Genomic DNA, 57,671 nt, shown 5'->3' with positions numbered 1-57,671 from the left:
CAATCTTCTTTAAATCAAAAGACTGTACATTGGTTGACTCAAACATTTTTAGGTAGTAAATCATGTTCTTATTGTCCGCCACAATAGTCCATTCAGTAATCTCAATTCCACCAGCACCCCCACCATAAGCATTAGTGGCTGGCAAGCTGATAGCACCAGGCGGTATATCAAAGCTACCCAAGATATGCCAAGCTGTATTTGTTTGCTGACTAGTAGAGTAAGTTGTTGGGGCAGATTTTGTCAAAAATAAGGCACGAATAAATCGGCTTGGACTAAGGTAATCCCCTGGCAAGCCATGCAAGCCGCTACCTGAACTTGGAGGAGCATAACTTGCGCCATTAATAACGAGTGGGTTTTTCTCAACATTCGTTAAGTTTGCATAGTTACCAATATTGTTCAACTGATCCCTAAAAGCTGGGTCGTTTGTCATCACGCCAACAGGGTTATCGGTAATGACTAACTCACCTTTTAAATACTCAATCACAATGCTTTTACCCTTAGCATCATGCAAAGTCATTCGCACCGGCGCAGACTGATTGTTGTAGGCAGGAATAATGGAGCGATTTACTTTAATCTTGCTAAAACCCGCCTTCACCTCATCCACCGTAGCAAAATTCGTCAAGGCATACATCAACATCTGAATAGAGGCGATGCTATTGGCTGAATCTGCTGGCGCAACCACTTGATATACCGCGGTATTGGGCGCATTCAGTAAACCACCAACTAGACCTTTCTCATTCATCCCATCCACAAGTACCGGCATACCTAGGCCATTCATGCCAGCGACCGCATACTTGGAAGTCCAGTTCAGACCAGAGCCTGGCTTACTATCAATACCCACCCCCATCAAAGGAAGGTTTCTTGGGATCACAGTAAGCTGCGACTTTAGAGGCAAACCAAATTCCATAGTGCGCCCATAGACAAAACCGCCATCATTACCCTTTAAAAGGAAGCTTGTACAGGCGCTACTGACCGCTGGCGCAAAAACTAAGGAAACCGCAATGGCGGTGGCAAACGCTTTTTTGACAATCTTTTGATTCATACAAGCTCCTAAGTTGGGCTAATGCACAGATAAAGTCTAGATTGTTGATTCTACAGCGCAGATTTCTAAGCGGGTATAGAACATAGTTATAGAAAAGCCCCGCCAGAGCGGGGCCAAATAAGCGTCTAGATCAAATAGTCTAGAGCTTGCATGCATTAAGGAGTGATGATGATTGCACCAGTAACCTGCCGACCTTCTGCCGCTTTATGAGCCTGCGCAGCGTCTTCAAGCTTGAATTTAGCGCCAATCTGAACCTTCACCCGCCCCTGCGCAATCGCATCAAATACAGCACGCGCGTTCTCTTGTAACAATTCAGGGGTGGCATTGTGCGGAAATACCGAAGGTCTAGTTAAGAAAAGGCAACCTTTTTTATTCAAAATCTCTGGCTGAATTTCTGGAGCTGGACCAGATGCCGCGCCAAATAAAGCTACCGTACCAAAAGGTGCGGCACAATCTAGCGAGCCCAGGAAAGTAGTTTTTGCTACGGAGTCATAAACCACATTTGCCTTACGACCACCCGTAGCCTTCAAAAATTCCTCGACCCAATTAGACTTAGAGTAATCGACCACTGCATCACAACCTGCTTCTTTGGCAACTGTAAATTTCGCCTCCGAACCAACACTGCCAACCACAAAAGCGCCCAATGATTTTGCCCAGCCAGCCAAGATTTGACCGACACCACCAGCGGCAGCATGCACCAAGACCACATCACCCGCCTTCACTTTGTAGGTCTTCTGAATGAGATATTGCGCAGTCATTGCTTTAAAAAATACAGCTGCAGCAACTTCATCTGAAACATTTTCCGGAACTGAGACTAATTTGTCTACCGCGACATTTCGAGCGCTTGTGTATGCGCCAATGCCTGCATTCATATACATCACACGATCACCCACCTTGAATCGAGTGACGCCCTCGCCTAGGGCCTCAACTACGCCTACAGCCTCATGCCCTAGACCCGAAGGTAAATCTAGCGGATAGGCACCAGCTCGCTGATATACGTCAATAAAGTTAAAGCCTATTGCTGTTTGCCTAAGCTGCACTTCGCCCTTACCAGGTGCAGGCAGCTCCTTACTAATCAATTGAATTACATCAGCAGTACCGTGTTCAGAAAGACTAACCATTCGAGCAGTTGTCACAAGTCACCTATTATTTATTGAATTTACCTAACCGTAAGCGCAGACGAGCGAATTAACCCGCCAAAAGCTCCGACCAAATGCCATTACCTCACTAATAGTGAAAGTTTGACACAAACCGAGAAAACTTGTTTTCCACAAAGACTACCTCAAATTGAATAGACTAATCAGAAATCAAATTGCATGGAAAGATCATTGAAAGCCTTTTATACCGACCACTATGTTTTACCGCTACCCCAAGGGCACCGTTTTCCCATGGAAAAGTATGGGCGCCTCAGAAATTTAGTTGCAAAACTAGAGGGCATTGAACTGATTGATCCCCCAGCCATTACAGACACCCAAATTCTCTATGCACATGACCCAGGCTACCTGATCAAAATCATTGAAGGGACGTTGAGCGCCCAAGAGCAGCAAGAGATTGGCTTTCCCTGGAGCCTCGAAATGGTAGAGCGATCACGCAAATCTGCGGGTGCGACTCTCGCAGCTGCAAAAATCGCGCTAGATGAAGGTCTGGCTGCAAACCTAGCAGGAGGAACCCACCATGCCTATCGAAACAAGGGTAGCGGGTTCTGCGTATTTAATGACTCCGCAATTGCGGCAAGAGCATTACAAAAAGAGGTGTGCTCTAAATTAAAAGTAGCCATCATTGATTTAGACGTGCATCAAGGAAATGGAACAGCCTCCATCCTTCAAAATGACTCCACCATTTTTACATTCTCTATTCATGGTGAAAATAACTTCCCATTCACAAAAGAAGTAAGTGATCTCGATATTGGACTGAGTAATGAATGCACTGATGATATCTACCTCCAGTCTCTCCATCATGGCCTAGAGATTATTGATGAACAATTTAGACCAGAATTTATTATTTACCTAGCCGGAGCCGACCCCCATGAAGGAGATAGACTGGGAAAGCTTAAAATCAGTAAAAATGGTATGCGATTAAGAGATGAGTGCGTCTTTCAATATGGAGCAGACCGCCAAATTCCTATTGCATTCTCAATGGCTGGAGGCTACGGAAAAGAAATCACAACAACAGTAGACATTCATCTTCAAACAATTCAAACGGCGCTGAGCTTTAGCGGGCTATATTAATAAAGCCTGGGGTCGCATTAAAGATGAATTTCATCAGTATTTTCCATAATAGATTGCGCGCTAACCACGCTTGCCACCTTATTCCACTTTAGAATACCTAAATCATGAACTGGATGCGAGCCCTACCCCTCTTAATCGCCCTAACTGGGTCGAGCTTGTCATGGGCAATTGATTTGCAACCGAATGATATTGTCGCGCCACCCCCAGATAGAAATTTAATCACCCTCAGCTATCTCAATACCGAAAACTCAACGTTTTATAAAAACGGCTCAATCAATTCAAGGCCGCCAAATGCAAGTCCAGTAATCGACACTCAAAGCTTGATTCTGCGTGGCGCCACCACCTACACCATGGGCGATCTACCCGCCGTTACCTATATTCAATTACCTTATGGCATCGTGAAACCAGCTGGGTCGCTTTCGAACCTACCAAGCGATACCGGGGTGGGCGACTTTACCCTAGCAACTGCAGTTTGGCCATACGCCAATAAAACCACAAGAACCTATGTTGGAGTTGCTGGTTACCTCATTACCCCAACTGGTAGCTATTCAAGCCAAAAAGCCTTTAATGTGAGCGAAAATCGTTTTCGAGCTGATCTTCAGATTGGTTTTCAAACCCCCATCACATCTAGCCTAGATGGAATGATTGCTGTTGACACCATGTGGTTTGGAGGAAATAGCCAGTGCGGGTTAGCATGTGGAAACGCCAGCACAAATTCGTCCCTCACCCAAAAACCGCTAACAACTACACAGCTGGGTCCCATTTATCGAATTAACCAAATCTTCACCGTTGGAGCCTCCTATTTTTATGTGGCTGGAGGCGCAACTACGATTAATAACGCTTACCAAAATAATGTTGTTAACACCCAGAGATTTCTGTTAAGTGGGCAAGCCCACACCCCAATTGGCCGACTATCTTTGCAATACGGTCGCGATATGGAAATTAAAAACGGTTATGCACAAACTCGATTATTGATACTTCGCTTAATGAAAGACATCTAAGTCCTGCTATTAGGGCGACAGCTTTACACCACATGAAGAGCAGTAGCGATCCTCGGCCGTATAACCATCGCGCATACAGGCAGGGCAAACGCGATCACCCCATCGACCAAACCTTCTTGAATGGGACATCTCAGCCGTCACAATCCCCGTTGGCACAGCCAAGGTTCCCCAACCCATCAACATCATGATTGAAGCGATCAGCTTACCCAAATCTGTTTGCGGTGTGATATCACCAAATCCGACGGTAGTCATGGTCGTTATGGCCCAGTAAATAGCAACAGGGATACTGGTGAAGCCGTGGGCAGGGCCCTCCACTACATACATTAAGGTTCCCATTACCATCACCACCATCAGTACGACGGAGAGGAACACCAGAATCTTTCTTCTACTCGCAGCCATGGCATCAGCAAGATGCTGATATTCAGACATATATTGAGTTAACTTAAAAATCCTAAAGACACGAATGAGGCGCAATATTCGAACATCAATGAGTGCGTGCAACTCAGGGAAAAGCAAGGCCAGATAGGTTGGCAATACCGCCAATAAATCAATCAGACCAAAAAAACTAAAGATGTATTTGATGCGGTTAGGCGCACAATAGATCCTTACTACATACTCAATTGAGAATAAGGCGGTAAAAATCCACTCTAACCATGCAAGTTCGACATGATAGCTTTTTGATACAGATTCAATGCTATCTAAGACCACCACCAACAAAGAAAAAAGGATTGCAAAAATCAGAGTTTGATCAAAACGCAATCCCAGGCGCGTACTGGATTCAAAAACGATGCTTCGTAATTTTTCTTTTAAAGAATATTCAGCGCTCATTTTTTAGTAAGAACTTTATTTATTTAAATTGCTTCGTTTGGTTGGATTTATACATCATCCAATACTGCTGCATTTCAATAAATAGAAATGAGGCAGACCATGTAATTAAAATGAGTCCCGTTAATGCCTCTACGCCCGTCAAATATCTCAAGTATCCCTGAGCAAATATCTCGCCATAACCTACAGTGGTATACGTAATAAAAGAGAGGTAGGCGCAATCAAGCAACATGCCATGTCCCGATATCTCTCCCGCCAGGGTTCCCATCGCTGGGAACTGAAGCGTTGCGAAATAACCCAGCGCAAAAATCCAAATTTCTAAAACATGTGCTGCAAAAACAGCGATAACACCCAAGAGAACCTTAAAACGAGGGGCAATATGGGCAACTTTGGGAAGATTTTTATCTAGTTGAAATAGCACTTCATAGTGAATCAAAATCACAATGAAGGCTAATAAAGCATTGGCAATGAAGGCAAAAGTGAGAAGCATGGGTAAATTATCCCCCAAAATTTGGGGGATAATTCAATTACGGATTAATAACGGTGTCACCCTTTAAGGCATCTACTTTGACAAAATACTTTTTGGCGTAGGCCAGCAACTGGCCATCACTAGGATGATCGACAGTTTCAATACCAACAACTTTTTCGGCAATAACATGATCGTGCTTATTAGCGTGCTTCATGAGCTCTAATTTTGCGGAACCAGGCCCAACAATTAAGATCTCTTTTGATTCTTTGACGGCCTGAATCACCTCATGAAGAAAGTGATGATCGGCAACAGAATGAGCTCCGCTCACCGACCCACTTTTGTGATGTAAATTAGTGTGCGTAGATTTAGTTTTAATAACTTCACTCTGACTTGCAGAGGGATTGAAATAAATCACGTGCGCCTCTTGATGATCGATCCAAATTACTGAGTGATTAAATGACATAAATTCTCTTTCGTATAAATTACAAGAAATTCAAAAAAACTTGGTCGGGAATTAATCCAAAATCAAGTCATGGCTAAATAAATGTACTGCGCCATTAAGCGCATGCCCAGCAAGAATCTTACTTTCTGCAATAGATAAAAGCTTAAGCTGGTACGTCTTAAATAAATCGAGGGCATTGCCCGAGGCGCCATCAATATCTAAATCTTGTAAGGCTTCATAACTAAAATTACAGGCTAGGGGCTTGCCATCAAGAATAGCCGGGAAGAGTACATCGCCATTCTCCAGCAACGATGCTGGGCCAATAAATTCAAGTTTCACGAATTCCACCTTCTCTCAAAAAATTTCTCCATCAAACCTTCATTCTGATCGCATCCTGTTGCCCGGATTTGATTTACATCAATAAGAATGGGGTAATTAGAGGTGGAAGTAGCTAATCTTCAATTTGACCCCGCACCAAATGCATTTATCGCTTTTGACGGGGTCGAAGGATGATCTAAACAATCTTGATGCTAAGGTCCGGTAAGCCGGCAATGGTACAGCGCACCACATCACCTTTTACTACGGGCCCTACATTCTCAGGCGTGCCCGAGTAAATAATGTCCCCCGGGAACAACTCATTGGCTTCAGATAATTTTGAGATTTGCTCTGCCACAGACCAAATCATTTGATTAAGGTCGGCGTTTTGCTTTACCACCCCGTTGACCGACAAAGTAATCGCGCCGCCCTTGAAATGCCCCACTTTCGCTACTGGGAATATAGGGCCAATTGGTGCAGAGTGGTCAAAAGATTTGCCAATCTCCCAAGGCTTTTTCTGGTCTCCCATGAATCTCTGCAAATCCCTACGAGTCATATCTAAACCCAAGGCGTAACCAAACACATGCTCAAGCGCCTTTTCAACGGGGATATTTTTACCACCCTTATTGAGGGCAGCCACCAACTCCACTTCGTAATGATAATTTTTTGTAAGCGAAGGATAAGGATGATCGACTAATTTATTGGGCGCAACAAATTGAATTGCGTCTGTTGGTTTTTGAAAAAAGAATGGGGGTTCGCGCGTTGGGTCTGAACCCATTTCGCGAGCATGCGCTGCATAATTTCGTCCAATACAATAAATTCTTCTGACCGGAAATTCTTGCGTACTTCCCGCAATGGGAATGTATACCTGCTCAACTGCAAAAGGGGTTTTAATCTCAGCAGCATTTGCTTGAGTGCCAACACCTGCTGCTACCAATGATGCCACCCCAACCCCAAGTTTCATTGCACTACGACGACTATGATTATTTTCTTTTTCTGACATGCTATCTCCTCCACTTATTTTTATTTATCTGCCAACAAAATATTTGCCTCCAATGGCACTAATCCAAACTGACATTAGCGCTCTTGACAAGCTGAACCCAAAACTTTTCGTCTTGATTTAAAAATGCAGCAAATTGGGCTGGTGAGCTTGAAAGCGATACGTCTGTACCCTCGCGCGCTAATGCCGCTTTAACATTCGCTTGTTTCAAGGCAATCTGTGTTGCATCAAATAACTTTTGCACAATTGGTGCTGGCGTTCCATTTGGAACAAAAAACCCGTACCAAAAATCAATCACAAATTCCGGTAAGCCAGCTTCACGCATTCCCGGCAAACCAGGTGCCAATGCGGATCGCTCCTTACTTGAGATTCCAAGGCCCGTCAGACGACCTGCTTGAATCATTGGTAAAACTGATGGCGGGGTGCCAAAAGTTAACTGAGTATCACCAGCAATAACCGACTGAACAGCTAGGGACCCTCCACGGAATGGGATGTGAGTCATTTTGACGTCAGCCACCTGCGAAAAAAGCGCTGCGCCTAAGTGGGGTGCGGAACCATTGCCAGAGGTTGCGTAATTTAGACCGCCCGGATTACTCTTGGCCTTTGCAATCAAGTCTTTTGTACTAGTGACACCAATATTTGGATTAACAGCAATGACCAGAGGGGAGCTAGTCAACTTACTAACAGGCAACAAATCGCTCACCTTGTAGCCCAGCTTTTGGTTTAAGGCAGGGTTCACTGAAATGCTGCTAGGACTCGCAATTAGTAAGGTATAGCCATCTGGCGCAGATTTAGCGACCTGCTCTGCAGCAATGCTCGAGCCCGCTCCTGGTTTATTTTCAATAATGATTGTTTGGCCGAGAGCTTGGCCTAAAGCCACGCCAACATTGCGCGCCACATAATCAGCGGCTCCGCCCGGGGCAAACCCAACAATTAATTTAATGGGTTTATTGGGATATGGCGCATTTTGTGCCAAAGCCGGATTGACAGTCATTGTCGCCAATAATGCCAGTGCAAAAATTTTAAATTTACTCATCCTAATCTCCTCAATTTCCTGATGCGGTTCCAGCCAAAACAATTTTTCCTAAATGCTGGTTAGCTTCCATGGCGGCTTTTGCTTCGACCAATTGCCCAAATGGAAACACTTGGTCTACCAATGGCACGATACGTTTAGCGGCAAACAAGGGAAGCATTTGCTCCCTAAAAGCAGGCACCGACTCAGAGCGTTGCAATTGAGTGCGTAACTTATTTGAAACACCAAACAATGTGAGGCGTTTTGAATGCAATGCTTCGATATCAATTTCAGCCTTGAGAACACCATCTACATATCCCACTGTTGCTAAGCGACCTTGAAATGCCATGCAGCGAATACATTCAGCAAAAACAGATCCTCCAACGGTATTGATAACCAGATCAACGCCTTTTCTATTAGTCGCATCCATGACTTGATCATAGAAATTAGGCGCCCTGGTACAAATTCCTAGATCCAACCCTAAACCACGAAGTCGATCCAGCTTTTCTTGAGAGCCTGAGGTACCAATCACTTTAGCGCCAAGCGCTTTTGCCATCAATAAGGCAGAAACACCTACTCCTGAACTTACACCAGGAATAAAAACCCATTCACCAGCCTTAAGATGCCCCTGGATCACCAACATATCAAATACAACGTGGAAAGTGAGAGGAATTGCCGCTGCCTGCTCCCAACTGAGGGATGCCGGCATTGCCATAATCTCTTTTTGATCCATGAGAGCAAATTCCGAGAACGCTCCCGGACACCGACCAAAGACTCGATCGCCTACAGAAAAACCAGCAACACCCTCTCCACAAGCAACGACCTCACCTGCCGCATCCATGCCAATGGCTTTCGCATCACCAGTCTTATGAAGCCCATGCCCCAAAATAAACTCACCACGATTTAAGCCTGAGGCCCTTACTCTTATTAAAATTTGTCCAGGACCTGGTTTAGGTTGCTCCACTTCACGCAACTCAATATCCGCAACCTTCCCATCACTTTTCATCCAATACGATTTCATGCAATTTTCCTTGAATTATTTGCCACGGAAGACAGGTTTACGCTTTTCCATAAACGCGCGTCTTCCCTCTGCGTAATCTTCGCTCTCAAAACAATTTTTAATCAATGTGCGGCAGTGCTCATGATCAATTTCTGGAGATGGCTTGAGAATTTCGCGAATAATTGACTTACCGGCACATACAGTAATTGGAGCATTTGCTGCTAGCGCCTGCTTGTACTCAGAAAGTAATTCTGCAAGCCCATCGACGGAAGCCACTCGAGTAATCAAGCCCACTCGATTTGCTTCTTGAGCATCAATACGTCGAGCAGTGAAAAATAAATCTTTGGCTACAGCTGGGCCTACCAAATCCACTAAATTTTTAAGTGCTGAATAACGATAGCCCAATCCCAATCGAGCTGCTGGAATTGAAAATACAGCATCATCGCTCGCAATACGGATATCACAACTCATTGCGACATTCACGCCACCGCCAATGCAATATCCACGAATACATGCCAAGGTAGGCTTACTAAAGTTGTATATACCCATCAACGCTTGCTCAGCCATCATTTCATAGCGGGTTACAGCCTCTTTTGCGGCACGCATATCCTCAAATTGAGAAATATCCGCCCCAGAAACAAAAGCCTTTTCACCTGCCCCCGAAAAAACCACAAGACGGATATCGGAATCGAGCTCGGCCTGAGCTAGCAGTGGCGTTACCGCCTCCCACATATCCACAGATAATGCGTTGTGTCGTTCGGGGTTGTTAAATTGAATATTTAAAGTGGCGCCATCCCCATCTAACCAAACCTTTACTCGATCAGTGGTGGATTGATACTGAATCTTGCCCATCAAAAAACTCCCTTTGCTTTAAGGTTCGATAACTCCGCGGAGTCAAGACCAATTTCTTTTAAGATTTCTTCGCTATGCTCACCGCGCTTAGGTGCGGCGCGTGCAATGGTACTTGGCGTTCTTGCTAACTGAACAGGTTGACCGACTAACTTTTGTGGGCCATGATGTGCTGACACCACCTCTTTAACGATACCAAGATGCTGCACCTGCTCCTCTTCGAAGACGCCCTTGACATCATTAATCAAACCGCATGCCACGCCACCAGCATTAAATCGCTCCACCCAATATGCACGATCTTGCGATGCTAAGCGTCGATTAATTTCTGCATTAATAGAATCTCGATTAATGGATCTGCCCATCTTATCTTTGTAACGCTCATCCGTCACCCACTCAGGGGCACCAAGAATATCGCAGAAGCGCTCCCATATCTTCGAACCAAATACCGCAATATTCATATAACCATCACGCGCTTTATAAACGCCCGTTGGAATGCTAGTTGGATGATAGTTTCCAGCCTGTGTCGGCACATCCTGATCAATCAACCAACGTGAGGTCTGAAAGTCCATCATATAAACCATTGCCTCTAGCAATGAAGTATGCAGCCACTGCCCTTTTCCAGAGGCGTCACGTTCAAGTAGCGCTACTAAAATTCCCTGAGCAGCAAAAATGCCTGCGCACAAATCTGCAATGGGGATTCCAACGCGCATTGGCCCATCACCGGGCATACCGGTTACGGACATCAAACCACTCATACCTTGGGCGATTTGATCAAATCCAGGGCGTTGCGCCATCGGTCCTGACTGGCCAAAACCAGAAATGCTGGCATACACCAATTTTGGATACTGCTTACTGAGGGTTTCGTAATCAATTCCCAATCTAAATTTCACATCAGGTCTAAAGTTTTCCACCACAACGTCAGCGGTGCCTATCAAACGCTTCAAGATGGCAATTCCTTCTGGCTCTTTCAAATTCAATGTAATTGAGCGCTTGTTTCGATGGGTATATTGGTAATCGGATCCATCTTGCCCGCCTAGCGTGTCATCACCTCGCATGTGATCGGGCATTTGTACTTGAATCACGTCCGCACCCCAGTCAGCCAATTGGCGACATGCTGTTGGACCAGCACGCACTTGAGTCAGATCAATTACGCGAAAACGGGATAAAGCGGAAGAGGCAGGAATATGTGGCATAAGTTAAATAGTGTTATAAAAGTCTGAAATGAAGTATCTTCTATATGATTAAAAGTGTCAACACTATTAGAATCAAATTAAAGCCCATACTTACAGCAAGGTGTTACCATAATGAACGAGCAATACCCGCCTCAAACGGTTCTAACCTATGGAATTTATTAAAGAAAAACGAGATCAAGGCCTTTCACCGGCTATCGCTGAAGAGCTAAAACGGCTCATTTATAGCGGAGAAATTGCGCCCGGAGATCGTCTAAATGAGGTAAATCTTGCGACAAAAATGGGCACTAGTCGCGGACCCATTCGAGAAGCGATTCGCATACTCACTGGCCTTGGTTTAGTCACCGCCGTCCCAAATCGAGGCGTCTTTGTGCGCCAAGCTTCCGTGCGAGATATGCTAGAAAACTACGAACTTCGCACCCTGCTATTTGGGCACGCCGCAGAACAAGCTTGCGAGCACATCAACGAAGAACAACGAACCAAACTCCAAGATCTGCTGAAGCAAATGGATCAAGCATGTGAGGCTGGTGATGGTACGGCCTATTATGAAATCAACTTAGAATTTCATGCTCTAATTCTTCATCTATCGGGAAATCAACGACTTCATCAAACTTATGACGAACTAGTCAAAGAGATGCATTTATTCAGAAGAAGCTTTTTTAACTCGCCAAGCAATATGCGACGGTCAAACAAAGAGCATCAAGCAATTTTTGAAGCGATCATTAAAGGGGAAACCCGTCGCGCTAAAAATCTTGCGGAGCGCCATGTGCAATCTGGTCGAGGCAGGGTATTAGCTAAATTAGATCGCTAGCCGAGGCTTAGATTGGAGCCTTAATGGCATTCTTGAGCACATCACCTCGATGGAGTCGACCTAAATTTTGAACGAATAAATCTAGCACCCTCAATTCGTTTCCAGCAGAATGTCCTGCTGAGTGTGGAGTAATAATGACATTCTCCAGATCCCATAGGGGGGAGTCTACATCCAAAGGTTCTGACGCAAAGACATCTAAATATGCACCAGCAATTTTTTTATTTTTCAATGCTGAGATTAAAGCGGGCTCACAAATAATTTCTCCGCGCGCAATGTTGATAATGTGCGAACTTGATGGCAATAAATCGATTGCATCAGCATCAATGAGTTGATTAGTCACAGAACTAAGAGGGCAAGCCAAAATTAACCAATTTGCCAAACCTAGAATGGATTTCAATTCCGAGATATGCCGACTCTCCACATCAATTAACTGACTCTCTCCAACCTGCTCATTAAAGCGAATTTGGATGCAATGCACGCCAAATCCAGTTAACACCCTGGCAATATCATTACCAATAGGACCTCTGCCCACAATAACGGCAGTTTGCCCAGACAAGTCTGCTGGGAGGGGATAATTAATTAAAGAATCCCAGCGTCGCTGACGCTTAGCTTCAAGCATCTTGGGAAAGTGACGGGCAAGCATCAGCACGCCTGCAATTGCATTTTGTGCCACGATGGGCGCATTTACACCCGATGAGCCAGAGATGGTTATCCCCTGCTTCATGAGCTCTAAATAAATTGGGCGATCAGCTCCAGCAGAATGAATCTGAACCCAACGCAAATCTTTTGCAGCCAATAGCAAATCATAGAATGCTTGGGTAGAGGGCAGGGCCTTTTGCTTTGTTGAAAGAGAGGTAATATCACGGGAAATTAATGCAACATCAAATTCAGCGCCGGGACTAATCTGATCATCAGACAGTACTTGGTAGGGGAAGTGGATCTCCGCCCTCAATTTAGAGACGAGCTCAGGAATGGCCGCTTTACTGGCTAAAATTCGCAATGGAGATTGATGCACTGAAATAGCCATATCCTTTGGATTATTCCCTAAAACTAGGATCCATGCGATCAAGCATCCTGAGTAATGCTGGCCACTCCATCAATCCATAAGGGCGACGAGTTTGCGGCTGATAATTTAAATAAGTCTCTTCCAAAACCTGCTGCGACACTTTTTGCAATGGGGTATTACATGCCATCGCCGCAAGCTGAGCGCGACAAGAAGTCTCAAGTCGATGCATCCAATTAAATGCCTCGCCAACGGTTTTACCTAGAGTAAGCAGTCCGTGGTTACGCAAAATCATTGCTTCTGAATTTCCAAGATCCCGAACTAACACCTCTTGCTCCGCCATATCAAGAACTACGCCCATGTAATCGTGATAACTAATCTTCAAAAATCGCATGGCAGTTTGATTGATGGGAAGTAGGCCACATTCTAAAGATGAAATCGCCATCCCCGCTGGGGTATGAGTGTGAATGACGCAATTAACTTCAGGGCGAGCTTTGTGAACAGCGCTATGCAAGATGTAACCAGGTTTATTAAAACCGTAATTGAGCTCACCAAAGTCCGGCTTATAAAGAACTTGACCATCGTGATTAATTTTTACCAAACATGATGCCGTCATCTCTTCGTACATCATCCCATATGGATTGGTCAAAAACGCATCTTCCTCTCCTGGGACCCGAATGGTGATGTGATTAGCCATCATATCGGACATACCGTAATGCGCAATCAAGCGGTAACAGGCTGCTAGATCAACGCGCGCATTCCATTCTTCCGCACTCACCTGATTTTTTAATGATGGCAACTGCAATCTACCTAGAGTCATTTTTTCTCCCATTCACATTCCCAATTTATCGGGATGCTGCGCTGTATTGTATGTTGATTAAACGCTATAAAGCCGCTCTTGACCAGAACCGAGATAAATCTCTAACAGACCCCTGCCCTTGACTTAATATGGCATCGGACAAACCCTGTGCACTAGCAAGACTAATTCTTGACTCGGTTAACTCAATAAATTTATCAAGCAACTCTTGATCCGTTAAGGGTTCATCTGGATCCCCGTGCCGAGTATGCTGATGATGCGAATACACAGAACCATCGCTCATCTCAATCGCTACTTTTGCCGATCGATGCAGTGGAAATTTTGAGGCACACTCCTGATCAACACTCAATTCCACCTTATCTTCAAGTGCATAGATATCTGGATTTACTAAGGATTCCGGCAGAAATGCCCGCTCCCTGACACGTCCCAAAATAATTCGCGCAGAAACGGTATAGGTCAAACTAAATTTAGCTTCAAAAGGCGTTTTAGGATGAACATACTTACACACTTCATTTGTCGCCTTATAGGCCCCGACCCGAATCTGAGTAATATTTTCAGGGCTAATAGGGTATTGATTCAATAGATGTGCGACTGCATCAATGGCTGGAAAATTATGCCCACAGCAACCGTGATTTTTAAAAGTCATTTGCTCAATATTCCAGGTCGAACCAAGATTTTCAAATAGCTCATCCCATCGGGGATTTTTACAGAGTGCCGCACCAAAACCAGCATCACCCTCCAGTAAATCAGAAGTACCCGTCATGCCAGCCTGAGCTACCAGCGCAGCATTTAAACCTACCTCAGCAGCATGACCTGGGTGCATCGGCTTTGTCATCGAGTCAGAACGGAAGGCTTGCTGCAAGCCACTTGCGAAAGTTCCTGCCGTTGCTAAAGCATCACAAGCTTGATTTGCATTTAGCCCCAAAAGATATGAACAAGCCGCCGCAGATCCAAATACGCCCGCGGTTCCAGTGGTATGAAAGTACTCATAATGACTCGGTTGAATGACTTTGCTAATTCGAGTCGAAACTTCATAACCCACAATCATTGCCGCGAGAAGATGTTCAACCGAATCATCACGAGCCTCCGCTAAAGCGAAGGCAGCTGAGATTGTTGGACATGCTGGGTGATAAGCCCCATCTCGAAAAATATCATCAAACTCAGCAATATGCGAGATCGTGCCATTCATAAAAGCGGCTGCTCGAGAAAACGTTTTTTGCGTAGTGCCTGCAATCGAACATTTTCCAATGCCAAGCTCTTCATCATAAGCCTTCATTAGACGCTTTGCCGCCTCGGAATTAGATCCAGCAACTAATGCTCCATGCCAATCAAGAAGAGCTCGACGCGCATGATGCATTGTGCTAGCTGAAAACACTTGCGCTTGAGATGCCTCAATAAACTGCCCAAACTTTTCTAATAAAGTCATTTTTTACTCGGGCTTGGCGCCTGATGCCTTGACGATCGGAGCCCATAGCGCGTAATCGTTATGCACAAATTTTGTAAACTCGGCCACATTCATTGGGACAGGGTCAGCACCCAGCCCAAGCAATTTTTGCTTAATAGCTGGCTCCTCCAAAATACTCAATGTGGTCTCATTTAATTTCTTCACAATCGCAGGATCAGTTCCGGCTGGCGCAAAGAAGCCAAACCAAGCACCAGTAGCAATATCCACACCCAATTCTGTCAGGGTAGGCAAATCAGGCATCGCGCTAATTCTTTTCTTTGATGAAACAGCAATCGCATTCAACTGCCCAGCTTTAATCAAAGGAATTACCGAAGGCGCCGTTGCAAACATATACTGTAAACGTCCGGCCACTAGATCGCGCGTGGCTTCAGCTCCTTTATAAGGAATATGAGTTGCATCCATGCCCAACTTTTGCGCGAAAAAATAACTAATTAAATGCGCAGTAGTGCCGATACCCGTTGACCCATAGTTGATTGATCCGGGATTTGCCTTTAAATACGCCGTTAATTCTTTCCAGTTTTTAATCCCACTTGATGAAGGCACCACCAGAATATTTGGGACATCTCCAAGCAAAGCAACGGGCTGCAATGCTTTTTGAGGATTGACCGGCAAACTTCCAAACAGCGTTGGATTGATCGAAATGGGGCCAATAGAACTCGCTAACAATGTATAGCCGTCCGGAGCAGCACGACCCACAATCTCCGTCCCCAAGTTTCCGGCAGCTCCAGGCTTGTTCTCAATAACAACGGGCACCTTCCATCGAATACTCATTTGATTTCCAACTTCCCGCGCCAAAATATCAGTTGTTCCACCGGCCGTGAATGAAACCACTATCTTGATTGGTTTATTGGGGTAGGAAGCTGCAGATTGCGCAAAACTCAGCGATATGAGGCTTGCGGATAAAGCAGCAGTTAATGCAATAACTTTAGTGAGCTTCATTATTAGTTTGTCTCCATATTGAATATTTTTAAAAACTGTAAACCATAAATGACTTATGCGCGCTGATTAAAGCGCCTCTCAAAAACCTCTTCAGCGATTCTATTCTTTAAAATCTCAAGAGACCCACCGGCAATCATCCAGCCTCGGGTTCGCCTGACGCAATACTCAACGAGAGTCTCTTGACTATAGCCAGTTGCGCCCATCACTTGCAATGATTCATTGGCAACCTCAAATCCAGTGTTGTTGCACATTAATTTAGCCACTGTAGTTTCGTAGGCTGATGGCAGACCTACATCCGCATTCACGGCAGCCCGATAGAGCAAGAGTTGAGCAGCATCCAATTTCACTGCCATTTCAGCAAATTTCCACTGAATTCCCTGAAATTCACAAATCTCTTTGCCAAACTGTTTGCGAACAGATGCATACTCTTTTGCCTTAAGGAAAGCATAGCGACCCAAAGCAAGAGCGCGTGATGAATTGCCAATCCGCTCAATATTGAAGCCGCTAATTTGCTTCTTAAATCCACCAGGACCAAGCAAAACTGAATCATCAGAAATATAACAATCTTCAAAATAGAGCTGGGACCACTCTTCGCCACTCATAAAGCTGTTGGGCTGGCCTACAGTTAAACCTTCCGCCCCCCTCTCTACCAAAATAGATCCTATGCCATCTAAGCCCGGACCAAATCGGACGTAAACTAAAAACACAGCAGCCTCAGGACTATGCGTTGAAAAAACCTTTGAACCGTTGATTAAATAGCCGCCATCGACCTTTTTGGCGGAAGTCTGCAATTCCGTTACTGCAGACCCAGCTTCTGGCTCACTCATGCCTAATCCCAAAATCTTTCTCCCGGCCAAGAGATCAGGCAAATATTTTTCTTTTTGCTGTTCGCTCGCGTATTCCACAAAAGTCCTGATAGCGCCAAAATTTCCTGCCTGGACCACATCAGCAGATTTGGGGCAATGCAGTGCCACCTCCTGAATGGCAATCACCGCATCCATTAGAGTTCCTCCCTGCCCTCCATCCTTTTCAGGAAATGCGATTCCTAATAAACCTTGCTCACCAAGCTTAGCGGCAATATCCCAAGGGTAACGAGGGTTATGGGCTCGCTCGAGCGCGCCAGGAGCAAGCTCCTTAGCCGCAAATTTTCTCACCGCGTCTGCAAATGCCTGCTGCTCACTGCTTAATTCAAAATTCATTTTTATCCCAATCAAAAATTAAACGACACGATTTTTCACATTTCCATCAACGAAGTCATTAATGTTGTCAAAGGCAACTCCAAAATATGCTTCATAGTTATCTTTTTCCACAAAGCCTAAATGAGGCGTACATAAACAATTTGGTAGCTGCAACAGTGGATCAGCAGCCATTAATACTGGCTCTTGTTCATACACATCAATTGCCGCAAATCCCGGGTGGCCAGCTTTGAGCCCTTCATACAGCGCGCCTGACTCAATTAATTCTGCTCTACTTGCGTTGACTAAAAGAGCGTCTGATTTCATTAAAGCTAAATCGGCTGCTGTCACTATCCTCAGCGTTTCTTTATTCAACCTTAATTGCAAGCAAACAATATCGCTTTTGCTAAAAAATTCCTGCTTAGACTGGGCAACATCAAAACCCATCTCGCGAGCCCTGCTTAAGCTAGATTCACGACCCCAAACTAAAATATTTGCACCGAAAGCGCGGCCCAATTGGCAAACTTGCTGCCCAATTCGGCCAAATCCATACACCCCAAGAACCTTGCCAGATAGCTGTCGCCCCAGGGATCCCTGCCACTGGCCAGATTGCAAACGATTTACTTCGGGGACTAGATTTCTTAATGCGGCCAAAATAAGCAATAGATTCATTTCGGCGGTAGCGCTGCCAGATCCGCGGCCATCCATCACCACAATGCCATGCTCTTTACAAGCCTCAAGATCGACGTGGGATGCCATCTTTCCTGTTTGGGAAATAAGCTTGAGATGAGGAAGACGGTCAATGAGCTCTCGAGTAATTGCCGTTCTTTCGCGTGTCAACACAATGGCTTCAGCATCCTTAAAACGCTCCACCTGAGCATCTAATTCATGAACTGTGTCATTAAAAATTTGGACATCATGCTTCTGCAATTTAATAAAGCAATCTAGATTTCGAACGCAATCTTGGTAGTCATCCGGAATGACAATTTTCATAAAACAATATCCTTCAGACTAAATAAACAAGACATCAGTATTGGCAAGCAAAAAACCGGGACCACTAACTTTGGCAAGTTGCTTTAACTCTTGATCTAGCAACTTCTGCCCCTTGGCTCTTGCAATAAATACAGGTCCACCTTGCCAACGCGGAAAACCATAGCCATTAACTAGCGCAATATCACAATCGTCCGCCACTGTAGTCACCCCCTCGGATAGCAAGTGGGCAACTTCATTAATCATGGTTAAGAGCACGCGATTCACAATTTCATCAGCATTAAACGGGCGTCTGATAATCCCTTTCTCCTTGCTTGCTGCTTCAATGATTTCGCTCACCACGGGGTCTAACACTTTTTCCTTGGAGTCTTCTGGATATCGGTAATAGCCAGCGCCTACCTTTCGACCTAAACGACCGGCAAGACACAAAGTATCAGGAATTGATACGTAACGATGTCCAGGATCTCGACTGGCGGCCTGGCTCTTGCGCATCCTCCAGGCAATATCCAATCCTGATAAATCAGCAACAGCAAAAGGGCCCATCGCAAATCCATACGCCTCTAGAGCAGCATCAATCTGTTCGGGGTATGCCCCCTCTTCCAACATAAATTCGCATTGTCGACGATAAGCAGAATAAATCCGATTACCAATAAACCCAAATGAATTAGCGCTAATAATGGGCAACTTACCTAGACGCTTTGCAAAACTTAATCCTGTAGCGAGCGCAACTGGAGATGTCTTTTTGCAGCGAATAATTTCAATTAATTTCATCACCTGCGCTGGGCTAAAGAAATGCAATCCCAATACTCTTGAGGGATTACTTGTCTTAGCGGCAATTGCATCAATATCTAAATAAGATGTGTTGGATGCCAAGAGCGCAGAACTTTTAGCATGAGTATCCATCTTCGCAAATACTTCGTGCTTTACATCAATGTCCTCAAAAACAGCCTCAATAATTAAATCAGCGGCAGAAATTACATTCCAATCAGAGCCAAATGAAAAGCGCTGGAGAAGCTCACTGACCCGACCCTGACTCATTCTTCCACTCTGGAGTCGAGATTGATAAAACTGTTCAACCCGCTTAACGCCATTATGAAGAGCAAGCTCATCTTGATCGAGCAAAATCACTGCATAACCTGCCGATAAGCAAGCCATTGCAATGCCAGAGCCCATGGTTCCGGCACCAATCACGGCAATCTGCTCAAGCGCTTGAGCTTGCGCATCGTTAGAACTCAATGCCTTAAATAGCTTACGCTCAGCAAAAAACTGATGCCTAAGCGCCTTAGCCTCTATCGAGACTCTCAGAGTCTGAAAAGATTCACGCTCAACAGCCAGTGCCTGGTCTATTGGAAGAGCCTGGGCGTTGCAAATCATGGCAATCGCCTCTTTGACTTGGGGACGATTTTTACCTGCCTTCAAGGCCTTTTGAGACGCCGCCAAAATGGCATCAGCATCTCCTGTTGGCATTGAAATATCTCGAATTCGATTTTTTTGACCAATCATCGACCTAGCCAATATCAATGCATGCGCCAGTAAATTTTCTTGAACTACTTCATTGACTATGCCAAGTTTTAAGGCTTCATCAGCTTGAATGCGCGCGCCCGAGCAAATTAACTCAATCGATTTTTCAACACCAACTAATCTAGGCAATCTTTGCGTTCCGCCCGCTCCCGGAATAATCCCAAGCGTTACCTCTGGCAATCCAAGCAAAGTGCCGACTAAAGCAATGCGGGCATCACATCCCAAAGCCAACTCAAAACCACCGCCTAATGCAGCGCCATGCAAGGCGCACACCACCGGCTTTGAGCAATTTTCAATTGCAGCAATTACTGTTGGCAGTTGTGGCTCAGCCAAGGGCAAAGAAAACTCCTTAATATCGGAGCCCGCTATGAATGTTGTACCGCCTCCAATAATGACAGCAGCCTCAAGCTTGCCGTCGGACTCCAGCTCACGAATAGCTTCTAACAGCCCACTTCGAACTTCCGCTGAGCCTGCATTAATCGGCGGATTGTCCACTGTTACAACCATCACATTTGAATCAGAATGAATTTTTATTTTGCTCATTATTTGTTTTTATTATTTAAACCAGTCCACTAATAAATCATTTACCTCATCCGGCTTTTCATATTGAACCCAGTGCCCAGTATCTTGAATAATGACGCTAGAACAATCCACCTTTCCATCCGCTAACTTCTGAATGACATATTCCGGTGTGCAAGTCACATCATGCTCACCCCAAATCATTAATATCTTCCCCGCATATGACTGTAACTGCTCCAATAACCCGCCGGGACGAGCTATAGGCCTACTTCTGAAGCGCGTGGCAACGCAGGCATCTTGATGAATCCGAATTGCAAGGTCGTCAACTCTCTCACCCTTACTAATCATTTGCTGAAATAGATTTTCTCGCATTGCCCGCTGTAGATTGCCCCAATCTTGTGCTAAATAAAAATCTCTCCATGACAATAATTCGCCACGAGGACGCCTTGGGCCAGCGTGACCAGCACTGCCTAATAAGGCAATCTTGGCAATTCCCATGCGCTGATTCACCAAATGGGCGGTCACAAAACCGCCAAATGAAAATCCAGCAATATTGATTTCTTGATCAGACCCAAATAGCGTATTCAGAGTTGCAAGTATGGGATCAATCATTCCAGTCTGAAGTGGCTCATCGAAAAAGGATGATTTTCCAAATCCTGGCATATCGGGTATGAATACATGAAAATGCTCTGACAGTGCCTCTGTATTTTTAAACCAATGCTCCCAGCTACCATGCCCCCCATGGAGCAATACCAATGGCGGCACGCCACTACGAGACTCTCCGAACTCGTTCCAGGATACATAGCCCTCTTGATAGGGGATTTGGTGGGTTTTCATTGAGAAGGTAGATTGCATCTTTATTTAAACACTGCAATTCCATCAGCCGCTTTCACCCCATGACCCTCAGGGAATACAAAGATTGGATTGATCTCGCATTCCAATAGGCGATCTTCCAAGCAGGCGACTAATTTTGAAAATTGCACAATTGCCTTCACCAAAGCATCCACATCACATTTTGGCCTACCGCGATAGCCGTCTAGCAAAGGCCAAGTCTTTAGTTGCTTGAGCATATCTAAAGCCTCTTGCTCATGAAATGCTTTACCCGGTGTAATCAGTCGCATATGAGTATCCTTGAACAGCTCTGCTGTCACACCACCCATACCAACTAAAATTGCAGTACCCAGAGGATCTCGGTGCATACCCACCATCATTTCAATTCCGCCAGAAGCCATTTCTTGTATTAAAAACTCTTCAATCACCACGCCAGACTTTGACTGCACCTCTTGAGCCATGTAATGAATCTTGCTTGCAATCTCGCCTGCAGGGACATTGATTGCAACACCCCCCACCTCAGTCTTATGCAGAATCTGGCCAGACAAAATCTTCAAAACCACTCTGCTACCAAGCTCACGAGCAATATCTACATTTGAGCTCTCAACCTTAAAAACCACCTCTTTCACGCTAGGAATAGCAAAGCTGCAGAATAAATTTTTAGCTTGATGCTCGTTCAATGATCCATGCAAGGAATCCACATCTATACCGATAGGCATGTCGGCGATAGATCCCTCTAATATCAGATGATTTTTTAATTTACTGGCATGCAACATGCTGGATAAAGCAACGCTACAACTTTCCGGTTGAGAAAACGCTGGCACACCAAGCTTGGTCATTAAAGCTCCGGCAATTGGTGCATGTGGACTAACATAAGCAATTACTGGCTTATTACTGGTCTGTATACAATCACGCACCGCACCCGCCATGAGATCAGGCATCGATAAGCTTGATGATCCCAGAATTAAAATGAGTGCATCATAAGTTGGGCTATCAAGCAGTGCACTGATAGCACCTCGCAATAAATCTGGCTGTAAACCTGCGAGAGTAACGTCGATTGGATTGCGATCCAGCACAGCCTGATCGCCAGGCTGTAGTGCACGCAAACGGGCTGCAGTAGCCTCATCTGGAGCAGGAGTGTCAAAGCCCCACTCCCCCAAGCTATCAGCCACCAAGGTGCCAGCCCCACCCGTGGAAGTCAAAATCGCAACGCGCTTTCCTTGCAAATCCCTTCCAGAAGCCAATGCTGCAGGAATGTCCAAGAAATCCGAAAATTTATTGGCGCGAATTATCCCAACTTGCTTAAATAAAGCGTCATACATTTTATCGGTGCCCGCAAGAGCGCCTGTATGAGAAACGGCCGCCTTAATCCCCGCTTCAGATTTGCCAACCTTGTAAACCACAATCGGTTTTCCAGCAGCTTTTGCCTTTAATGCCGCTGCTCTAAATTTTTCAGGGTGACGGATGCTTTCGATATAGAGCAATATCACTCTAGTGCTTGAATCATTGACTAGGTAGTTTACAAAATCTGCCAGACCGAGATCGGCCTCATTGCTGGTAGACACCAATTTAGATAATCCGATTCCAGAAGCGGTGGCGCGAGATAATAGAGAGCCCAGGATTCCACCACTTTGAGAAATAACACTCACCGATCCTTTAGGAAATTCATCCATCTCGAGAGCGCTACTGGGAGACAGCGGAATGTCATCGGTGATATTGACCATGCCAATCGTATTAGGTCCAAGAATGCGCATATTGCCAGCCGCAGCAATTAACTCCTCCTGCTTGCGAAGCCCCTCCGCCCCATGTTCAGCAAAACCACTCGTGAGCACAATCGCTACTGGGGTACCCAAGGCGGCAAGCTCCTTCACGGCACTCAGCGCTTTCTCTGTACCCACCATAATGATTGCTACATCGGGGGTTTGCGGTAATGAACCAATATCTGGATAACACTTAAGCCCTGAAATTTCCTCAACCCTGGGATTGACTGGATAAATCGTTCCCTTGAAATGATGTTTTTGCAAATAAGCAATTGGCCTTCCGGCTGTTTTTTTAGGGTCTGTTGAAGCACCAATCACCGCAATAGTTTGCGGCTTCATTAACTTCTCAATAGCATCTATCATGACTTGTCTTAACTCTGATTTTTTATATTCAATTTTTCTTTGCGGCGGCAGATTTTTCTAAAAATGCCATCACAGCTTCACGATGCTCTACGCTGGTATAGCAAATTCCCTGGGCTTGACTTCCTTGTGCAAATACCTGAGTCGCATTCGTTTCGAATGTTTGATTCAAAATTGTTTTCGCTAAAGCCAGGGCTGTAGCTGAGCCTTTACTCATTTCAGCTGCCCATGTTTGAGCTTCTGACAACAAAGTTTCGGATGACACTAGACGATCAACAATGCCAATTCGGACCGCTTCTTCAACATCTACTTTTCTGCCAGAAAAGATCAGTGCTTTCGCTATAGGCAAACCTACTCGCCTAGGTAAAAAATACATTCCCCCACCATCTGGAATAATTCCTCGATTGATATAGGACCAGGTGAAATTCGCATACTCAGAAGCAATGATGAAATCGCAGGCTAAAGCAGTATCCGCGCCCAAACCGGATGCCGCCCCATTAACGGCGGCGATAGTTGGCTTGGGCATCGTATGCAATAGCGAAACTGCATGGTGAACACGCTGTTGGCGATGCCATCCGTTAAATGCAATCTCTCCAGTAGGTGCCTGCATCCTCTTTTCCATTCCTGAGATATCACCGCCAGCACAAAAACCTTTGCCGTTACCGGTGAGCACCAGAGCGCGAATTGCCTTATCTGCCGCCACCATTTCCAATGCCTCGATGAATTCTGTGCGCATTTCATCGCTCATTGCATTGCGCTTGTCTGGTCTATTGAGATGGATGGTGGCGATGCCAGCTTGAATCTTCAATTCAATCAATTGAAATTGCATTAAGTATTCCTTTTTTATTTTTATTTAATCTGGAGCAATATTGGCAGCCTTAATGACAGCACGCCAACGCAACTCTTCTGCCTTCACAAATTTGCCAAATTCTTCTGGAGTGCCTGTTTTAATTACCAAGCCTTCACTTTCAACTCGACTCTTGAATGCTGTGGATTGAGCAGCTTTTTTGATAGAGGCATTTAACTTATTAATCACATCGGGCGGTGTTCCGGCAGGGGCGAAATAGCCATACCAACTACCCGCAGAGTAGCCTGGCACTCCACTCTCTGCAACCGTGGGTAACTTAGCTAATAACGGTGTCGGGGAGCGCGTAGGGGTTGTCACAGCAAGCGCCCGCAACTTTCCAGCCTCCACCAAACTCCCTACAGCCGAAGCAGTAGCAAACATGACATCCACCTGCCCACCAATCACATCCGTTAAAGCAGGGCCAGCACCCTTATATGGAACATGCGTTAACTTTGTACCAGCAATTGAATTAAATAACTCACCGGCCAAATGTGCAGATGTTCCTCCACCTTGAGATGCATAAGAAAGCTTTCCTGGATTTGCTTTTGCGGCAACTAGAAAATCTTGAAAAGTTTTATATGGGCTGTCAGCAGAAACCACAACGACGTTTGGAGAAACGCCCACCAAAATTACTGGTGCAAAGTCCTTATCTTGAGAATAGGGTAACTTGGCTTTTAGACTTGGATTGACTGCATGAGCTAAAGTAGCCACGACTAGTGAATAACCATCGGCTGGACTCTTGGCCAAAGCATCTGTTCCAATAATGGTGCTACCGCCTGGCTTATTGTCGATAACAATAGATTGACGAAGATCCTCAGCCATCGAAACACCCAAAGTTCTTGCTACCAAATCAGTGCCGCCGCCTGGCGCAAAAGGCACAATTACCTTAATGGGGCGATCCGGGTATTGCGCAACAGCTGAGCCCACACAAAAAAAGGTGGCTAAGCCTGCAATAAAGCTCGTAACTAGGCTTCGCTTAAATCCCAAAACTAGATAAATCACAGGCATCTCCAAGGATATTTTTATAGAAGTAATTGAGAATGAGTATGACGCAAATTATGCGCAAATTTATGTTCTAATTCCACTAGATGGAATTAAAACAATCTTCAGCCAAACTTAATCGCTCCCTCATTAGAGGGCTGGAAATTCTGCGCTGCTTCAAGCCAGGCGTCGATCTACTGGGCAACAGCGAAATAGCAGAGCGCACTAAATTACCACCCTCTACAGTGAGTAGGCTGACACAAACGCTAGTTCTCTCCGGCTTTTTAGAGCACAGCAAAAAAGACTCAGCCTATCGACTTGCTCCCACCACCCTGAGCCTAGGGCATGCCTACAAAACCGGCTCACAAGAAATTAAATTGGCTGCCCCATTGATGAGGAAGGCATCCGAAAAATACAAGCTCAATGTTGGTCTCGCTATTGCAGACCGAATGGAAATGGTCTACCTAGAATCTATTCGCTACACCAGAAATATTGCACTTAGAACAGTGGTGGCTGGGCAACGCGTACCAATTGAGCGCACCTCATTGGGCATGGCTTGGATTGCAACCTTAGAACCCACTAAACGCAAAGAATTTATCTCCGAAATCAAACGGCAAAAACTTAGCCATTGGGAGCAAATTGAAAAGGAGATCAATTTGGCAATTGAAAGTATTGAGGAAAAACAATACTGCATTGCTAATTGGTTACCCGATATATCCGCAATCTCCACCCCAATAAAATTATTAAACGGACAGCAAGCATCTTTAAATTTCAGCACGCCAGCTGATGGTCGCCTCAATAAAGTACTGGAAACATATTCACCTCATCTACTTGATTTAAAAGATATGATTGAGGCTGCCTTTAAATCTATTTGAAAAATTCATTCTATGAGCAAAAAAAATATCGCCACCGTTTATATCTGCGACGCTATTCGCACCCCAATAGGACGATATGGCGGATCACTCTCCAGTATTAGGACGGATGATCTAGGGGCTATTCCTATTAAAGCGCTGATGGAGCGCAACCCCCAAGTGAATTGGAATGAGGTAGATGATGTTATTTTCGGGTGCGCCAATCAAGCTGGCGAGGACAACCGAAATGTTGCGCGTATGAGCTCCCTATTGGCTGGTCTATCACCTAACGTACCTGGTGCAACTATCAATCGCCTTTGTGGCTCAGGAATGGATGCTGTTGGTACCGCAGCTCGAGCGATTGCCTCGGGAGAGGCCGATCTAATGATCGCAGGCGGTGTTGAAAGCATGAGTCGCGCACCTTTTGTGATGCCTAAAGCTGAATCAGCATTCTCACGCAATAACTCCATTCAAGATACGACTATTGGCTGGCGCTTTGTCAATCCGCTGATGAAACAAGCGTACGGAGTCGATTCCATGCCCGAAACAGCTGAGAATGTTGCCGACGACTTTAAGATCAATCGGATTGATCAAGATCGAATGGCTTTAGATAGCCAGAATAAAGCTGCTGCCGCTCAAGCAAACGGTCGCCTTGCCAAAGAAATTGTTCCGGTAACTATCCCCCAAAGAAAAGGGGATCCAATTGTCGTGAGTCAAGACGAGCACCCACGCGCAACTACCCTAGAGGCACTTACAAAACTTAAGCCTATTGTTAGAGCTGATGGCACAGTCACTGCAGGCAATGCATCCGGCGTCAATGATGGTGCTTGCGCATTGCTACTCGCCAGCGAAGATGCAGTAAAGAAATATCAACTTACGCCGCGCGCTAAAATTATTGGCATGGCAACTGCTGGAGTTCCTCCTCGCATTATGGGAATTGGTCCAGCACCCGCATCTCAAAAATTACTCAAGCGCCTTGGCTTATCTATCGACGAAATCGATGTCATCGAGCTTAATGAAGCATTTGCAGCTCAAGGGCTTGCAGTACTTCGCGAGCTTGGTGTCGCAGATAATGATCAGCGCGTCAATCCTAACGGAGGGGCCATTGCACTCGGGCACCCACTAGGAATGAGCGGTGCTCGTTTAATTACGAGCGCTGTTGTCGAGCTGGAAGAACAGCAAAAACGCTACGCCCTCTGCACTATGTGCATAGGAGTGGGCCAAGGCATCGCCATGGTAATTGAGAGAGCTGCCTAAGAGTGAATCACTCCACTTTCACCAAGCTTTGCAATCTCATCTGCACTAAAACCAAGCTCATTCAGTATTTGAGTAGAGTGTTCGCCTGATTTTGGAGGGCCGCTTCGAACGCCCAGCCGCCCTCCATTCATCATTAGCGGCAATAATGGGACCGCCGTATCAAGTCCAGCGTTCGGGCCGTCCGTTATCTGTATTGGCGCAAGCCCGCCAGTAGCAATCAAGTGTGGATCCTGGAATAGCTGTTCAGGCCTAGTGATTGGTGCGAATGGAAGGCCATGTTTCTCAAATATGGCACTAATCTGACTCGCTGAAAATCCAGAAAGTCTTTTTGTAATTTCTGGAATTAACGTTGGTCTTGCTGCTACACGCAGATTATTGCTAGCTAAACTAGCATCTTGATACAAATCATCAAATTGAAATGCATCGCAGAAAATTTTCCATTGCGTATCGGACACTACCGCTAAAAATATCTTCTCGCCATCAGCCACTTCAAATACATCATAGATTGCCCAAGCGGAAATTCGACTAGGCATGGGCTTGGCGGCGTTCCCTGTCACAGCGTACTGCATCATATGCTGCCCAACCAAGAAAATATTGTTTTCGAATAGAGAGCTTTGAACCTCCTGGCCAATACCCGTGAAATCACGTTGACGAAGTGCAGCCATCACACCAATCGCTCCAAAAATTCCACCCATAATGTCATTCACGGATGAGCCAGCTCTTAGAGGTCTATCCTCAGGCCCAGTCATATAGGCTAAGCCACCCATCATTTGCACAACCTCATCTAAAGCGGTTCGGTGATCGTACGGCCCAGGTAAAAATCCCTTATGCGAAACATAAATTAATTTGGGATGGATTTGACGCAGAGTTTCATAGTCTAGACCCATCTTGGCCATCGTTCCCGGTTTAAAGTTTTCACTCACTACATCAGCTGTAGCAATCAGTTTTTTTACTACCTCCATACCCTCTGGAGTTTTCATATTCACCGAAATACTTTTTTTATTGCGATTAAACATTGGGAAAAATCCGGCTCCAGATCCCAAAAGTCTTCGCGTCTTATCCCCATCAATAGGTTCAACTTTGATCACCTCCGCACCAAGATCTGCCAGTACCATGCCACAAGTTGGCCCCATAACCATATGAGTAAATTCAATTACCCGAATTCCGGCATATGGCAGTGAATTCCGCTGACTCATCAGATGCTTCCTTTTTTAGAAAAACCTTTTGGCAAACCAGCCTCAGGAACCATTCCATAAATAGCCTCACCAGGCAATCCCAATCGAAGCACTTCCCTAGCTTCAAAAAGTTTCTCTAGACTGACTCCCGTATTTACTCCCATTGCCTCAAACATAAACACAAGATCTTCAGTTACTACATTTCCAGATGCGCCCGGGGCATAAGGGCAACCACCCAATCCACCCATAGAAGAATCAAACGACCTCACACCCTCCTCATATGCAGCTAGGCAGTTTGCCAAACCCAGACCACGCGTATTGTGCAAATGGGCCGCACCCGCTTTATTACCAATTGCATTGCGCAATCTCTTAAACAATCTCTTAATTTGAGCAGGATTGGCATAGCCGGTGGTATCAGATAGGCCCGCTTCATCAACCCCAACCTCAATCACTTGTTCAGCAAGCCAAATAACTTCATCCTCAGGAACCATCCCCTGAAGGGTGCATCCAAATGCTGTTGCAATCCCTACCTCAACCTGCACCAACGGAGCATGTGCATTTCTAAATCCTATAATTTTTTTCAGCTCTTCAATCATCTCCTCCCGCGTTTTGCGTACATTTGCCAAGGAATGGGCCGCACTTGCAGAAACAGGAATGGTGATCTTGTCTACACCTGCTTGAATAGCTGCTTCAGCACCTTTTAAATTAGGCACAAGCGCGAGAACTGTTAAATCAGGAAATGTTTTGGCATAGCGGACCACATCGGCTGCATCAGCCATTTGTGGCAATAATTTTGCTGGCACAAAAGATGCAACTTCGATTTCGCGGATACCGGATTGATACAAGGCATTAATCCAGAGCTCTTTATTGGCTGTTGGCATGATCGATTGAATAGATTGCAAACCATCGCGCGGTCCAACCTCGCTAATCAAAACTTCAATTGACGCGTTGCTCATGATGTTCTATCCTATGGAATATAGTTCTATAGTTAATATTTAACCACAGTTCAGAGCAATCACGCATGCCAAAGAAATCAAATAAAACGGATCAAGAAAATATCTCCCTCGCGGAGGGCGGCGTAGCCTCAGTAGACAAGGCACTCACTATTCTTCGGCTGTTTACCCCAGTGCATCCAGAGCTCACTCTGATTGAGATATCGGCAGCTACTGGCTTATATAAAAGCTCGATCTTAAGAATGCTGGCATCCCTAGAAAATGCGGGTCTAGTCATCAAAAAAATGGATGGTAAATACATCCTAGGTCCGTCAGTGGCCACTCTAAATAGTGCCTACCAAGCAAATGTCTCACTTGAAACTATTGCAATGCCTATTCTGAAGGCTCTCATGGAAGCTACCAATGAGAGCGCTGCATTCCACGTAAGACACGGAGAGGATCGTCTATGCCTATTAAGAGTAGACTCAAATCAAGCACTGAGAGATCACATTAAACCTGGTGACTTGCTGCCACTTGATAAAGGAGCTGGTGGCAAGGTACTTATGGCATTTGAGGGCGCTACTGGAAAATTATTCGCACAAATCCGGACTGAAATGGTGCTAGCAATATCGGGTGATAGAGTAAAAGAAATAGCGGGAATATCCGCACCCGTCTTTAACAGCCAGGGTCTAATGGGGGTGATTACCCTCACAATGCCCACCTATCGCCTGCAAGAGAAGCAGAAAAAAATCGTCAGGGAGAGCGCTAAAAAGATGACTGAATTACTAGGCGGGACTTTTAAGCAATAATAAGACGATGAGAGCATACCTAGAGCGCATCATTGGTCAAGAAGGGTGGTTATCGCCACTTCGCTTTGATACATTTCGTGCACTCTGGTTCACCTGGTTAATTGCCAATATATGCATGTGGATGAATGATGTGGCCGCCGCATGGACTATGACTTCGCTCACCACCTCAACTACGCTGATCGCATTGGTACAAACCGCATCCAGCCTTCCCGTTCTTCTACTGGGAGTACCTAGTGGCGCACTGGCCGACATCATTAATCGAAAACATTATTTTCTCTTTACACAAATCTGGCTTGCGATCAACGCGACCGCTTTAATGTTATTTATTGCAGTTGGGACCCTTGGCCCATACACCCTTCTATTTCTCACATTCACCAATGGCATTGGTCTTGCAATGCGCTGGCCAATCTTTTCGGCCGTAGTCCCCGATCTCGTTCCCAAAGAGTCACTACAGCCCGCTCTGGCGCTCAATGCCATCGCCATGAATACCTCCAGAATTGTTGGCCCATTGGCAGCAGGAACCATTATTGCGCTTGCTGGTAGTCAATATGTCTTTGCCCTCAATATGGTGCTATCGCTTATTACCACCGCGATTGTCATGCGTTGGCAGTATCAAAATTATGTGCCCGCATTGCCAGGCGAACGTTTTATTGGCGCAATGCGAGTTGGCATGCAGCATGTATGGCAATCCAACCGGATGCGCATCATTATTGTTAGAGCGTTTTTATTCTTTTTGCAATCGACTGGCCTCATTGCGTTACTGCCAGTGATTGCAAAAGATCATTTTGAAGGCGGGGCAAATACATTCACCCTGCTACTCTCCTGCCTGGGGCTTGGCGCCATCATTGCAGGCTCTCAACTTCCACATATCAGAAAACGCATTAAATCTAGCGACCTGATTAACTATGGCGTAACCGTTTTATGCATTGCTTGTGCAGGAGTCGTGCTTGCTCCCAATCTTTGGGTTGCTTCTCCACTTATGATGGTGTGCGGAATGGCATGGATTTCTGTTGCAAACTCCCTCACAACGGCTGCCCAGGTCACCCTTCCCAGCTGGGTTAGAGCCCGAGGAATGTCTATTTACCAAATGAGTTTAATGGGCGGTAGCGCCCTAGGGGCTGGTCTTTGGGGAAAAATTGCTAGCGAACTCGACGTTACATCCAGCATCTTGATTAGCTCCGCCTTTGGCTTAATCAGTCTTTTCCTTATTCGTAAATTTCGCATCGACAATCACGCTGTCGAAGACCTCACTCCAGTATGTCCCCTAGAAAGACCGCACCCCACCCAGGATATTGAACTGCATGCCGGCCCTGTTTTGATCTCAATCGAATACTGCATTCATCATGACCATCTTGAAGATTTCAGAAAGATTATGGGTAAGACCAGAAAATCTCGATTAAGACAAGGTGCATTGTCATGGAGTCTATTTGAGGATGCAGAACACACGGGCAAGTTTGTTGAAAATTTTGTTTTTGAAACCTGGGCTGATTATCTTCGAAGATTTGATCGCTTTACTGCGGAAGATCTTGCAATGCAAGAGGAACGGCATCGTCACCACCTAGACTCTCATCCACCCAAAGTAATTAGAAGAATCGCCTCGCGACTCAAAGAGTAATTTCCACAGCATTTGCCATGCTATCGGACTAGAATGGCCATTATGGCAAGCAATCATTTAGGTCTTAACTCTACTGAAGTTAAAAAGCTCCAAGAGCTTCATGGCTTTAATGAATTGCCATCAGGGGATCGCCACACTTTCCTTCGGTCATTATTTAAAGTGCTCACTGAACCCATGTTTGGGCTTCTATTGATTGCTGGGGGTATCTATCTCGTTATAGGTAGCGTCGAAGATGCTCTCATCCTACTTGGCTTTATCGCCATCTCGATCACCATCACCCTGTATCAACAGAGAAAAAGTGAAAAAGCCATTGATGCACTAAAAGATCTCTCTAGCCCAAGAGCATTGGTCATTCGTAACGGTATAAAACAACGTATTGCTGGCAGAGAAGTAGTGGTCGGTGATCTCCTAATTCTAGAAGAGGGTAGTCGGATTGCAGCAGATGCTCGGCTTCTAGAGGCGCATGATTTGCTAGTTGATGAATCCCTCCTTACAGGAGAATCTGTTCCAGTTGATAAGTTAAATGGTCAATTGATCTACTCAGGATGTCTTGTGCTGAGAGGTGGAGCAACAGCAGTCGTTGAGGCAATCGGCCTTCAGACAGAGCTTGGAAAAATTGGTAAAAGTCTTGGAGAGATAGAGGAAGCGGAAAGCCCACTTCAACAAGACATTGCCACCCTAATCAAACAATATGCGATATATGGCCTTGTACTCTCAATCATTGTCTTTTTGATATACGGTCTCCTATATAAAAACTGGCTCCAAGGTGCGCTCTCCGGAATTAGTCTGACGATGGCACTCCTCCCCGAAGAATTTACAGTCATTCTGACAGTATTTATGGCGCTTGGGGTTTGGCGCATCTCTCGTCAACAAGTATTAACCCGTCATGCACCAGTCATTGAGACTTTAGGTAGCATCAATACGCTTTGCGTTGATAAAACAGGTACGCTCACGATTAACAAAATGACCCTCCAAGGTCTAGCAACGCCCCATGAGATTCTCGACTTAGGGGATGGGATGCAAACTTTAAATTTCGCGCAGACCCAACTACTAAGTTATGCGGTTTTGGCCAGTGAAATTGAGCCATTTGATCCCATGGAGAAGGCGTTTCATGAAAGCCTGTCATCTCTCCATAAAAACCATCAAGCAGATTATGCGAACCATGTGTTAGCTCATGAATACCCCTTAAGCCCTGATTTTCCAGCCATGGCACACCTATGGAGAACCACAGATTCATCGCTCGATTATGTGGTGGCAATTAAAGGATCTCCAGAGGCGGTAATGTCTCTGTGCAAGCTCAATAACCAAGAAAAGGCGAGCATCGAAGAGCAAATTAACGCAATGGCATCAGGAGGCATGCGCCTACTTGGAGTCGGACGAGCAAACTACCGAAAAAATACAGACTCATGGCCAAGCACTATTCATGAATTTGAATATGAGTGGCTTGGGCTAGTTGGACTTAAAGATCCATTGCGATCCGAAGTACCATCCGCAGTCAAGCAATGTCAAGATGCTGGCATCCGAGTCATCATGATTACGGGCGATCACGCCGTGACAGCCCAAGCCATTGCAAGGCAAGCCGGGATCAAAACTCATCGAGTTTTATCCGGTCAAGAAATTAATCAACTGAGCAATGAAGATCTTAGGGACATAGTCCAAGATGTATCTGTATTTGTTCGCATAAAGCCCGAGCAAAAACTAAGACTCGTAAAGGCGCTTCAAGAAAATAATGAAATTGTTGCGATGACTGGCGATGGCATTAATGATGCACCAGCTCTAAAAGCCGCTCACGTTGGAATTGCCATGGGGCAACGGGGTACGGATGTAGCTCGTGAAGCCTCTTCCTTGGTATTACTTAATGATGATTTCTCCTCAATCGTCAACGCTATTAGACAAGGTCGTCAAATTTATGACAATCTCCAAAAAGCAATTATTTATGTCATAGCCGTGCATATTCCAATAGCGGGAGCAGTTTTCATTCCCCTGATTTTTGGCGCACCACCAATGCTTTCACCAATTCATATTTTGTTCTTGGAAATGATTATTGATCCAACTTGCGCCATTGTCTTTGAGATGGAATCTCCGGAGATGAATCTCATGCACCGACCTCCCCGCGATCCAAAGCAGAAGATTTTCGCACTCAACAATGTGTCTTTGGCAATCATTCAAGGAATTGGCCTTATGGCAATTACCGTTGGACTGTATCTCGCTCTCTTATATCTTAGCTACCCTCAAAATTTCGCCATCACCACCTCCTTCGGAAGTTTGGTACTGGGTAATTTATTGCTTATCATTATTAGCCGCTCAAAGCGAGAGCACATCATCACCATCCTCAAAAAATCCAATCCTTCTCAAAAATGGATTATTGGCGTGACTAGCATCTCATTTATGGGGCTGATTTTTATTCCATTCCTCAGGGAAAGGTTTGATTTTTCCGTAATCGATGCGAAAGGTGCCACCCTCATATTAGCAGCTGGATTTGCCAGCCTTTTATGGTGTGAACTCACTAAATTCGGCTTTAAGAAATATCAAGCTATCTGAAATTGAAGCGCTGCTTGGTAAGAATTAAGAAGGCTCTTTTCTGCTGGCAAGGTATTTCACGCCTTGTTCACCATAGCTTTCAGAATGACTTTGATTGCATGACAAGTGAAATACATCGCCGACTGAGTAGCTCTTTTGAATTCCGTCAATCGCAATATCAATTTGGCCGTGAGTTACTAAGGCCTTTACTTCAAATGGATGGGTGTGCTCACCTAAAGAACCATGCGGCTCCCACTCTACTAGAACTGGTTCTGGGTAGCCCTTATTTGCTAGCATTTGAAGAAATTCACTACGATTCACTCAATACCCTTTAAATCAGCTCGCTAATTTCAATCAAATTTTGATCGGGATCTCTGACGTATACCGAATTAATTTTAGAAACAGCGCCAGTTCTGACTACAGGGCCTTCGATAATCGGCCAATTAACTTCTTTTAGCTTATGAATCACCTCTTCCAATGGTCGATCAGCAATAAAACAGAGGTCAAGAGAGCCTGGGGTTGGCATGTCCGCCTTGGGCTCGAACTCCTTCCCCTTAATATGGAGATTGATTTTCTGAATACCAAACTGAAATGCCTTGCGCTCAACTGGCGGCGTCCCGCCGATAAAAATATCTAACTTCATCCCCAGAACACGAGTATAAAAATCAATGCATGCCGACTCATTGCTAGTAGTTAAAACCAAATGATCTAAACGCTCGATCATGATGTCTCTCTTAATTGAGCCACATAATCTGGAGCTGGATGTAAGTCACAAGTGCTACCCGCTTTGGCAACCTGCCCAGGTACAGCATGGCCGACAATCAAGGGTAATTCGCGCGCCAAACCAATGAGCCTTGGAATATCTATTCCAGTGTCATACCCCATAGCATCGAGCATATGAATAGCATCTTCACTGGAAATATTTCCGCTAGCGCCGGGAGCGTAAGGACAGCCGCCCAAGCCGCCCAAGGAGCCATCAAATCGAACAATGCCAGATTGCACGGCAGCTAGCACATTAGCCAAACCCATTCCCCTGGTGTTATGAAAATGGAAAGTTAACTGCAAATCAGAAAATTTCTGTTGCAAAGCAATCGCCATCTTTGCGACCTGGATGGGATTGGCCATGCCAGTCGTGTCACAAATCGTCAAACCCCTCACTCCGAGATCCGCAAAGCGCTGTGCAAAACCCTCCACGACCGCTTGAGGGACATCTCCCTCCATGGGGCATCCAAAACAAGTTGATAGCGAAACGTTAATAGGAGTTTTACCGTCAACATACCTAATTACTTCAGCTAGACCCGAAAAGCTTTTCTCTCTACCCATTCTGAGATTGGCCAAATTATGGGTTTCTGAAGTTGACATCACTAGATTGAACTCATCAGCCTTAGATTCAAAAGCGCGCTCTGCGCCTCTTAAATTTGGTACCAAGACGGTGTACTCAACCCCAGGGAATCGCTTAATGCGCCCCATCACCTCTTCAGCATCCCGCAGCATTGGAATTGCCTTGGGCGACGTAAATGAGGTCACCTCAATTTTTGCAAACCCACATTGACTTAGCTCATCAATTAGTTTGACTTTATCATCTGTCGGAATGAAGTTAGGCTCAATCTGAAAGCCATCTCGCGTTACAACATCATTAAAATATATTCTGGTCATGATTAATTTATTTATTGTTTAGTAAACGCAATACCGCGCTCTTTTAAGGATGCCACTTGCGCATCAGTCAAGCCAATACTACGCAGGATATCGTCAGTATTCTCGCCAATATCAGGTGCCAAGGTCTTAATGGAGCCTGGAGTTCGCGAAAGCTTTGGAATGACGCCAGGTACATCTAAGCTAGTGCCATCATGCATTTGAATTGTTTGAATATTGCCGCGCGCTTTGTAATGCGGGTCATTTGCGATATCTGCAACGGTATATATTTTTCCTGCGGGCACAGCAACTGAATCCAATAACTTTAGAGCAGCATCAGTAGTAATAGTTTTCGCCCATTCACCAATGGCCAGATCCAATTCAGCAACTCGCCTTGCTCGACCATCATTATTAGCAAGCTCCGGGTCGTTCGCTAAATCTTTGCGACCAATCATTCCCATGAGTCGCTTGAAGATACTATCCCCATTGCCGGCCACCAATACATAGCCTCCATCTGCGCAAAGATACGCATTGCTTGGAGCAATCCCTGGTAATGCACTACCAGCCGCCTGCCTAACTTCTCCGAAAGCACTAAATTCAGGGAGCAAACTTTCCATGCAATTAAATACTGCCTCATACAAAGCGATATCAATGACTTGACCCTTACCGCTCTGGTGGCGCTCTTGTAGTGCCAATAAAATGCCAATGACTCCATGAAGGGATGCTAGGGTATCACCAATACTCACACCCACGCGAACCGGAACTCTTCCAGGCTCCGCAGTTAAATGTCGCAACCCTCCCATTGCTTCAGCTACGACACCAAAGCCAGGCTTATCTCGATATGGGCCGGTTTGACCATAGCCACTAATTCTTAAAACAATCAGCTTGGGGTTGAGCCCTAAGAGATGCTCGGGATCAAGCCCCCATCCCTCCAATGTGCCAGGACGAAAATTCTCAATAAGTATGTCCGCTTCAGAAATGAGTGTTTTCACAATTTCTTGAGCTTCCGCCTCTTTTAAATCCAAAGAAAGGGAGCGCTTATTACGGGACTGCACTTGCCACCAAACCGAAGTGCCATCTTTTAGTAGGCGCCATTTGCGCAGAGCATCGCCAACTTTAGGGGGCTCAATCTTAATGACATCTGCGCCAAAATCAGCCAGAGTTTTCGCGGCAAATGGACCTGCAATTAACTGCCCCATCTCGACGACTTTTAGATTGGATAACGGCTCCATTTGATTCCTTTAAATAAGTTTTCCTAAAGTTACCCTTTTTCAGACTCCTTGAGAATTGCTATGACATTACCAAGCCTTCTCATTTTGCGAAGGCTTCGATAGAATATAAGGCATGAATCCCTCAATTAACCCTGCCCGAATCGACTTTGTCACCCTAAAACTCTTTTGCGCCGTTGCCCAAACAGGAAGCATCACTAAAGGTGCGAGTGAATGTAGTCTCGCCCTATCGGCCGCCAGCAGAAGAATTTCAGAGCTTGAAGAAACCGTTGGAATCAGTCTTTTGGATCGATCCGCCAGAGGCGTAAGCCTCACTCAGGCAGGTCACGCTGTCATGCAGCATGCGCTTCGCCTATTTCAAGGATTTGAGCAATTTAGCAATGAACTGGGTGAATACTCCAAGGGAGTCAAAGGTCATGCGCGGCTTTGGGCGAACATGTCCGCCCTCACGGAATTTTTACCATCGGCACTAGCGCTTTTTTTAAAAGAAAATCCTGAAATTCAAATTGAAGTTGAAGAACAAATCAGCGGGGATATTGTGAGAGCGCTGCTAGATGGCATTGCCGATATTGGCGTATTTGCAGAAGGCTCACCCACTGCTGGTTTAGAAACACAAATCATTGGCAATGACGAGCTTGTGATTGCCTGTAGCAAGTACCACCCACTAAGCAAAAAGAAAAATATTACCTTTGAAGAGTGCTTGGATTACGACTTTGTTGGCCTCAACAGAGGAAGCTCTTTGCTAGAGCTCACCTCTAGAAGTGCGGAAAAGCTTGGTAGGCAAATGCGTTTACGTATTCAGGTTCGTAGCTATGACGCTATGTGTCAAATGATCGCCGTGAATTTAGGCATCGGCGTATTGCCTCTTCAAGCTTGCTTAGCTCAAATCCAGGCAATGAATCTTGAAGTGGTCAAATTAAAAGATGTCTGGGCACAAAGAAAACTTTTACTAGCCATCAAGATTGGGGCAAATCTTTCGCCGTCAGCCAATTTACTGCGTGAACACTTACTCAAGCAGTGCTCAACATCATTAGTGAAAAATTAAACAACACCCAAGGCTTGATATGACTCGATAAGCTCCATCGGGTATCCTAATCCCGTTAGTATGGAGATCGTATCCTCACCAATTCGAGGTGGCGGCTTACGCAACCTTGGTCCATCGGACTGGAATTGAAAAGCAGCTTTAGGCAAACGAATATCTCGGTCAAGACCGCATTCACTCTTAGAAAATACACCAAAAAATTCACGATTTTTTGTCTGCTCAGTTTCCATCACTTCAGGGATGCTGAGTACTTTAGCGGCCGGCACTCCAGCCTGATTAATGACAGGCTCCCAATAAGCGGCTGATTTAGTCAGCAAAGCCTCCTGAATAGCATTGCGCAAAATTTGCGTATGGTTTCTTCTGCTTGCTGAATCCTTAAACCGCTCATCCCCAAGAAGATCTTGTAACCCTATTGCTTTTATCAGATTAATGAATTGATGCTGCTCATTGATGGCAATGGCCAACAGTCCATCAGCCGTTTGAAAAGTCGTGGAGGCTGGAGAGCGGCTAGGAGCTTCATTCCCCCGCAATCCAGGAGGATTGCCGGTATTAACATAGGTCGTCAGGATGCTAGACATTAATGCCATACAACTATCAAACATAGAAATATCAATATGCTGACCCAAGCCACTTCGCGACCTCTGAAATAGAGCGGCAGAAATTGCATACGCCCCAGCCATACCCATCGCATAATCGACCACCGGAGGGCCTGACTTTAAAGGACCACTCTCTACCGTACCTGTAATACTCATAAATCCCGCAGCAGCTTGTATCACGCTATCGTAAGCGGGATATCGGGCTTTTGGGCCGGTTTGGCCATAACCCGTCATTGAGCAATAAATGATATCGGGCTTAACCTTGCGTACATCTTCATAGCCAATATTTCTTTTGGCCATGGAACCGGTTCTCAGATTTTCAACAATCACGTCAGCAGTAGATGCTAGCTTTAGAAAAATCTCCTGGCCTTGCTTGCTATCTAAATTTAATGTCAGAGAGCTTTTATTGGCACCCTGGGTCAAGAAGGATGGAGACATTCCAATATCACCAAGCTTCGCATCACCCTCAGAGCGCCAACGAGTAGACTCACCCTTGGTCACTGGCTCGATCTTGATGACCTCGGCACCCAATAGCGCGAGTTGATAGGAAGCATAAGGTCCAGCCAAAACTCGTGTTATATCAAGAACTTTAATTCCATCAAATGCCTGCATTTGCTATATCTCTAGGTAAATTAAAAAACTACAAACAAACTACTCAAAAGCTTTAATACCCCCTGAAGCAATCAACCTCTCCCAGAACTTAGTATCAGTCTTCAAGAATTGGGAGAATGCCTCTGGAGAGTTTGAAACGTGCACCTCGGTTCCCTCTGATTCCAGTGCCTGCTTTACAGCGGGATTACTCATTGCTGTTTTTATTCCAGCATATAACTTGGTCACCACCTCTTGCGGCGTGCCTGCCGGTGCAAAAATCGCATTCCACTGAAATATTTCATATCCAGGCAAGCCGGCAGCCTTCATTCCTGGCAAGCCATCCACTAGGGGCGAAGCATCTTTACTTGTAACTGCCAGCCCTATCAGCTGACCAGATCGCATCAATTGCATCACTGTCGGCGTTGTTGCAAATGTTAATTGAGATTCACCACCAACAACGGAAATTACCGCCGGTGAACCACTTCTAAATGGGACATGGGTCATCTGAACGCCAGCTACGTCATTAAATAAAACACCGGCAAAGTGAGGACCAGAGCCAATGCCAGAACTGGAGTAATTTAATTTACCAGGATTAGCTTTAGCCAACTTAATCAACTCTGGAACAGAGCGTACTCCAAGATCTTTATTAACAGCCAGAACTAGTGGTGCAATTGTTAACTGAGAAATCGGGGTAAATTGACTTTGACGATAATCTGCCTTTGCATTTAATGCGGGATAGATGGACACACTACTAGCGCTAGAAATTAATAAGGTGTAACCATCTGGCTTTGATTTGGCTACGAATGAGGCTGCAGCAGAACCCCCAGCTCCAGGTTTATTTTCAATCACAATGGATTGCCCTAAGGCACGCCCTAAGTAAGGACCTACCAGTCGAGCCACTAAATCTGTGCCACCCGGTGCATATCCAACAATTAATTTAATCGGTCTATCTGGATAGCTTTCCGCATGCACTACGTTAATTCCAAACGTCACGAATACGAGCAATACAAATTTTTGAATAGCACTTAGTGCGAATGTCATAAAGGAAAATTTAAGCTCCATCAACTTGTATCCCTCTATCCTTCACAACTTTTTTCCACTTAGATGCGTCCCTATCAATAAAAGCAGTAAATTGCTGTGGCGTCATTGGCATAACCGTTAAGGTTTCTGCCTCAAACTTAGAGACAACTTGTGGATCCCTCAGGATGCGATTTACTTGGGCATTTAATGTGTTAACAATATCTCCTGGAATACCAGCCGGACCCGAAATTCCATACCATTGCAAACTAGAGAATTCCGGCATGCCAGATTCAGCAAAAGTTGGCACAGCGGGAATCTGCGGCACTCTCGCTTGAGAGGTCACCGCAAGGGCCTTTAATCGATTACCTTTAATAAATTGCAAGGCAGCAATGAGCCCAGGAAAGGCAAAGTCGGTTCTACCAGCCATCACATCGACCATTGCAGGCCCAATTCCCCGATATGGCACATGGAGAAATGGAATCCCCGTGGCGACACTTAACTCCTCCACCAATAAATGAGAGGATGTACCAGGGCCTGCCGATCCATAAGTGGCCGGCTTTCCGCGCCTTTTCAGCTCAGAAAATAAAGCTTCCAAAGTATTTGCCTTACTCAGCTCTGGCCCCACAACAAGAACGTTTGGTGAGCCGCCAACCATTGCAATGTGGGTGAAGTCCTTCATGGTGTCGTATGGCAAATTACGAATAGCAGGATTAGTGCCATGGGTACTGATATTGACAATCATGAAAGTTTGGCCATCAGGTGCAGCACGTGCAGTAGTTAAACTCGCAATCGTGCCACCTCCTCCCCCAATATTCTCGGCAATAAAAGAAACTCCCATCGCCTGAGATAACTTATCAGCCATAGTTCGGGCAATGAGATCTAAGCCACCCCCGGGTTGAGCCGGAATAATAATTCGAATAGGCCTACCATTTGGCCAGGTAGTCTTTGCCTCTAAATTTGCTGAGCCCAAAAAAGTAGAGCTAATTGCTCCGAACCCAGCCCACAATAAGTGGCGTCGACCCCTTAATATTTTTTCCATTTCGACCCCTTCGATATATTAGTAAAGCTTAAGCTAGCACTTTCCCGTGAACGCCGGCACTTAAGGTCTTTGCTTCCCAACGCTCCATTGGCACCACTTCTGCGACAGGGCCTCCTGGGGAGCGAAACTTTACCGGCAAATGGCCTGGCTCCGTCAAAATTTCCCCGCCATTGGCCTTAATCTCCTTAATGAAGGCATCCAGATCTTCAACTTCCATACCAATGTGATGAATACAAGGTGCTGGACCAGCAAAATCCGCCTCATCCGCATTAGGGGTTTCATAGTGAATTAAGGTTAAATCCATATAACCATCGGTCATGTGACAAGAAATATGGTCGCCATGCTTTCCCTTACGCAATACCGTATTGACATGCTTATAGCCAAATACTGTCTCATGAAACTTCCTAGATTCATCGATATTCAAGACGCGCATTGCTATGTGTTTAATTAAATTTGACATGATTACTTCCTTAGGTAGATTGATAAATGTGCCACATTCATATTAATCATATATATGATTAATATATTGTCAAGGACTTCATTGAATTAAAATCAAACGAGCACCCCACCCTAAAGGACTGTTTTGCATGAATAAGCGCGGTAGATTTGACCAACCCCTCTACAACTCAGTGAGAAGCGCGATGCTGGCCAAGCTGAGTAGTGGTGAATGGGTGCCTGGCGCCAAAATTCCTACCGAGCCAGAGTTGGCAAAAATGTTCTCAGTTAGCATTGGCACAGTTAGAAAAGCCGTTGAAGACCTTGTAGCTGAGAAAGTTTTACTTAGGAGGGCTCGAATCGGCACAACCGTCGCAAGACATGACCAGCACAACCAATTTAGCACCTTCTTCAACTTTGCCGACCCATCCGGTAACAGCAAGATGCTAATTGAACCGAAGTTGTTAGCCCTGAAAAAGGTGGCAAGCACTAAAGAGCTCTCAAAAATCTTCAATGTTCATGAAAATGATTCATTTTTTATGATCGATAACTTGCGCTTAATCAATGGGCACCCGGTGATGTATGACAGACTTTGGTTACCCCATAAAAAATTTTCCAAACTAACTCAAAAAGGTTTTGAGAACAGATTAGGATCAATATATTCACTCTACCAAACACAATTTGGCTTAACTGTCGTGAGAATTAAGGAGCATGTAGAAGCAATTAAGGTTCCTGAATTTGTTCGTGAAGAATTGGGATTAAAGAAAACGGATGCTATCCTTAAAATCACGAGATTTGCCTACACCTATGGTGATGAGCTTATCGAATACCGCAATCGCTATGTCAATACCAATCTCAGCCTGTATCAGAATGAACTGGGCTTAAAAGAGTAAATAGAAGAAATAAGCCGCTAACCCCAGGCTTTGGTTTAAGATAAAAGCATACGCAAAGGGGTCTAACATGAATCTGTTACGTACCAGCATTATTGGTGGCATCTGCCTATCAAGCCTGCATTTTTTCTGGGTGATTTTGCTTGCAATCGGTTGGGCACAGCCTTTGATGGACTTTATCTTTAAGCTGCACATGCTTAATTCACCATTTCAGGTTCAAGTCTTTAATCCACTACTAGCTCTTGGCTTGCTTGGTGCGACATTTCTGATTGGTTGCTTTTATGGCGCACTGTTCTATTTCATCAGAAGGCAATTCATCAAGTAATGAAGTTATTGCTTTAATTCGAGCATCCTTACCATCGAAAAGATGGACTCATTGTAGGGGGTTGGAATACCATAGCGCCTTCCAAGCTCCACAATATAACCATTGAGAAAATCAATCTCAGTACGTTTATTTTTTGCGAGATCTTGTGCGGTAGAAGAGATCTGTGTAGCCATCGTCTTAGCAATCAATTCATTTGCTTCTTTAGCTTCTGCAGCGGTAATTTTTATTCCCTTGCAGGTGGCAATCGCTAAAAACTCGGCTGTAATCCCCTCAATCAAAGCCATTACTTCAGGAATCTTCACCATCTCCCCATATGACATTTGGCCGATTCCTGATATTCCGTTGTAGGAGCAATTGACCAGAAACTTTAACCACATATCCCTATCAATCTGTGGCGCAATGTCACAAGGAACCGATGACGACTTAAATAGCTGGCATAGCTCACCAAGAATTTCCAAATCCCGAACGTTTGCTTGACTCAAGCAACCAACTAACAGCTCACCTCTTCCATGATGCTTCATTACTGTATCCCCAACCATTCCACAGGCAACATAGACCACGGCAGGATAAATGGGATTAGGAATAATTTGAGTGGCAATATCAACGTTCGCCACGCCATTTTGCAAACTCAGTATTACCGCCCGATGAGATAGTATCGGCGCAATATCTTCAATCACTTTTTTAGTGTCAGGAGACTTTACACTTAACAACACGAGATCAGCATCCCGCAATAATGAAATATCACTACTGGCATTCACATGCACAGTCTCACAAAAGGATTTGCAATCCATTGTCAAACTAGATGTATTAATTGCTTTAGCTCTGTCTGGTCTTGCAATCAAAGTGACATCGTGATGGGCACGCGCCAACATGCCGCCAAAATAGCAGCCCACAGCCCCCGCGCCCAACACATAGATCTTGCGAAATCCCATTAATAAGCGACCTTACGAAGCATCGCCAACCCAAGTGGTGAACTCTGCTGGAGAAACCCGAGGCGTATGAAAGGTATTCACAATATTGGACTTATCCGCATGACCCAAAGCCATACCGCACACCAACATTTCATTATCTCCAGCACCAATAAACGGCAAAATAATTTTTGAGTAATCATTCCAGGCCGCCTGTGGGCAGGTATCCAAACTTTCACCTCGCGCTGCGATCATCAAGTTCTCCAAGAACATGCCGTAATCGAGCATTGAGCCCATTCCCAAAGCTTTGTCTATGGTGAAAAATAAACCGACTGGAGCACCAAAAAACTCAAAGTTTTTACGATGCTGAGCATGCATTTTTTCTTTGTCACCCTTGGTGATGCCCAATAAACCATACAGACCCCAGCCATTTTCACGACGTCTATCGATATAAGGACTAAACCATTGACTAGGGTAATAGGAATAGCCCGGCTGGTACTCCTTAGCTAACTCTGGATTTAGCGCGATGCTATCGTACGCCGCACACACTTTTTGACATAGATCCTGACGCACCTGACCCTCAAGAACATAGACTTTCCAGGGTTGCGTATTGGTTCCTGACGGTGCCCTACTTGCTATTGCTAACAACTTTAGAATCGCTTCTCGAGAAATGGCTTGATGAGTAAATGCCCGCACAGACATTCGCGAAGTGATTGCGCTTTCAATTGATTTCATACTCGACTCTTTTGAGGTTTTCTCTCGATATTGTGACCCAATTCCCGAAAGAGAAAAATACCCCCAGTATTTCTAGCGGGGGCATCTCATATCCGACTGCTACAACCATTACAAAAACCTACCCCTGGGTAAGCTTAGTCTTAAATTCCGCAACCTGCTCTTCATATAAATCGCGACCATAAGCATCATTTGTCACAAAGAGAGGAAAATCCTCAATGACTAGCTTTTGTACCGCCTCGGCTTTCAAGTCCTCGTAAGCGACGATTTCAGCACTTTTAATACAAGCAAATAATGTCGCTGAAATACCGCCAATTGCAGAAAATCCTACCGCCGTATTCTTTTTACAAGATTCTCGAATCGCCAAGCCACGATTCCCTTTGCCAATTGCCGCCTTGACGCCTATGTCAAACAAGACAGTGGCGTAGGGGTCCATTCGATATGATGAGGTTGGAGCCACTACGCCAATAGCATGTCCCGGCTTAGTAGGGCCCGGCCCACCGTAAAAAACAACCTGCCCCGTTAAATCAATCGGCAGCGGCTTTCCTTCGTTTACCAAATCAATAAAGCGCTTATGGGCTGCATCACGAGCCATGTAAATAACGCCCGATAAAAATACCTCATCGCCAACGTGGAGTTGCTTGATGACATCATCTGTCAAAGGAGTAGTTAAATGATAAGTTGCCATAGTGATATTAAATTTCTGCAGTTTGACGACGTGCCGCATGGCACTGAATATTGACGGCTACTGGAAGCGCGGTGATATGACAAGCAAATGTTTCTACGGCAACCCATATCGCAGTGCTATTCCCCCCATAACCCTGAGGTCCAATACCCGTTTTATTGATTTCTTCAAGCAATTCTTTTTCGAGCTGGGCAATATGTGGCTCTGGATGGTAATCACCGATCTCTCGAGTAATAGCCTTTTTGGCAATATCACTCACCTTATCGAAGCTTCCACCAATCCCAACCCCCACCGTCAGAGGAGGGCAAGCACTCCCGCCCGCAGCCTCAATTGCAGCAACTACAAATTTTTTCACCCCTTCAGCACCTTCTCCAGGCAGTAAAAACTTCATCGTGCTCCAGTTTTCGCTACCGCCACCTTTGGGTAACACGGTAAATTTGATGGTAGATCCCGGAACTATTTCCGTATGAATCACAGCTGGAGTGTTGTCATTGGTATTGACGCGCTTTAAGGGGTCGCCCACGACAGATTTACGCATAAAACCATCCGCATATCCTTTACGCACTCCGGCATTAATCGCATCCTGGAAATCGCCCCCCACAATATGCACATCCTGCCCTACATCCACATAAACAATGGTCAAGCCTGTATCGTGACAATATGAAACATTATTCTCTCGAGCAATCTTGTCATTCTCGATCAGCTTGAATAAAACTGACTTACCAAAAGGTGAGGTTTCTTTTTCGGCGGCATCATGAAATGCTTTGACTACCGTTCTTGGCAATTCATGGCAGGCATCAATACATAACTTAGCAACGGTATTGATGATTTCATCAACGTGGATTTCACGCATATTCTTTCCTTAACTTAAGACAATAACTTTACAAATTCATGAATCAAATTGGATTTGCTTTCAAATCCAAATCCCGGGTTACTTGGCATGCTTACGCGACCTTCATTAATCTCCATATCATCGCCAAAGCCACCCATGGGCTGAAAAATATTGGGATAAGTTTCACAACCCCCAAGACCTAAGCCAGAAACCACGTGCAACCCCATCAGTTGACCCCCATGGGGATAAGCAAATCGTCGGTCAAATCCTCGGGTCTCTAACTCATCAATCATCTTGACGTATTCACTTACGCCATAACTTAATCCGGGATCCATTTGAAAAATATCTCGATCTGGACGAGCCCCACCAAATAAGACGAGATTTTTTACATCCTGATGCGAGAATAAATTCTCACCGGTAGCCAATGCTCCGGAGTACCCTTTTGAAAGCGCGGCATTTAATTCAAAATCAAGCGGATCGCCCGCCTCTTCAAACCACCATAGTTTATATTTTTGCATTGCACTGGCATAAGCCAATGCGTCATTCAAACTAAAACGACCGTTGGCATCAACTGCCAAATTCTGCCCAGAACCAGCAACCTCAATTGCAGCCTCAATACGCTGCATATCACGCTTCAAATCTGCGCCACCAATTTTCATCTTAAATTTAGTAAATCCGGCGTCTTGATATCTGGCTATTTCATTCCGCAAAGCCGAATCATTCTCACCATCATAGTAATAACCACCAGCAGCATAGACTGCAACAGATTCCTCGCGAGCGCCTCGATCAAAATATTTGGCAATCGTTTGACTAACAGGCTCGTCATCAAGACGTGCATTAATTTCCCAAATCGCAAGCTCAATCGCGCTGGCTGCCTGAGCTCTATCGCCATGACCCCCAGGCTTTTCATTCTTCAAAATACATGACAGCACGTTTTCAGGACTAAAGCGCTGGCCGGTCGAATCCAATAGCGAATCTGGAGTGGCCTGCATTAACCTTGGAATCATTCGAGAGCGAATGATTCCGCTTTGATCAAAACGGCCTATTGAATTAAATGCCAACCCAATGACCGGCTTGCCATGGCGCACTTGATCGGTAATGATCGCAAGCGCAGAGACGGTATGGCTTGAAAAATTTACTAACGCATTAGAAATATTTCCCTCTAACTTAACTGGCGTCTCGACAACCTTCAGTATTTTCACTACTAATCACCCTTCGCATTTGCTAAGGCTGCAACCTTCGCCCACTTCGCCATCTCTGATGCCAAATAATGATTAAATTGTTCGGGTGTTTTTTCAATTGGCGGGGTTAATGCCAGCTCTTTATATTTTTCCTGTATGGCCGGTGTTTTAATAATCTCATTAACCGCTTTATTTAAAGAGTCAATCACCGCTGTTGGCGTTCCCTTAGGGGCAACTAAACCAAAGAATGCAAGAGTAGTGAATTTGGGGAAGCCCTGCTCCGCCAAGGTAGGCACGCCTGGGAGGTAAGGGGAGCGCACGGTATCCAATACTGCAATAGCGCGCAATTGCCCCGCCTTAATTTGCGGAAGGATCGCTGGTAAAGAATCCGATGTGACAGGAATAAGTCCACTCATCACTTGAGTCTTTGATTCAGAACTACCCTTAAATGGAATGTGCAACATCTGAATACCCAGCTGCTGCTTCAAAAGCTCCATAGATAAATGCTGAGTTGAACCATTTCCAGCAGATGCATAAGTAATTTCTTTTGCCTTAGCAGCCTTGACTAGCTCATCCACATTTTTAATGCCAGAATCATTACTGACAGCCAAAATCTGCGGGGTAGTAGCCGCCTCAACGATTACTGAAAAATCTCGCAAGGGCTGATAAGGAAGCGTTCCCGGATACAGGACTGGCGCAATTGCAAATGGTCCTGAAGAGGTCATTAACAAAACAGATCCATCATTTTTCGCCCTAGCCGCATAAGTTGTACCGATCTGACCGCCAGCACCGGGACGGTTATCAATCACAAATGGCTTGCCATATTTTTTTGCAAGCTCAACCGCTAAGGTTCTAGCAATAATGTCACCGGTTTGACCCGCTGGGAAAGGCACCACAATGGTGACCGGCCCCGTTGGGTAAGCATGCGCAACCCCAATACACAAAACTAGCAGCAACACTAATGAAGTAATTCTTTTTTTCATCTCCGTCTCCAAGGCATTATTTGATGAATCATTATGTCATATGTCCGTACATACAAAAGTGTACTATGTCCGTACTTATAGTCAAGAATTTTTAAACATGAAGCAGGCGCTTTACGTCCAACTAGCTCAGAAACTAAAGCACGCGATCTCAGCGGGGCGCTATCCCGTTGGATCTCTTTTGCCAACAGAGCTCGAGCTCTCTGAGATCTACTCCGCTAGCCGGCATACCATCCGAGCTGCCATTGCTGAACTGCAAGCTCTTGGATTAATCTCAAGAAAAAAAGGGGTTGGCACCAAGGTTGAAGCCTCCTCCCCTCAAAAAAACTACAAACAAACTATTGGCTCTATCGAAGACCTTATTGCATTTAGCGAAACCTATGAGCGAACATTCTTATCGCTACAAAAGGTGTCGGCAAGTAAGAAATTAGCGGCGGAGCTGAAATACAGCGGCCGAAAAGATTGGATTCAGCTGAGCTATTTAAGGTATGTCGATTCAAAATCAAAATTACCGCTAAGCATTACTGATAATTATGTCGACGCCAAATATAAAGAAGTCGCCAATCTCGTTAAAAAAAATCCGCGTACACTTATTAGTAACCTCATTGAAAAAAAATATGGCATTTCAATAGCGGAAATTAAACAAGAGGTTATTGGGGTTGCTCTAAACAAATCCCAAGCCGTAGTCTTAAAGTCCAAAGAGAATGCCCCTGGACTCAAAATTATCCGCACTTATATCGATAGCTCAAATGATGTATTTGAAATCACGATTACTGTGTGCCCTGCAGATCGACATACCGTTATTAGCAAGCTGAGAAGAGATGTTGCAATCTAAATAGAGATCATCAGTTTGATAGGAATAAAAAACCCACCAATAATGGTGGGGTTTTTAGCGAGACTGAGCAATTCAGTTACGGCTTATTCACATCAACCACAACCCGTCCACGAATAGCGCCGGACAAAATTTCATTGCCAGCAGTAATAGCTTCTTGCAAACCCACAACTTTTGCAACTTCAGCAATCACTGATGGCTTCAAGTCTCGAGCAAGACGATTCCATGCATTCTCCCTCACCTGCTTAGATGCCATCACACTATCGACCCCAATCAAGCTAACGCCACGCAAAATAAATGGAGCCACAGTCAAAGGCAGATCCATGCCGCCCGCCAAACCGCAAGCTGTAACAGTACCGCCGTATTTCGAAGAAGCGCAGGCATTCGCTAAAGTGTGGGACCCAACAGTATCTACCACGCCAGCCCAACGCTCTTTTTGTAAAGGCTTACCTGCAGCCGAGAGAATCTCACGATCCATCACTTCTTTTGCACCTAAGCCCATTAAATAAGATTGCTCGCTCACCTTGCCCGTAGATGCAACTACGTGATAGCCCAAGGTCGAAAGAATGGAGATAGCAAATGATCCCACACCACCAGATGCGCCAGTGACTAAAATTTCTCCACTATTTGGATTAACGCCATTACGCTCCAAAGCCAGTACACAAAGCATAGCTGTGTAACCAGCAGTGCCAATTGACATGCAGTCCTGAGAAGATAATGACTTGGGTTTTGTCACCAGCCAGTCGCCAGACACTCGAGCCATTTGAGACAAGCCACCCCAATGAGACTCACCCACACCCCAACCATTCAAAATGACTTCATCACCCACCTTCCAAGCAGGATGATCGCTCTGGGTCACACTCCCGCAGAAATCGATCCCGGGCACCATAGGGAACTTTCGGACAACGGGTGACTTGCCCGTAATAGCTAACCCATCTTTGTAGTTAATAGTGGAATGATTTACTGCGATTGTTACGCCGCCTGACTCAAATTCAGGCAAGTCAGAGTCCTGCAACTCTTTAATCTGGGAGACAGTCTTGCCGTCATCAGCTTTAGTTAGGTAGATCGCTTTAAACATTAGCACCCCTTCTATTTTTTGTCATTGTTGGTTTTAATAATTCATTGATAAAAAGATCGCTCACAATTTTTAAGGGGTTAGCTGATTTTTCCAGCTTTGAACAAAGTACAGCACCCTCCCAAGCGCTCCAAAAAAACTTAGATAACTCCTTGCTACTTACTTTTGTCTCAATCTCCCCAAGCTTCTTAGCCTCTTCAATACAGAGCTCAACACGCTTACGCCAATCAAAAATTACGTCGAAGAGTTCTAATCGGAAGCTTTCTTCCAGGCTCGCCATCTCTTGACCCAAGTTGCCAATGAGGCAGCCTCGCTTAAACTCAAATCGTGTTACTCCCTTTGTAGCTTCCTCGCAAAACGCCTTCAATCGTCCCAAAGGACTTTTACTTGGGTCTTCAAGTACGCGCTCCAACTTCCTTGAGAAATAGCGTCCATAGTTTTTTATCACCTCAATTGCAAAGTCTTCTTTACCTTTGAAATAGTAATAAAACGAACCCTTCGGAATATCGGCGGCCATCACAATGTCATCCAGACTCGTACTACTAAATCCCTTTTGAGTGAAGATGGCCGTGCCAATGTCAATCAACATTTGGCGTTTGCCCCCCTTTTTACTGAGAGTCTCTTTTGGGTCTAGTAATTGAGCAGTCACCCACTTCTCCATTGAACGGATTTGATAAGAATGTAATATACACTAGACGAACGGTCAACTATTGTTTATAAAGAGAATATCCAAACATAAAAAATCGGTGGAGGAGACTATATGGATCGCAGAAATTTCTTAAGAATGGTGCCGTTGATTAGCCTGTCGCCGCTTGAGGCCTTCTCTCAAGCAGGCTATCCTGACAAACCCATCAAAACCATCTCCGCCTACGCTGCCGGAGGTGGCCCTGATGTTCAGCTCCGACAAGTTGCACCTTATTTAGGTGAAGCCCTAAAGCAGCCGATCATTGTTGAAAATAAAGTAGGTGCCGGAGGGGTATTAGCCACCCAGTTTGTCGCTCAATCAGCGCCTGATGGATACACCTTACTGCTTGGCTCGAATATTCAGTTGATCCAAAAAATCATGAAGCCAGAACTCTCAATCAACCCATTAAGCGAGTTCATCCCCATTAGTAATATGTACTCATCACCCACTGTAATGGTCGTCTCAAATGACTCCCCATACAAGAAGATTGAGGATATTATTGCCGCAGCAAAAGCAAATCCTGGAACTATGAATTACAGCTCGGGAGGCATTGGCACCTCAGCCCATATCGCGGGAGCAACGTTTGTAGCCCTAAATAATCTCAAAATTACACACATCCCTTTAAAGGGGTCTGTTGAAATTGCAGCCTCACTCCTGCGTGGAGATACACAATTTGCCTTTCCAATTGCAGGCACAGGTGTTCCCTTGGTCAAGGGCGGAAAGTTACGCGCCTTAGCCGTGACAAGTAAAAATCGCCTAGCGCAATTGCCTGATGTACCTACCCTAAATGAAATCATGAAAAATGAGCTCACCATTCAGGAGTCTTGGTTTGGTATGTGGGCCCCCATCAAAACTCCTGCAGAGCGAATCAATATCTTGTTCCAAGGAATCTCTAAAGCCCTTGCTACTCCGGCTTTAAAAACAGCTTATGAAGACGCTGGAAATATTGTTACCCCCAGCCAAAGCCCACAAGCATTTGCCAGTTATATGAATAGCGAAAATAAAAAATGGGCTGAAATTATTCGCTTAACTGGCATTAGCGCAGAGTAATCCAATATGACGGCATCACTACAGGGAGTCCGCATAATTGACATGTCTCATGTCATCGCTGGACCATTGGCATCCTACTTCTTGGCTCAACTTGGAGCGGATGTCATCAAGATAGAAAAGCCCGGTTCAGGCGATGTATTGCGTGCCAATACAGAAAATCCAACAACTGATACTCCTACAGGATTTTCGGCATTCAATGCTGGCAAAAAGTCCTTAGCAATTGATATCCGAACACCAGAGGGTGCTGAAGCGATTCGAGCCTTGGCGCAAAATGCCAATGTCTTTATTGAAAATTTTCGCCCTGGCATTGTAAAAAAGTATGGCCTCGATTATGAGTCCATTAAAAAAATTAATCCAAAAATTGTCTATTGCTCCATCTCAGGATATGGTCAAAAAGGACAGTGGGCAACCAGAGGTGGATACGATCAAGTCATACAGGCCCTTACCGGGATGATGATGATGTCCGGACCTGAAAATGACACCGACCCAACTAAGGTTGGCTTCCCTGTCATTGATGTTGCCGTAGGGATGCTTGGCGCCCTTTCCATCACCTCTGCAATCTATCGCCAATCCACTCAAGGGGTTGGTCAATACATAGAGACCTCGCTCATACAAGCAGCATTGATGCTGATGTACCCATACACAACCGACTATCTCACCGATAAGAAAGTGTCAAAGCGCTTAGGCAACAAAGGGTATAGCGGAAGCCCTGCATCTGATGCATTTAAATGTGATGATGGCTGGATTTCCACTGCAGCGAATACCCCAACTCAATTTAAAAAAATGATGCATCTATTAAATTTAGATGCCATCTGCAATGATGCTGAACTAATAGATCTAAATGCCTTTAATGCAAAAAATGGTGGATTTGTTGTCGCAAAAGATCCCGCCTTAGTTAAGAAAAAAATTCAGGATGCTCTCCTAAGTAAATCTGCCACCAACCTCGAAGAACAATTGAATGCAATCGGCGTACCTGCCGCCAAGGTTCGCACTCTAGCTGAATTCTTAGACGAACTTTCCACAAATGATAAGGTCTCTATTCCGCTGCATACATTTAAGCAGACTAATAAAACCATTAAAACCGCAGGGCTAGGCTTTACTTTGGATGATGGGTCTCAAATAAATAATGCCCCTAGCCCAAGACTAGGCGAACACACTATAGAAATTCTTAAAAACATCGGCCTGAGTGAGCTCCAAATCAGCAAGATGTTAGATGCAAATATTCTGAAATAGTGATCTGAAAATATGTTTATATTTTCAAAAAAATAATATTCTAACCACCCTTTTCATCTACAGCATCGCACCATAGCTCCGCTAACTCACTAATTACCAGCAAATAAATCCGCTAATGCCTAAGGCAACCAATAATCTGGGAATAGACTTACCGCTCCTCTTACATTCTATTTGGCATATCGCTTATCAAAATCCCAAATCTCTGGAAAACCAATCAATTCATTAAATTTTGCAAAAGGATAAAGATCAAGAGATTTGTCCAAGTCTCCACCCTCCCTCAAGCAAGAGTACGATTTTTCCAAAGAACGAGCAGCCGCTAAAAATCCTGTAACAGGGTGAATTGCAATGGCATAACCGATCTCTTGCAATTGACGAGCAGGCAGCATAGGCGTTCTCCCGCCAGGCACTAAATTAGCCAATGTTGGCTTATTCACGCTATCGCAAATCTTTTTCATCTCCTCTTCCGATTCTGGTGATTCAACAAAAATAATGTCCGCACCGGCATCCGCATAAAGCTGCGCCCGCTCAATAGCCTCATCAATACCCAAACTCGAGCGCGCATCCGTTCTAGCCACTATCAAGAACTCATCACTCTTTCGCGAGTCACATGCAACCTGAATTTTCTGAACCATATCTTCAGCTGGAATTACTTTTCGCCCGGGAGTGTGACCACATTTTTTTGGGAACTCTTGATCCTCTAATTGAATTGCGGCGATACCTGCTTTTTCGTAACCCTTAACTGTATTGGCAACATTTAATAGTCCACCATAGCCTGTATCAGCATCAGCAATAATAGGCGTCGTAGTTAATTCTGAAAATCTTGAAATACGATTAAGCATATCCGTGTAGGTTGCCAGCCCCGCATCCGGGATTCCCATATAAGATGCAACAGTTCCATACCCAGTAACATATAAAGCGCCAAATCCCATCTGATCAGCAATAAGCGCAGAGATCATGTCATAAATACCTGGCGCCACAATCATGTCACCGCTAGTAATCACTTGTTTCAAGCTCTGCTTTTTCATTTTTTATCTTTTTTGTTCCACTTAATCTTTGCCTTTATTTCGCACCAAGTAAAGCATTTTTTGCTGCATAAATATGGGCACTCATAACGCTCCTAGCCCAAGAGCCATCTCGGGCCATTAGCGCATCTATTAACTCCCTGTGATGCTGAAGACTACGCTGTAATTCCCTTTCCGAATAACTACGAAAGGTTTTGTGAATAATTGGTGCCTCAATAGCGCCCGCTAACATAGCCATTAAGCGATCATTTCTTCCCGCCTTGGCAATGATTTGATGAAATTCTCGATTCAATGCAGAAATATCACTTAAGACATCCTTTGGCTGGGTAGCAACAACTCTCTCTATTTGATCTTGAATGGATTGAAGTTGCTCGATCTCCTGATCAGAGATTTTGCATGCTGATAAATCAGCTATCTCCCCCTCGATTAGGGCGCGCAGATCAAATAATTCTCGAATCTGCTCTACCGTCCACTCCCTAACAACGGTGCCACTATTGGGGGTAAAAACTAAAAAGCCATCAGAAGCCAACATTCGCATAGCCTCACGAACGGGAGTGCGCGATGAACTGAACTCCTTAGCAACATTCTGCTCAACTATCCGCATTCCCGGGGGATAGTGGCCATCGACGATGCACTCTTTTACTTGACTGTAGATGCGGGATGCAGTTGTTTCCATATTTTCTATTGTATACAAATATTACATAATTATTCATTAAATCGTATTTAAATGGATATATTGTGCACAATTATGCTATATTTTTCCTCATAAGAAATTTCAGAAATAAGGAGACATATGCCAAAAATCCTCAAACCCAGCGCAAATCACGCGAATACCCACGATGCGGTGACAACAGAAAAACTTAAGGCAGATGCCACAGAAATTCTGAATGTTCTTAGTAATGGTGGCGTTGCGGTCATCGGTCTTGATGTTGCATACGCTGTTATTGGCAGCAAAGAAAACGCTATCAAAAGAATTTTTCAAGCCAAGAATCGAAGCTACGAAAAGCCAAGCGGATTCTTTTCCAACTGGAAAATTAGCAATGAAATCCATGTGCTACCAAATGAAAAGCGAGGGATGATTCAGGAGATTATTGAGCGAGAAAAGCTTCCATTCTCCGTTGTTGCCCCCTTCAATCCCAGCCATCCCTTCTTCAAGAATGTAGACCCATTTGTACTCCAGAATTCAACAAAATCCGGAACCATCGACATGCTTCTGAATGCAGGAGTACTACATGATGAACTTGTAAATCAATCATGGGAGATGGGGATGCCAGTTTTTGGCTCCTCAGCCAACACCTCTCTCATGGGAAGCAAATACCGCGCCGATGATATTGAAGCGGAAGTACTTAATGCCGTTGACTTGATAGCAGACTATGGACTATCCAAGTACCACAACACCCTGGGTAGATCGAGCACCATTATCGACTTTAGTGACTTTTCTGTTATTCGCGTGGGCGTGATGTTTGAGGAACTCAAAAAAGCATTTAAGGATCGATTCAATATCACCCTTCATTCCACAATTTAGCGCAAGGTTACATATGAAAAATTTCATTCGCTATCAATTAAAAAATTTAGTTGTCGCTCTATTTGCCATCAGCTCCTGGCCCATCGTCAGCGCACAGACTCAAGTTAATTATCCAGATAGGCCAATTAAATTTATAGTTCCATACGCCGCTGGTGGAGGCACTGATAGTTTTGCAAGGTTTTCCGCACTTGAGTTAAGTAGGCAAATTGGCCAGCCAGTCATCGTGGATAACGTAGTCGGCGCTGCTGGCATGGTTGCTGGATCCATGGTTGCAAAAGCAGCGCCCGATGGTTACACAATCCTAGTAGATCAAGCGTCAATTGCCACCAATCCACTACTCTACGATAAGGTTCCCTTCGACTTAAAGAAGGATCTTGAGCCCGTCATGCTCGGTGTAGCATTGGACAATATCTTAGTGGTCAATCCTGGATTGCCAGCAAACAATATAAATGAACTCATTATGCTAGCCAAAAGTCAACCTGGCATACTCAATTATGCCTCCACTGGTATTGGGTCTCCACAGCATCTAGCAATGGAAATATTTAAGGATAAGACCGGCACCAATATTGTCCACATCCCCTATAAAGGCGGAAGCCCTGGAATTGTGGCTACGAGCTCAAATGAAGTACAAATGTTTCTAATTAGCGTATCAACCGCTCTACCATTTATCAAATCAGGAAAGGTTCGCGCCCTTGGAAATGGGGGCTTAAAGCGCTCCCCACTACTACCCGAGGTTCCAGCAATCGCTGAAACATTACCAGGATTTCAGAGCACAAATTGGTTAGCCTTCTTTGCACCAGCAGGCACTCCAAAACCTATCATACAAAAACTCAACAATGCATTGCAAAAGGCATTTACAAGTCCAACCCTAATAGAGCAATTTAAGCAACAGGGAATGATTGTGCTTGGCGGTCCACCCTCGGAGTTAACTAATACCATCAATCGAGATACCGCATATTTCGGAAAAATCATCAAATCCGCAGGCATTAAGGCAGATTAATTTCGCACACTTCGTAAAATCTTGAAGCAAAAGCCACCTTTTAAGGTGGCTTTTTCATTCGCGGCATCGTCATAAACCTTTGCACCATAAGAATCAAGGGCAGTGGCAGCAGCATTGTTAACAGCTATTCGCTTTAAGGCTAATTCGCTAACTGACATTTATAGAGATAATCGCCCCTAAAGCAGAAACTGCGAAATTCGACAAAATTAGGCGCCTAAACCCTTAACCATGCTGCCATCCACTATTCAAACCATCTTTCTACTTTATAGCGGACTAAGCTTTGCTGCCGCCATTTTGATTGGGGCCCTATTCTGGAAGAAAAATGACTTGTCGGCGAAATTATGGATCTATGGCTGCTTATTAACCTCCATTGCTACATCTGTTACTGTATTTAGAGCTGAAATTCCCTTAGTCATCAGCTATAGCCTCATGGTTTCTTTGGAAACCTTATCCATATTTATCTTTAGTGAATCCCTGGGTAGACTCTCCCCAACTCAGCCCAATAGAAGAATGAGCTGGCTCACTCCGACTGCGCCATTAATACTTTTCTTGCTGGTTGAACTTCTCAGGCACGAGGCTCA

The 57,671-nt window shown here is 45.0% G+C and carries 60 protein-coding genes (2 of these 60 cut by a window edge); 17 read left to right on the top strand and 43 right to left on the bottom strand.

All coding sequences use genetic code 11. The features are described 5' to 3' along the window. Positions 1-1,042, bottom strand: the 5' portion of a protein-coding gene (locus tag AOB49_RS10780) for a linear amide C-N hydrolase (RefSeq protein ID WP_062310953.1). The gene continues 68 nt to the left of window position 1, outside the view; the window shows 1,042 of its 1,110 coding nt (coding positions 1-1,042); its start codon is at positions 1,040-1,042; its stop codon lies beyond the left edge, outside the window. Positions 1,043-1,197: 155 nt separating this feature from the next. Further along, positions 1,198-2,178, bottom strand: a complete 981-nt coding sequence (locus tag AOB49_RS10775) for a quinone oxidoreductase family protein (RefSeq protein WP_082784154.1) — start codon at positions 2,176-2,178, stop codon at positions 1,198-1,200. A 180-nt stretch (positions 2,179-2,358) separates the two neighbouring features. On the opposite strand from AOB49_RS10775, the gene AOB49_RS10770 reads away from it, so the two are divergent. Next, positions 2,359-3,270: a histone deacetylase family protein gene (locus AOB49_RS10770; RefSeq protein WP_245640674.1), complete on the top strand. Its 912-nt coding sequence runs from the start codon at positions 2,359-2,361 to the stop codon at positions 3,268-3,270. A gap of 104 nt (positions 3,271-3,374) precedes the next feature. Further along, positions 3,375-4,271, top strand: coding sequence for a transporter (locus AOB49_RS10765; RefSeq protein WP_062310949.1), 897 nt, complete (start codon positions 3,375-3,377; stop codon positions 4,269-4,271). Positions 4,272-4,280: 9 nt separating this feature from the next. Here the strand turns inward: AOB49_RS10765 and AOB49_RS10760 are convergent, their stop codons facing one another. From AOB49_RS10760 to AOB49_RS10720, 9 genes are all read right to left on the bottom strand, one after another. Next, entirely contained in the window at positions 4,281-5,099 is an 819-nt protein-coding gene (locus tag AOB49_RS10760) for an ion transporter (RefSeq protein ID WP_062310947.1), read from the bottom strand. 19 nt (positions 5,100-5,118) lie between these two features. Further along, positions 5,119-5,586 carry a potassium channel family protein gene (locus tag AOB49_RS10755; RefSeq protein ID WP_062310945.1) on the bottom strand — a complete coding sequence of 156 codons (468 nt, stop codon included), beginning with the start codon at positions 5,584-5,586 and terminating at the stop codon, positions 5,119-5,121. Between the two features lie 37 nt (positions 5,587-5,623). Next, positions 5,624-6,028: a translational machinery protein gene (locus AOB49_RS10750; protein WP_062310944.1), complete on the bottom strand. Its 405-nt coding sequence runs from the start codon at positions 6,026-6,028 to the stop codon at positions 5,624-5,626. A gap of 51 nt (positions 6,029-6,079) precedes the next feature. Further along, positions 6,080-6,346: a DUF1488 family protein gene (locus AOB49_RS10745; protein ID WP_062311329.1), complete on the bottom strand. Its 267-nt coding sequence runs from the start codon at positions 6,344-6,346 to the stop codon at positions 6,080-6,082. A gap of 175 nt (positions 6,347-6,521) precedes the next feature. Further along, complete coding sequence (locus AOB49_RS10740; RefSeq protein ID WP_062310942.1) at positions 6,522-7,325, bottom strand: fumarylacetoacetate hydrolase family protein; 804 nt, start codon at positions 7,323-7,325, stop codon at positions 6,522-6,524. Positions 7,326-7,383: 58 nt separating this feature from the next. After that, entirely contained in the window at positions 7,384-8,358 is a 975-nt protein-coding gene (locus AOB49_RS10735; RefSeq protein ID WP_062310941.1) for a Bug family tripartite tricarboxylate transporter substrate binding protein, read from the bottom strand. A gap of 10 nt (positions 8,359-8,368) precedes the next feature. After that, entirely contained in the window at positions 8,369-9,355 is a 987-nt protein-coding gene (locus AOB49_RS10730) for a quinone oxidoreductase family protein (protein WP_062310939.1), read from the bottom strand. 15 nt (positions 9,356-9,370) lie between these two features. Then, the gene (locus tag AOB49_RS10725) at positions 9,371-10,186 is read right to left on the bottom strand and encodes an enoyl-CoA hydratase (RefSeq protein WP_062310937.1); all 816 of its coding nucleotides are present in this window, start codon (positions 10,184-10,186) and stop codon (positions 9,371-9,373) included. After that, on the bottom strand, positions 10,186-11,376 hold the full coding sequence (locus tag AOB49_RS10720; RefSeq protein ID WP_062310936.1) for a CaiB/BaiF CoA transferase family protein: 1,191 nt from the start codon (positions 11,374-11,376) through the stop codon (positions 10,186-10,188). The genes AOB49_RS10725 and AOB49_RS10720 overlap by 1 nt, the downstream gene beginning before the upstream one ends. Positions 11,377-11,524: 148 nt before the next feature. Here AOB49_RS10720 and AOB49_RS10715 point away from each other — a divergent pair, with 148 nt between their 5' ends. Next, entirely contained in the window at positions 11,525-12,184 is a 660-nt protein-coding gene (locus AOB49_RS10715) for a GntR family transcriptional regulator (RefSeq protein ID WP_062310934.1), read from the top strand. Positions 12,185-12,191: 7 nt separating this feature from the next. On the opposite strand, the gene AOB49_RS10710 is transcribed toward AOB49_RS10715, so the two are convergent. The 11 genes from AOB49_RS10710 to AOB49_RS10660 form a co-directional block, all read right to left on the bottom strand. Then, on the bottom strand, positions 12,192-13,211 hold the full coding sequence (locus tag AOB49_RS10710; protein ID WP_062310932.1) for a D-2-hydroxyacid dehydrogenase: 1,020 nt from the start codon (positions 13,209-13,211) through the stop codon (positions 12,192-12,194). Between the two features lie 10 nt (positions 13,212-13,221). Continuing rightward, positions 13,222-14,007: a class II aldolase/adducin family protein gene (locus AOB49_RS10705; RefSeq protein WP_062311327.1), complete on the bottom strand. Its 786-nt coding sequence runs from the start codon at positions 14,005-14,007 to the stop codon at positions 13,222-13,224. A gap of 64 nt (positions 14,008-14,071) precedes the next feature. Beyond that, entirely contained in the window at positions 14,072-15,430 is a 1,359-nt protein-coding gene (locus tag AOB49_RS10700; RefSeq protein ID WP_062310931.1) for an MmgE/PrpD family protein, read from the bottom strand. A gap of 3 nt (positions 15,431-15,433) precedes the next feature. Continuing rightward, positions 15,434-16,408 (bottom strand): Bug family tripartite tricarboxylate transporter substrate binding protein, encoded by a 975-nt coding sequence (locus AOB49_RS10695; RefSeq protein ID WP_062310929.1) that lies wholly within the window; start codon positions 16,406-16,408, stop codon positions 15,434-15,436. 53 nt (positions 16,409-16,461) lie between these two features. Beyond that, positions 16,462-17,607: an acyl-CoA dehydrogenase family protein gene (locus AOB49_RS10690; protein WP_062310928.1), complete on the bottom strand. Its 1,146-nt coding sequence runs from the start codon at positions 17,605-17,607 to the stop codon at positions 16,462-16,464. A gap of 18 nt (positions 17,608-17,625) precedes the next feature. After that, the gene (locus tag AOB49_RS10685; protein WP_062310926.1) at positions 17,626-18,576 is read right to left on the bottom strand and encodes a D-2-hydroxyacid dehydrogenase family protein; all 951 of its coding nucleotides are present in this window, start codon (positions 18,574-18,576) and stop codon (positions 17,626-17,628) included. Positions 18,577-18,594: 18 nt separating this feature from the next. Beyond that, positions 18,595-20,637, bottom strand: coding sequence for a 3-hydroxyacyl-CoA dehydrogenase NAD-binding domain-containing protein (locus AOB49_RS10680; protein WP_062310924.1), 2,043 nt, complete (start codon positions 20,635-20,637; stop codon positions 18,595-18,597). A 12-nt stretch (positions 20,638-20,649) separates the two neighbouring features. Continuing rightward, positions 20,650-21,450: an alpha/beta fold hydrolase gene (locus AOB49_RS10675; RefSeq protein ID WP_172793432.1), complete on the bottom strand. Its 801-nt coding sequence runs from the start codon at positions 21,448-21,450 to the stop codon at positions 20,650-20,652. Between the two features lie 20 nt (positions 21,451-21,470). Beyond that, positions 21,471-23,543, bottom strand: a complete 2,073-nt coding sequence (locus AOB49_RS10670; RefSeq protein ID WP_245640673.1) for an acetate--CoA ligase family protein — start codon at positions 23,541-23,543, stop codon at positions 21,471-21,473. A gap of 52 nt (positions 23,544-23,595) precedes the next feature. Continuing rightward, positions 23,596-24,393 carry an enoyl-CoA hydratase/isomerase family protein gene (locus tag AOB49_RS10665; RefSeq protein WP_062310919.1) on the bottom strand — a complete coding sequence of 266 codons (798 nt, stop codon included), beginning with the start codon at positions 24,391-24,393 and terminating at the stop codon, positions 23,596-23,598. 24 nt (positions 24,394-24,417) lie between these two features. Then, on the bottom strand, positions 24,418-25,410 hold the full coding sequence (locus tag AOB49_RS10660) for a tripartite tricarboxylate transporter substrate binding protein (RefSeq protein WP_407070236.1): 993 nt from the start codon (positions 25,408-25,410) through the stop codon (positions 24,418-24,420). Positions 25,411-25,499: 89 nt separating this feature from the next. Between AOB49_RS10660 and AOB49_RS10655 the strand changes: the two genes are divergently transcribed. Together AOB49_RS10655 and pcaF are read left to right on the top strand one after the other, a co-directional pair. Continuing rightward, complete coding sequence (locus AOB49_RS10655) at positions 25,500-26,267, top strand: IclR family transcriptional regulator (RefSeq protein ID WP_062310915.1); 768 nt, start codon at positions 25,500-25,502, stop codon at positions 26,265-26,267. Between the two features lie 12 nt (positions 26,268-26,279). Next, positions 26,280-27,500 carry a 3-oxoadipyl-CoA thiolase gene (gene pcaF, locus AOB49_RS10650; RefSeq protein ID WP_062310914.1) on the top strand — a complete coding sequence of 407 codons (1,221 nt, stop codon included), beginning with the start codon at positions 26,280-26,282 and terminating at the stop codon, positions 27,498-27,500. Here the strand turns inward: pcaF and AOB49_RS10645 are convergent. After that, positions 27,497-28,696, bottom strand: a complete 1,200-nt coding sequence (locus AOB49_RS10645) for a CaiB/BaiF CoA transferase family protein (RefSeq protein ID WP_062310913.1) — start codon at positions 28,694-28,696, stop codon at positions 27,497-27,499. The genes pcaF and AOB49_RS10645 overlap by 4 nt on opposite strands. Then, positions 28,696-29,631, bottom strand: coding sequence for a hydroxymethylglutaryl-CoA lyase (locus AOB49_RS10640; protein ID WP_062310912.1), 936 nt, complete (start codon positions 29,629-29,631; stop codon positions 28,696-28,698). The genes AOB49_RS10645 and AOB49_RS10640 overlap by 1 nt, the downstream gene beginning before the upstream one ends. A gap of 65 nt (positions 29,632-29,696) precedes the next feature. Here AOB49_RS10640 and AOB49_RS10635 point away from each other — a divergent pair, with 65 nt between their 5' ends. The 3 genes from AOB49_RS10635 to AOB49_RS10625 are packed head-to-tail and all read left to right on the top strand — an operon-like array spanning position 29,697 to position 34,572. Further along, positions 29,697-30,416, top strand: coding sequence for an IclR family transcriptional regulator (locus AOB49_RS10635; protein ID WP_062310911.1), 720 nt, complete (start codon positions 29,697-29,699; stop codon positions 30,414-30,416). 7 nt (positions 30,417-30,423) lie between these two features. After that, complete coding sequence (locus tag AOB49_RS10630; RefSeq protein ID WP_062310909.1) at positions 30,424-32,031, top strand: MFS transporter; 1,608 nt, start codon at positions 30,424-30,426, stop codon at positions 32,029-32,031. Positions 32,032-32,073: 42 nt separating this feature from the next. After that, a complete protein-coding gene (locus AOB49_RS10625; RefSeq protein ID WP_062311325.1) occupies positions 32,074-34,572 on the top strand; it encodes a cation-translocating P-type ATPase in 2,499 nt (832 codons plus the stop codon). Positions 34,573-34,596: 24 nt separating this feature from the next. Here the strand turns inward: AOB49_RS10625 and AOB49_RS10620 are convergent, their stop codons facing one another. Genes AOB49_RS10620 through AOB49_RS10605 form a run of 4 tightly spaced genes read right to left on the bottom strand, consistent with a single transcriptional unit; the run spans position 34,597 to position 37,415 of the window. Next, a complete protein-coding gene (locus AOB49_RS10620) occupies positions 34,597-34,872 on the bottom strand; it encodes a cupin domain-containing protein (protein WP_062310907.1) in 276 nt (91 codons plus the stop codon). A gap of 10 nt (positions 34,873-34,882) precedes the next feature. Then, on the bottom strand, positions 34,883-35,275 hold the full coding sequence (locus AOB49_RS10615; RefSeq protein WP_062310905.1) for a VOC family protein: 393 nt from the start codon (positions 35,273-35,275) through the stop codon (positions 34,883-34,885). Beyond that, positions 35,272-36,207, bottom strand: coding sequence for a hydroxymethylglutaryl-CoA lyase (locus AOB49_RS10610; RefSeq protein WP_062310903.1), 936 nt, complete (start codon positions 36,205-36,207; stop codon positions 35,272-35,274). The genes AOB49_RS10615 and AOB49_RS10610 overlap by 4 nt, the downstream gene beginning before the upstream one ends. An 11-nt stretch (positions 36,208-36,218) precedes the next feature. Beyond that, positions 36,219-37,415, bottom strand: a complete 1,197-nt coding sequence (locus AOB49_RS10605) for a CaiB/BaiF CoA transferase family protein (RefSeq protein WP_062310901.1) — start codon at positions 37,413-37,415, stop codon at positions 36,219-36,221. A gap of 112 nt (positions 37,416-37,527) precedes the next feature. On the opposite strand from AOB49_RS10605, the gene AOB49_RS10600 reads away from it, so the two are divergent. Continuing rightward, complete coding sequence (locus AOB49_RS10600) at positions 37,528-38,457, top strand: LysR family transcriptional regulator (protein ID WP_062310899.1); 930 nt, start codon at positions 37,528-37,530, stop codon at positions 38,455-38,457. On the opposite strand, the gene AOB49_RS10595 is transcribed toward AOB49_RS10600, so the two are convergent. From AOB49_RS10595 to AOB49_RS10580, 4 genes are read right to left on the bottom strand one after another with little or no spacing between them, the layout of a single operon-like run. Continuing rightward, complete coding sequence (locus AOB49_RS10595; protein WP_062310897.1) at positions 38,454-39,662, bottom strand: CaiB/BaiF CoA transferase family protein; 1,209 nt, start codon at positions 39,660-39,662, stop codon at positions 38,454-38,456. The two genes, AOB49_RS10600 and AOB49_RS10595, sit on opposite strands and share 4 nt — an antisense overlap. A gap of 39 nt (positions 39,663-39,701) precedes the next feature. After that, a complete protein-coding gene (locus AOB49_RS10590; RefSeq protein WP_082784161.1) occupies positions 39,702-40,682 on the bottom strand; it encodes a Bug family tripartite tricarboxylate transporter substrate binding protein in 981 nt (326 codons plus the stop codon). 10 nt (positions 40,683-40,692) lie between these two features. After that, positions 40,693-41,700, bottom strand: coding sequence for a Bug family tripartite tricarboxylate transporter substrate binding protein (locus tag AOB49_RS10585; RefSeq protein WP_062310893.1), 1,008 nt, complete (start codon positions 41,698-41,700; stop codon positions 40,693-40,695). Between the two features lie 28 nt (positions 41,701-41,728). Beyond that, positions 41,729-42,160, bottom strand: coding sequence for a VOC family protein (locus AOB49_RS10580; protein ID WP_062310891.1), 432 nt, complete (start codon positions 42,158-42,160; stop codon positions 41,729-41,731). A gap of 127 nt (positions 42,161-42,287) precedes the next feature. On the opposite strand from AOB49_RS10580, the gene AOB49_RS10575 reads away from it, so the two are divergent. Further along, positions 42,288-43,028, top strand: a complete 741-nt coding sequence (locus AOB49_RS10575) for a GntR family transcriptional regulator (RefSeq protein ID WP_062310889.1) — start codon at positions 42,288-42,290, stop codon at positions 43,026-43,028. 67 nt (positions 43,029-43,095) lie between these two features. Continuing rightward, positions 43,096-43,350, top strand: a complete 255-nt coding sequence (locus AOB49_RS10570) for a hypothetical protein (protein ID WP_062310887.1) — start codon at positions 43,096-43,098, stop codon at positions 43,348-43,350. A gap of 5 nt (positions 43,351-43,355) precedes the next feature. Here AOB49_RS10570 and AOB49_RS10565 read toward each other — a convergent pair whose 3' ends face one another. From AOB49_RS10565 to AOB49_RS10540, 6 genes are all read right to left on the bottom strand, one after another. Beyond that, on the bottom strand, positions 43,356-44,282 hold the full coding sequence (locus tag AOB49_RS10565; RefSeq protein WP_062310885.1) for a ketopantoate reductase family protein: 927 nt from the start codon (positions 44,280-44,282) through the stop codon (positions 43,356-43,358). Positions 44,283-44,294: 12 nt separating this feature from the next. Then, on the bottom strand, positions 44,295-44,993 hold the full coding sequence (locus AOB49_RS10560) for a nitroreductase (protein WP_062310883.1): 699 nt from the start codon (positions 44,991-44,993) through the stop codon (positions 44,295-44,297). Between the two features lie 118 nt (positions 44,994-45,111). Continuing rightward, on the bottom strand, positions 45,112-45,678 hold the full coding sequence (locus AOB49_RS10555) for a FumA C-terminus/TtdB family hydratase beta subunit (protein ID WP_062310881.1): 567 nt from the start codon (positions 45,676-45,678) through the stop codon (positions 45,112-45,114). A 7-nt stretch (positions 45,679-45,685) separates the two neighbouring features. Then, complete coding sequence (locus tag AOB49_RS10550) at positions 45,686-46,528, bottom strand: fumarate hydratase (protein ID WP_062310879.1); 843 nt, start codon at positions 46,526-46,528, stop codon at positions 45,686-45,688. Between the two features lie 14 nt (positions 46,529-46,542). After that, complete coding sequence (locus AOB49_RS10545) at positions 46,543-47,709, bottom strand: enolase C-terminal domain-like protein (protein ID WP_062310878.1); 1,167 nt, start codon at positions 47,707-47,709, stop codon at positions 46,543-46,545. 2 nt (positions 47,710-47,711) lie between these two features. Next, the gene (locus AOB49_RS10540; RefSeq protein WP_062310875.1) at positions 47,712-48,671 is read right to left on the bottom strand and encodes a Bug family tripartite tricarboxylate transporter substrate binding protein; all 960 of its coding nucleotides are present in this window, start codon (positions 48,669-48,671) and stop codon (positions 47,712-47,714) included. 40 nt (positions 48,672-48,711) lie between these two features. Here AOB49_RS10540 and AOB49_RS10535 point away from each other — a divergent pair, with 40 nt between their 5' ends. Further along, positions 48,712-49,503, top strand: coding sequence for a GntR family transcriptional regulator (locus AOB49_RS10535; protein ID WP_082784153.1), 792 nt, complete (start codon positions 48,712-48,714; stop codon positions 49,501-49,503). 76 nt (positions 49,504-49,579) lie between these two features. Here AOB49_RS10535 and acuI read toward each other — a convergent pair whose 3' ends face one another. Together acuI and AOB49_RS10525 are read right to left on the bottom strand one after the other, a co-directional pair. Further along, entirely contained in the window at positions 49,580-50,578 is a 999-nt protein-coding gene (gene acuI, locus AOB49_RS10530; RefSeq protein ID WP_062310873.1) for an acrylyl-CoA reductase (NADPH), read from the bottom strand. After that, positions 50,571-51,224 carry a TetR/AcrR family transcriptional regulator gene (locus AOB49_RS10525; RefSeq protein ID WP_062310871.1) on the bottom strand — a complete coding sequence of 218 codons (654 nt, stop codon included), beginning with the start codon at positions 51,222-51,224 and terminating at the stop codon, positions 50,571-50,573. Before AOB49_RS10525 ends, acuI begins: the two co-directional genes overlap by 8 nt. 111 nt (positions 51,225-51,335) lie before the next feature. Between AOB49_RS10525 and AOB49_RS10520 the strand changes: the two genes are divergently transcribed. Continuing rightward, positions 51,336-52,310 (top strand): Bug family tripartite tricarboxylate transporter substrate binding protein, encoded by a 975-nt coding sequence (locus AOB49_RS10520; protein WP_062310869.1) that lies wholly within the window; start codon positions 51,336-51,338, stop codon positions 52,308-52,310. Positions 52,311-52,316: 6 nt separating this feature from the next. Beyond that, positions 52,317-53,543 (top strand): CaiB/BaiF CoA transferase family protein, encoded by a 1,227-nt coding sequence (locus AOB49_RS10515; protein WP_062310867.1) that lies wholly within the window; start codon positions 52,317-52,319, stop codon positions 53,541-53,543. A 167-nt stretch (positions 53,544-53,710) separates the two neighbouring features. Here AOB49_RS10515 and AOB49_RS10510 read toward each other — a convergent pair whose 3' ends face one another. Both AOB49_RS10510 and AOB49_RS10505 read right to left on the bottom strand, forming a co-directional pair. Continuing rightward, positions 53,711-54,568, bottom strand: a complete 858-nt coding sequence (locus AOB49_RS10510; RefSeq protein WP_062310865.1) for an isocitrate lyase/PEP mutase family protein — start codon at positions 54,566-54,568, stop codon at positions 53,711-53,713. 34 nt (positions 54,569-54,602) lie between these two features. Beyond that, a complete protein-coding gene (locus AOB49_RS10505) occupies positions 54,603-55,241 on the bottom strand; it encodes a GntR family transcriptional regulator (RefSeq protein ID WP_062310863.1) in 639 nt (212 codons plus the stop codon). A gap of 117 nt (positions 55,242-55,358) precedes the next feature. On the opposite strand from AOB49_RS10505, the gene AOB49_RS10500 reads away from it, so the two are divergent. Together AOB49_RS10500 and AOB49_RS10495 are read left to right on the top strand one after the other, a co-directional pair. Then, the gene (locus tag AOB49_RS10500; protein ID WP_062310861.1) at positions 55,359-56,090 is read left to right on the top strand and encodes a Sua5/YciO/YrdC/YwlC family protein; all 732 of its coding nucleotides are present in this window, start codon (positions 55,359-55,361) and stop codon (positions 56,088-56,090) included. 13 nt (positions 56,091-56,103) lie between these two features. Next, positions 56,104-57,090 (top strand): Bug family tripartite tricarboxylate transporter substrate binding protein, encoded by a 987-nt coding sequence (locus tag AOB49_RS10495; RefSeq protein WP_062310859.1) that lies wholly within the window; start codon positions 56,104-56,106, stop codon positions 57,088-57,090. On the opposite strand, the gene AOB49_RS12105 is transcribed toward AOB49_RS10495, so the two are convergent. Continuing rightward, complete coding sequence (locus AOB49_RS12105) at positions 57,087-57,248, bottom strand: hypothetical protein (protein ID WP_156471414.1); 162 nt, start codon at positions 57,246-57,248, stop codon at positions 57,087-57,089. The two genes, AOB49_RS10495 and AOB49_RS12105, sit on opposite strands and share 4 nt — an antisense overlap. Positions 57,249-57,318: 70 nt before the next feature. On the opposite strand from AOB49_RS12105, the gene AOB49_RS10490 reads away from it, so the two are divergent. Continuing rightward, positions 57,319-57,671, top strand: partial view of a sensor histidine kinase gene (locus AOB49_RS10490; protein ID WP_062310857.1) — the 5' portion only. Its footprint extends 1,075 nt past the window's final position; only the first 353 of its 1,428 coding nucleotides appear in the window; the start codon lies at positions 57,319-57,321; its stop codon lies beyond the right edge, outside the window.

The organism is Polynucleobacter sinensis, from assembly GCF_001595985.1.
GTDB lineage: Bacteria > Pseudomonadota > Gammaproteobacteria > Burkholderiales > Burkholderiaceae > Polynucleobacter > Polynucleobacter sinensis.
The sequence above is the reverse complement of the archived record's forward strand: the minus strand, read 5'-3'. Positions and strand labels throughout refer to the sequence as shown.

Excerpts from the sequence above, each read along its gene's own strand:
- AOB49_RS10770 (WP_245640674.1), top strand. The coding sequence starts at position 2,359 with ATGGAAAGATCATTGAAAGCCTTTTATACCGACCACTATGTTTTACCG.
- AOB49_RS10765 (WP_062310949.1), top strand. The coding sequence starts at position 3,375 with ATGAACTGGATGCGAGCCCTACCCCTCTTAATCGCCCTAACTGGGTCG.
- AOB49_RS10760 (WP_062310947.1), bottom strand. The coding sequence starts at position 5,099 with ATGAGCGCTGAATATTCTTTAAAAGAAAAATTACGAAGCATCGTTTTT.
- AOB49_RS10755 (WP_062310945.1), bottom strand. The coding sequence starts at position 5,586 with ATGCTTCTCACTTTTGCCTTCATTGCCAATGCTTTATTAGCCTTCATT.
- AOB49_RS10750 (WP_062310944.1), bottom strand. The coding sequence starts at position 6,028 with ATGTCATTTAATCACTCAGTAATTTGGATCGATCATCAAGAGGCGCAC.
- AOB49_RS10740 (WP_062310942.1), bottom strand. The coding sequence starts at position 7,325 with ATGTCAGAAAAAGAAAATAATCATAGTCGTCGTAGTGCAATGAAACTT.
- AOB49_RS10735 (WP_062310941.1), bottom strand. The coding sequence starts at position 8,358 with ATGAGTAAATTTAAAATTTTTGCACTGGCATTATTGGCGACAATGACT.
- AOB49_RS10730 (WP_062310939.1), bottom strand. The coding sequence starts at position 9,355 with ATGAAATCGTATTGGATGAAAAGTGATGGGAAGGTTGCGGATATTGAG.
- AOB49_RS10725 (WP_062310937.1), bottom strand. The coding sequence starts at position 10,186 with ATGGGCAAGATTCAGTATCAATCCACCACTGATCGAGTAAAGGTTTGG.
- AOB49_RS10720 (WP_062310936.1), bottom strand. The coding sequence starts at position 11,376 with ATGCCACATATTCCTGCCTCTTCCGCTTTATCCCGTTTTCGCGTAATT.
- AOB49_RS10715 (WP_062310934.1), top strand. The coding sequence starts at position 11,525 with ATGGAATTTATTAAAGAAAAACGAGATCAAGGCCTTTCACCGGCTATC.
- AOB49_RS10710 (WP_062310932.1), bottom strand. The coding sequence starts at position 13,211 with ATGGCTATTTCAGTGCATCAATCTCCATTGCGAATTTTAGCCAGTAAA.
- AOB49_RS10705 (WP_062311327.1), bottom strand. The coding sequence starts at position 14,007 with ATGACTCTAGGTAGATTGCAGTTGCCATCATTAAAAAATCAGGTGAGT.
- AOB49_RS10700 (WP_062310931.1), bottom strand. The coding sequence starts at position 15,430 with ATGACTTTATTAGAAAAGTTTGGGCAGTTTATTGAGGCATCTCAAGCG.
- AOB49_RS10695 (WP_062310929.1), bottom strand. The coding sequence starts at position 16,408 with ATGAAGCTCACTAAAGTTATTGCATTAACTGCTGCTTTATCCGCAAGC.
- AOB49_RS10690 (WP_062310928.1), bottom strand. The coding sequence starts at position 17,607 with ATGAATTTTGAATTAAGCAGTGAGCAGCAGGCATTTGCAGACGCGGTG.
- AOB49_RS10685 (WP_062310926.1), bottom strand. The coding sequence starts at position 18,576 with ATGAAAATTGTCATTCCGGATGACTACCAAGATTGCGTTCGAAATCTA.
- AOB49_RS10680 (WP_062310924.1), bottom strand. The coding sequence starts at position 20,637 with ATGAGCAAAATAAAAATTCATTCTGATTCAAATGTGATGGTTGTAACA.
- AOB49_RS10675 (WP_172793432.1), bottom strand. The coding sequence starts at position 21,450 with ATGAAAACCCACCAAATCCCCTATCAAGAGGGCTATGTATCCTGGAAC.
- AOB49_RS10670 (WP_245640673.1), bottom strand. The coding sequence starts at position 23,543 with ATGAAGCCGCAAACTATTGCGGTGATTGGTGCTTCAACAGACCCTAAA.
- AOB49_RS10665 (WP_062310919.1), bottom strand. The coding sequence starts at position 24,393 with ATGCAATTTCAATTGATTGAATTGAAGATTCAAGCTGGCATCGCCACC.
- AOB49_RS10655 (WP_062310915.1), top strand. The coding sequence starts at position 25,500 with ATGGAATTAAAACAATCTTCAGCCAAACTTAATCGCTCCCTCATTAGA.
- pcaF (WP_062310914.1), top strand. The coding sequence starts at position 26,280 with ATGAGCAAAAAAAATATCGCCACCGTTTATATCTGCGACGCTATTCGC.
- AOB49_RS10645 (WP_062310913.1), bottom strand. The coding sequence starts at position 28,696 with ATGAGTCAGCGGAATTCACTGCCATATGCCGGAATTCGGGTAATTGAA.
- AOB49_RS10640 (WP_062310912.1), bottom strand. The coding sequence starts at position 29,631 with ATGAGCAACGCGTCAATTGAAGTTTTGATTAGCGAGGTTGGACCGCGC.
- AOB49_RS10635 (WP_062310911.1), top strand. The coding sequence starts at position 29,697 with ATGCCAAAGAAATCAAATAAAACGGATCAAGAAAATATCTCCCTCGCG.
- AOB49_RS10630 (WP_062310909.1), top strand. The coding sequence starts at position 30,424 with ATGAGAGCATACCTAGAGCGCATCATTGGTCAAGAAGGGTGGTTATCG.
- AOB49_RS10625 (WP_062311325.1), top strand. The coding sequence starts at position 32,074 with ATGGCAAGCAATCATTTAGGTCTTAACTCTACTGAAGTTAAAAAGCTC.
- AOB49_RS10615 (WP_062310905.1), bottom strand. The coding sequence starts at position 35,275 with ATGATCGAGCGTTTAGATCATTTGGTTTTAACTACTAGCAATGAGTCG.
- AOB49_RS10610 (WP_062310903.1), bottom strand. The coding sequence starts at position 36,207 with ATGACCAGAATATATTTTAATGATGTTGTAACGCGAGATGGCTTTCAG.
- AOB49_RS10605 (WP_062310901.1), bottom strand. The coding sequence starts at position 37,415 with ATGGAGCCGTTATCCAATCTAAAAGTCGTCGAGATGGGGCAGTTAATT.
- AOB49_RS10600 (WP_062310899.1), top strand. The coding sequence starts at position 37,528 with ATGAATCCCTCAATTAACCCTGCCCGAATCGACTTTGTCACCCTAAAA.
- AOB49_RS10595 (WP_062310897.1), bottom strand. The coding sequence starts at position 39,662 with ATGCAGGCATTTGATGGAATTAAAGTTCTTGATATAACACGAGTTTTG.
- AOB49_RS10590 (WP_082784161.1), bottom strand. The coding sequence starts at position 40,682 with ATGACATTCGCACTAAGTGCTATTCAAAAATTTGTATTGCTCGTATTC.
- AOB49_RS10585 (WP_062310893.1), bottom strand. The coding sequence starts at position 41,700 with ATGGAAAAAATATTAAGGGGTCGACGCCACTTATTGTGGGCTGGGTTC.
- AOB49_RS10580 (WP_062310891.1), bottom strand. The coding sequence starts at position 42,160 with ATGTCAAATTTAATTAAACACATAGCAATGCGCGTCTTGAATATCGAT.
- AOB49_RS10575 (WP_062310889.1), top strand. The coding sequence starts at position 42,288 with ATGAATAAGCGCGGTAGATTTGACCAACCCCTCTACAACTCAGTGAGA.
- AOB49_RS10570 (WP_062310887.1), top strand. The coding sequence starts at position 43,096 with ATGAATCTGTTACGTACCAGCATTATTGGTGGCATCTGCCTATCAAGC.
- AOB49_RS10565 (WP_062310885.1), bottom strand. The coding sequence starts at position 44,282 with ATGGGATTTCGCAAGATCTATGTGTTGGGCGCGGGGGCTGTGGGCTGC.
- AOB49_RS10560 (WP_062310883.1), bottom strand. The coding sequence starts at position 44,993 with ATGAAATCAATTGAAAGCGCAATCACTTCGCGAATGTCTGTGCGGGCA.
- AOB49_RS10555 (WP_062310881.1), bottom strand. The coding sequence starts at position 45,678 with ATGGCAACTTATCATTTAACTACTCCTTTGACAGATGATGTCATCAAG.
- AOB49_RS10550 (WP_062310879.1), bottom strand. The coding sequence starts at position 46,528 with ATGCGTGAAATCCACGTTGATGAAATCATCAATACCGTTGCTAAGTTA.
- AOB49_RS10540 (WP_062310875.1), bottom strand. The coding sequence starts at position 48,671 with ATGAAAAAAAGAATTACTTCATTAGTGTTGCTGCTAGTTTTGTGTATT.
- AOB49_RS10535 (WP_082784153.1), top strand. The coding sequence starts at position 48,712 with ATGTCCGTACATACAAAAGTGTACTATGTCCGTACTTATAGTCAAGAA.
- acuI (WP_062310873.1), bottom strand. The coding sequence starts at position 50,578 with ATGTTTAAAGCGATCTACCTAACTAAAGCTGATGACGGCAAGACTGTC.
- AOB49_RS10520 (WP_062310869.1), top strand. The coding sequence starts at position 51,336 with ATGGATCGCAGAAATTTCTTAAGAATGGTGCCGTTGATTAGCCTGTCG.
- AOB49_RS10515 (WP_062310867.1), top strand. The coding sequence starts at position 52,317 with ATGACGGCATCACTACAGGGAGTCCGCATAATTGACATGTCTCATGTC.
- AOB49_RS10510 (WP_062310865.1), bottom strand. The coding sequence starts at position 54,568 with ATGAAAAAGCAGAGCTTGAAACAAGTGATTACTAGCGGTGACATGATT.
- AOB49_RS10505 (WP_062310863.1), bottom strand. The coding sequence starts at position 55,241 with ATGGAAACAACTGCATCCCGCATCTACAGTCAAGTAAAAGAGTGCATC.
- AOB49_RS10500 (WP_062310861.1), top strand. The coding sequence starts at position 55,359 with ATGCCAAAAATCCTCAAACCCAGCGCAAATCACGCGAATACCCACGAT.
- AOB49_RS10495 (WP_062310859.1), top strand. The coding sequence starts at position 56,104 with ATGAAAAATTTCATTCGCTATCAATTAAAAAATTTAGTTGTCGCTCTA.
- AOB49_RS12105 (WP_156471414.1), bottom strand. The coding sequence starts at position 57,248 with ATGTCAGTTAGCGAATTAGCCTTAAAGCGAATAGCTGTTAACAATGCT.